The 51923-nt window shown below is 69.3% G+C and carries 51 protein-coding genes and 1 tRNA gene; 34 read left to right on the forward strand and 18 right to left on the reverse strand.

Features of this window, described 5'->3' with window-relative positions:
- The first annotated feature begins 67 nt into the window (after positions 1-67).
- Together ACZ5C2_RS35745 and ACZ5C2_RS35750 are read left to right on the forward strand one after the other, a co-directional pair.
- Entirely contained in the window at positions 68-400 is a 333-nt protein-coding gene (locus tag ACZ5C2_RS35745; protein WP_468800713.1) for a DUF6919 domain-containing protein, read from the forward strand.
- 48 nt (positions 401-448) lie between these two features.
- A complete protein-coding gene (locus tag ACZ5C2_RS35750; protein ID WP_468800715.1) occupies positions 449-1648 on the forward strand; it encodes a zinc-ribbon domain-containing protein in 1200 nt (399 codons plus the stop codon).
- 262 nt (positions 1649-1910) lie between these two features.
- On the opposite strand, the gene ACZ5C2_RS35755 is transcribed toward ACZ5C2_RS35750, so the two are convergent.
- Entirely contained in the window at positions 1911-2345 is a 435-nt protein-coding gene (locus tag ACZ5C2_RS35755) for a hypothetical protein (protein WP_468800718.1), read from the reverse strand.
- Positions 2346-2555: 210 nt separating this feature from the next.
- Between ACZ5C2_RS35755 and ACZ5C2_RS35760 the strand changes: the two genes are divergently transcribed.
- Positions 2556-3329 carry an HNH endonuclease signature motif containing protein gene (locus ACZ5C2_RS35760; RefSeq protein WP_468800721.1) on the forward strand — a complete coding sequence of 258 codons (774 nt, stop codon included), beginning with the start codon at positions 2556-2558 and terminating at the stop codon, positions 3327-3329.
- A 35-nt stretch (positions 3330-3364) separates the two neighbouring features.
- On the opposite strand, the gene ACZ5C2_RS35765 is transcribed toward ACZ5C2_RS35760, so the two are convergent.
- Positions 3365-5002, reverse strand: coding sequence for a hypothetical protein (locus tag ACZ5C2_RS35765; RefSeq protein WP_468800724.1), 1638 nt, complete (start codon positions 5000-5002; stop codon positions 3365-3367).
- Positions 5003-5166: 164 nt separating this feature from the next.
- On the opposite strand from ACZ5C2_RS35765, the gene ACZ5C2_RS35770 reads away from it, so the two are divergent.
- Together ACZ5C2_RS35770 and ACZ5C2_RS35775 are read left to right on the forward strand one after the other, a co-directional pair.
- Positions 5167-5466 (forward strand): hypothetical protein, encoded by a 300-nt coding sequence (locus ACZ5C2_RS35770; protein WP_468800727.1) that lies wholly within the window; start codon positions 5167-5169, stop codon positions 5464-5466.
- The gene (locus ACZ5C2_RS35775) at positions 5463-5834 is read left to right on the forward strand and encodes a type II toxin-antitoxin system death-on-curing family toxin (protein ID WP_230216172.1); all 372 of its coding nucleotides are present in this window, start codon (positions 5463-5465) and stop codon (positions 5832-5834) included. Before ACZ5C2_RS35770 ends, ACZ5C2_RS35775 begins: the two co-directional genes overlap by 4 nt.
- Positions 5835-5852: 18 nt before the next feature.
- Here the strand turns inward: ACZ5C2_RS35775 and ACZ5C2_RS35780 are convergent, their stop codons facing one another.
- Positions 5853-6776, reverse strand: a complete 924-nt coding sequence (locus tag ACZ5C2_RS35780) for a PIN domain-containing protein (RefSeq protein ID WP_468800730.1) — start codon at positions 6774-6776, stop codon at positions 5853-5855.
- A gap of 63 nt (positions 6777-6839) precedes the next feature.
- On the opposite strand from ACZ5C2_RS35780, the gene ACZ5C2_RS35785 reads away from it, so the two are divergent.
- Positions 6840-7571: a prepilin peptidase gene (locus ACZ5C2_RS35785; protein ID WP_468800733.1), complete on the forward strand. Its 732-nt coding sequence runs from the start codon at positions 6840-6842 to the stop codon at positions 7569-7571.
- Positions 7572-7760: 189 nt separating this feature from the next.
- Here the strand turns inward: ACZ5C2_RS35785 and ACZ5C2_RS35790 are convergent, their stop codons facing one another.
- Positions 7761-9104, reverse strand: coding sequence for a transcriptional regulator (locus ACZ5C2_RS35790; RefSeq protein ID WP_468800735.1), 1344 nt, complete (start codon positions 9102-9104; stop codon positions 7761-7763).
- 218 nt (positions 9105-9322) lie between these two features.
- Here ACZ5C2_RS35790 and ACZ5C2_RS35795 point away from each other — a divergent pair, with 218 nt between their 5' ends.
- Genes ACZ5C2_RS35795 through ACZ5C2_RS35830 form a run of 8 tightly spaced genes read left to right on the forward strand, consistent with a single transcriptional unit; the run spans position 9323 to position 17151 of the window.
- Positions 9323-10312 carry a glycosyltransferase family 2 protein gene (locus ACZ5C2_RS35795; RefSeq protein WP_468800737.1) on the forward strand — a complete coding sequence of 330 codons (990 nt, stop codon included), beginning with the start codon at positions 9323-9325 and terminating at the stop codon, positions 10310-10312.
- Positions 10303-11547 carry a methionine adenosyltransferase gene (locus tag ACZ5C2_RS35800; RefSeq protein WP_468800739.1) on the forward strand — a complete coding sequence of 415 codons (1245 nt, stop codon included), beginning with the start codon at positions 10303-10305 and terminating at the stop codon, positions 11545-11547. Before ACZ5C2_RS35795 ends, ACZ5C2_RS35800 begins: the two co-directional genes overlap by 10 nt.
- The gene (locus ACZ5C2_RS35805) at positions 11544-12449 is read left to right on the forward strand and encodes a sugar phosphate isomerase/epimerase family protein (RefSeq protein WP_468800742.1); all 906 of its coding nucleotides are present in this window, start codon (positions 11544-11546) and stop codon (positions 12447-12449) included. Before ACZ5C2_RS35800 ends, ACZ5C2_RS35805 begins: the two co-directional genes overlap by 4 nt.
- Complete coding sequence (locus ACZ5C2_RS35810; protein WP_468800744.1) at positions 12446-13483, forward strand: Gfo/Idh/MocA family protein; 1038 nt, start codon at positions 12446-12448, stop codon at positions 13481-13483. The genes ACZ5C2_RS35805 and ACZ5C2_RS35810 overlap by 4 nt, the downstream gene beginning before the upstream one ends.
- A 2-nt stretch (positions 13484-13485) precedes the next feature.
- Positions 13486-14352 carry an AAA family ATPase gene (locus ACZ5C2_RS35815; RefSeq protein ID WP_468800747.1) on the forward strand — a complete coding sequence of 289 codons (867 nt, stop codon included), beginning with the start codon at positions 13486-13488 and terminating at the stop codon, positions 14350-14352.
- The gene (locus ACZ5C2_RS35820) at positions 14352-15971 is read left to right on the forward strand and encodes a carbamoyltransferase family protein (protein WP_468800749.1); all 1620 of its coding nucleotides are present in this window, start codon (positions 14352-14354) and stop codon (positions 15969-15971) included. Before ACZ5C2_RS35815 ends, ACZ5C2_RS35820 begins: the two co-directional genes overlap by 1 nt.
- Before the next feature lie 30 nt (positions 15972-16001).
- Positions 16002-16478 (forward strand): NUDIX hydrolase, encoded by a 477-nt coding sequence (locus ACZ5C2_RS35825; RefSeq protein WP_468800751.1) that lies wholly within the window; start codon positions 16002-16004, stop codon positions 16476-16478.
- Between the two features lie 37 nt (positions 16479-16515).
- Entirely contained in the window at positions 16516-17151 is a 636-nt protein-coding gene (locus ACZ5C2_RS35830) for an HAD-IA family hydrolase (RefSeq protein ID WP_468800754.1), read from the forward strand.
- Positions 17152-17224: 73 nt separating this feature from the next.
- On the opposite strand, the gene ACZ5C2_RS35835 is transcribed toward ACZ5C2_RS35830, so the two are convergent.
- Positions 17225-17998 carry a GntR family transcriptional regulator gene (locus ACZ5C2_RS35835; RefSeq protein WP_468800757.1) on the reverse strand — a complete coding sequence of 258 codons (774 nt, stop codon included), beginning with the start codon at positions 17996-17998 and terminating at the stop codon, positions 17225-17227.
- A 132-nt stretch (positions 17999-18130) separates the two neighbouring features.
- On the opposite strand from ACZ5C2_RS35835, the gene ACZ5C2_RS35840 reads away from it, so the two are divergent.
- From ACZ5C2_RS35840 to ACZ5C2_RS35875, 8 genes are all read left to right on the forward strand, one after another.
- Positions 18131-18418, forward strand: coding sequence for a hypothetical protein (locus ACZ5C2_RS35840; protein WP_468800760.1), 288 nt, complete (start codon positions 18131-18133; stop codon positions 18416-18418).
- Between the two features lie 79 nt (positions 18419-18497).
- Complete coding sequence (locus tag ACZ5C2_RS35845) at positions 18498-19349, forward strand: hypothetical protein (RefSeq protein ID WP_468800762.1); 852 nt, start codon at positions 18498-18500, stop codon at positions 19347-19349.
- Positions 19346-19981 (forward strand): class I SAM-dependent methyltransferase, encoded by a 636-nt coding sequence (locus tag ACZ5C2_RS35850; protein ID WP_468800764.1) that lies wholly within the window; start codon positions 19346-19348, stop codon positions 19979-19981. Before ACZ5C2_RS35845 ends, ACZ5C2_RS35850 begins: the two co-directional genes overlap by 4 nt.
- A gap of 164 nt (positions 19982-20145) precedes the next feature.
- Positions 20146-20961: a sulfite exporter TauE/SafE family protein gene (locus ACZ5C2_RS35855; RefSeq protein ID WP_468800767.1), complete on the forward strand. Its 816-nt coding sequence runs from the start codon at positions 20146-20148 to the stop codon at positions 20959-20961.
- Positions 20962-21193: 232 nt separating this feature from the next.
- Positions 21194-21865, forward strand: a complete 672-nt coding sequence (gene lexA, locus ACZ5C2_RS35860) for a transcriptional repressor LexA (RefSeq protein ID WP_468800769.1) — start codon at positions 21194-21196, stop codon at positions 21863-21865.
- Positions 21866-21919: 54 nt separating this feature from the next.
- Positions 21920-21996: transfer RNA gene (locus ACZ5C2_RS35865), tRNA-Trp, on the forward strand.
- A 123-nt stretch (positions 21997-22119) separates the two neighbouring features.
- Positions 22120-22683, forward strand: a complete 564-nt coding sequence (locus ACZ5C2_RS35870) for a hypothetical protein (RefSeq protein ID WP_468800771.1) — start codon at positions 22120-22122, stop codon at positions 22681-22683.
- Between the two features lie 192 nt (positions 22684-22875).
- Positions 22876-23619, forward strand: coding sequence for an SOS response-associated peptidase (locus ACZ5C2_RS35875; protein WP_468800773.1), 744 nt, complete (start codon positions 22876-22878; stop codon positions 23617-23619).
- Between the two features lie 122 nt (positions 23620-23741).
- Here ACZ5C2_RS35875 and ACZ5C2_RS35880 read toward each other — a convergent pair whose 3' ends face one another.
- On the reverse strand, positions 23742-24080 hold the full coding sequence (locus tag ACZ5C2_RS35880) for a DUF6207 family protein (protein ID WP_468800776.1): 339 nt from the start codon (positions 24078-24080) through the stop codon (positions 23742-23744).
- Between ACZ5C2_RS35880 and ACZ5C2_RS35885 the strand changes: the two genes are divergently transcribed.
- Positions 24079-24438, forward strand: a complete 360-nt coding sequence (locus ACZ5C2_RS35885) for a hypothetical protein (RefSeq protein ID WP_468800779.1) — start codon at positions 24079-24081, stop codon at positions 24436-24438. The genes ACZ5C2_RS35880 and ACZ5C2_RS35885 overlap by 2 nt on opposite strands.
- Before the next feature lie 69 nt (positions 24439-24507).
- Here the strand turns inward: ACZ5C2_RS35885 and ACZ5C2_RS35890 are convergent, their stop codons facing one another.
- The 3 genes from ACZ5C2_RS35890 to ACZ5C2_RS35900 are packed head-to-tail and all read right to left on the reverse strand — an operon-like array spanning position 24508 to position 30494.
- A complete protein-coding gene (locus ACZ5C2_RS35890; protein ID WP_468800781.1) occupies positions 24508-25914 on the reverse strand; it encodes an AbiJ-related protein in 1407 nt (468 codons plus the stop codon).
- Between the two features lie 57 nt (positions 25915-25971).
- Positions 25972-27030, reverse strand: coding sequence for a DNA polymerase Y family protein (locus ACZ5C2_RS35895; RefSeq protein ID WP_468800784.1), 1059 nt, complete (start codon positions 27028-27030; stop codon positions 25972-25974).
- Between the two features lie 5 nt (positions 27031-27035).
- Positions 27036-30494 carry a DNA polymerase III subunit alpha gene (locus ACZ5C2_RS35900; protein WP_468800787.1) on the reverse strand — a complete coding sequence of 1153 codons (3459 nt, stop codon included), beginning with the start codon at positions 30492-30494 and terminating at the stop codon, positions 27036-27038.
- Positions 30495-30757: 263 nt separating this feature from the next.
- On the opposite strand from ACZ5C2_RS35900, the gene ACZ5C2_RS35905 reads away from it, so the two are divergent.
- Both ACZ5C2_RS35905 and ACZ5C2_RS35910 read left to right on the forward strand, forming a co-directional pair.
- On the forward strand, positions 30758-30994 hold the full coding sequence (locus ACZ5C2_RS35905) for a hypothetical protein (protein ID WP_468800790.1): 237 nt from the start codon (positions 30758-30760) through the stop codon (positions 30992-30994).
- Between the two features lie 46 nt (positions 30995-31040).
- Positions 31041-31922, forward strand: a complete 882-nt coding sequence (locus ACZ5C2_RS35910) for an ATP-dependent DNA ligase (protein ID WP_468800792.1) — start codon at positions 31041-31043, stop codon at positions 31920-31922.
- 138 nt (positions 31923-32060) lie between these two features.
- On the opposite strand, the gene ACZ5C2_RS35915 is transcribed toward ACZ5C2_RS35910, so the two are convergent.
- Complete coding sequence (locus tag ACZ5C2_RS35915; RefSeq protein ID WP_468800795.1) at positions 32061-32321, reverse strand: hypothetical protein; 261 nt, start codon at positions 32319-32321, stop codon at positions 32061-32063.
- A gap of 518 nt (positions 32322-32839) precedes the next feature.
- On the opposite strand from ACZ5C2_RS35915, the gene ACZ5C2_RS35920 reads away from it, so the two are divergent.
- The gene (locus ACZ5C2_RS35920) at positions 32840-33694 is read left to right on the forward strand and encodes a hypothetical protein (RefSeq protein ID WP_468800798.1); all 855 of its coding nucleotides are present in this window, start codon (positions 32840-32842) and stop codon (positions 33692-33694) included.
- A gap of 73 nt (positions 33695-33767) precedes the next feature.
- Here ACZ5C2_RS35920 and ACZ5C2_RS35925 read toward each other — a convergent pair whose 3' ends face one another.
- Positions 33768-34124: a hypothetical protein gene (locus ACZ5C2_RS35925; RefSeq protein ID WP_468800801.1), complete on the reverse strand. Its 357-nt coding sequence runs from the start codon at positions 34122-34124 to the stop codon at positions 33768-33770.
- A 127-nt stretch (positions 34125-34251) separates the two neighbouring features.
- Between ACZ5C2_RS35925 and ACZ5C2_RS35930 the strand changes: the two genes are divergently transcribed.
- Positions 34252-34863: a hypothetical protein gene (locus tag ACZ5C2_RS35930; protein WP_468800804.1), complete on the forward strand. Its 612-nt coding sequence runs from the start codon at positions 34252-34254 to the stop codon at positions 34861-34863.
- Positions 34864-34908: 45 nt separating this feature from the next.
- On the opposite strand, the gene ACZ5C2_RS35935 is transcribed toward ACZ5C2_RS35930, so the two are convergent.
- The 3 genes from ACZ5C2_RS35935 to ACZ5C2_RS35945 all read right to left on the reverse strand — a co-directional run bounded on the left by ACZ5C2_RS35935 (position 34909) and on the right by ACZ5C2_RS35945 (position 37449).
- Positions 34909-35487, reverse strand: a complete 579-nt coding sequence (locus tag ACZ5C2_RS35935) for a hypothetical protein (protein ID WP_468800806.1) — start codon at positions 35485-35487, stop codon at positions 34909-34911.
- The gene (locus ACZ5C2_RS35940; protein ID WP_468800809.1) at positions 35480-36682 is read right to left on the reverse strand and encodes a hypothetical protein; all 1203 of its coding nucleotides are present in this window, start codon (positions 36680-36682) and stop codon (positions 35480-35482) included. The genes ACZ5C2_RS35935 and ACZ5C2_RS35940 overlap by 8 nt, the downstream gene beginning before the upstream one ends.
- Positions 36683-36798: 116 nt before the next feature.
- Complete coding sequence (locus tag ACZ5C2_RS35945; protein WP_468800812.1) at positions 36799-37449, reverse strand: hypothetical protein; 651 nt, start codon at positions 37447-37449, stop codon at positions 36799-36801.
- Positions 37450-37941: 492 nt separating this feature from the next.
- Between ACZ5C2_RS35945 and ACZ5C2_RS35950 the strand changes: the two genes are divergently transcribed.
- From ACZ5C2_RS35950 to ACZ5C2_RS35960, 3 genes are all read left to right on the forward strand, one after another.
- A complete protein-coding gene (locus ACZ5C2_RS35950; RefSeq protein WP_468800815.1) occupies positions 37942-38151 on the forward strand; it encodes a hypothetical protein in 210 nt (69 codons plus the stop codon).
- 229 nt (positions 38152-38380) lie between these two features.
- A complete protein-coding gene (locus ACZ5C2_RS35955) occupies positions 38381-40951 on the forward strand; it encodes a DnaB-like helicase C-terminal domain-containing protein (RefSeq protein WP_468800816.1) in 2571 nt (856 codons plus the stop codon).
- Positions 40951-41523, forward strand: a complete 573-nt coding sequence (locus tag ACZ5C2_RS35960) for a hypothetical protein (protein ID WP_468800818.1) — start codon at positions 40951-40953, stop codon at positions 41521-41523. Before ACZ5C2_RS35955 ends, ACZ5C2_RS35960 begins: the two co-directional genes overlap by 1 nt.
- 789 nt (positions 41524-42312) lie before the next feature.
- Here the strand turns inward: ACZ5C2_RS35960 and ACZ5C2_RS35965 are convergent.
- Positions 42313-42852 (reverse strand): hypothetical protein, encoded by a 540-nt coding sequence (locus ACZ5C2_RS35965; RefSeq protein WP_468800821.1) that lies wholly within the window; start codon positions 42850-42852, stop codon positions 42313-42315.
- A 391-nt stretch (positions 42853-43243) separates the two neighbouring features.
- On the opposite strand from ACZ5C2_RS35965, the gene ACZ5C2_RS35970 reads away from it, so the two are divergent.
- Entirely contained in the window at positions 43244-43960 is a 717-nt protein-coding gene (locus tag ACZ5C2_RS35970) for a hypothetical protein (protein ID WP_468800823.1), read from the forward strand.
- 172 nt (positions 43961-44132) lie between these two features.
- On the opposite strand, the gene ACZ5C2_RS35975 is transcribed toward ACZ5C2_RS35970, so the two are convergent.
- Positions 44133-44852, reverse strand: a complete 720-nt coding sequence (locus ACZ5C2_RS35975) for a hypothetical protein (protein ID WP_468800826.1) — start codon at positions 44850-44852, stop codon at positions 44133-44135.
- A 376-nt stretch (positions 44853-45228) separates the two neighbouring features.
- Between ACZ5C2_RS35975 and ACZ5C2_RS35980 the strand changes: the two genes are divergently transcribed.
- From ACZ5C2_RS35980 to ACZ5C2_RS35990, 3 genes are read left to right on the forward strand one after another with little or no spacing between them, the layout of a single operon-like run.
- Positions 45229-45903 (forward strand): hypothetical protein, encoded by a 675-nt coding sequence (locus tag ACZ5C2_RS35980; RefSeq protein ID WP_230216276.1) that lies wholly within the window; start codon positions 45229-45231, stop codon positions 45901-45903.
- Entirely contained in the window at positions 45900-47987 is a 2088-nt protein-coding gene (locus ACZ5C2_RS35985) for an ATP-binding protein (RefSeq protein WP_468800830.1), read from the forward strand. The genes ACZ5C2_RS35980 and ACZ5C2_RS35985 overlap by 4 nt, the downstream gene beginning before the upstream one ends.
- A 48-nt stretch (positions 47988-48035) precedes the next feature.
- Entirely contained in the window at positions 48036-50084 is a 2049-nt protein-coding gene (locus ACZ5C2_RS35990) for a hypothetical protein (RefSeq protein WP_468800832.1), read from the forward strand.
- Positions 50085-50280: 196 nt separating this feature from the next.
- Here the strand turns inward: ACZ5C2_RS35990 and ACZ5C2_RS35995 are convergent, their stop codons facing one another.
- Both ACZ5C2_RS35995 and ACZ5C2_RS36000 read right to left on the reverse strand, forming a co-directional pair.
- Positions 50281-50676 (reverse strand): Fic family protein, encoded by a 396-nt coding sequence (locus ACZ5C2_RS35995; RefSeq protein ID WP_062012246.1) that lies wholly within the window; start codon positions 50674-50676, stop codon positions 50281-50283.
- 19 nt (positions 50677-50695) lie between these two features.
- Entirely contained in the window at positions 50696-51286 is a 591-nt protein-coding gene (locus tag ACZ5C2_RS36000; RefSeq protein ID WP_230216284.1) for a replication/maintenance protein RepL, read from the reverse strand.
- Positions 51287-51923 lie beyond the last annotated feature (637 nt).

Consider the following 51923-nt stretch of genomic DNA (forward strand, 5'->3'; position numbering starts at 1 on the left):
CCACCCCCCAGGTCATCCGTTCGACAGGGGGACACAGTCATGCCGGACCCGGAGGCCAGCGGCCCTCTTGCAGGACCGCGAAAAACATAACGGGGAACGGGGCGCGGTCGACGTCACCCTGTGGGGCACCCGCGTCAACACCGGGATGGGGGACTGGCTGCCGCCGCGCGCGGTGCGCCGGATCCTCCCCGGGTGCGACCGCCAGGCCGTACGCGAGGCCGCCGCGGCCTGGCAGGTGACGCTCATCGACCCGGTATGGGGGCGCAACACTGTGCTGTGGCCGCTCCTCAGCCGGTTCCTCGACTCGTGGGCTCTCGGCGGGTCTGGACGAGGGCGACGAGCAGCGGTGAGGCTGGTCTTTGGCCGTGGCCGCCGGGCGGCTGGGTCGTTGACCGGGTGAGGTGCCGGGCCGGGGAGGGCCGTGGGCGCGGACAGGGAGGGAACGGGCGTGGCGCGTTCGTTAGGTGTGTCGCTGGCTGATGCGTATCCGCAGGTCGCCGCCATGTGGTTGCAGGAGCGCAACGGTGGGCTGACCCCGGAGAAGGCGACGCCGAAGATGCAGGTTGCGGTGTGGTGGCGGTGCGCGGCCGGACACGAGTGGCAGGAGAACATCTCCAACCGCACCGCGATGCCGAAGTGGAAGAACGGCGACGTCGCGGCCTGCCGCGAGTGCGTCGGCTACCGCGTCTCCTACACCTACCCCGAGTGCGGCCACACGTCGATGGTTACGCCCGAGGCTGCGGCGAAGAAGCGGGGGCGTTGCTGGAAGTGCCAGCAGGAGTGGTGGCAAGCCAACGAGAAGCGCCTGAAGGCGGAGCTGTCCGCGGCGGCGAAGGCAGCCGCCGGCCGCGCGGCCGAGCTGCTGGACGCCGTACCCGGCGCCGCCGGCGTCCCGGCGCCGCTGCTGACCGAGTGGCGGTGGTGGGCAGCCAAGCACCTCCAAGGCGCCATCGCCGCCGAGGAGATCATGGGAAAGGATGGTGAACGTGACCGGGTGTTCGCAAGGGTGACGGCCGCCGCCGCGACACTGCTGCCGACGAAGGAGACCGCTGGCCGCGCAGCGGCGGCCGAGGGCGTGCTGCGGCTGGTCGACCAGGCGCACTGGGCCGAGGGCTGGCTCCACCAGCTCACCGGACGCCTCCCGCGCCCCGTGCCCGCCGACGACCTGGAGAACATCGCGTTCCTGCTGGGAGAGGTCCTCGCCGACTGGGCCCAAGGCGCCGCGCAGGCAGTGGCCGAGAACCGGGGCAACGGCCACCCGCCCCCCACGACCGCCGAGATCACCCGCAGCCTCACCCGGGCCGTGCTGTCCATGACCGACGACGAGGTGTTCGCGCCGATCGCCCCATACACGCGCACCTACCGAGAGCTGAGGGTGCCCGTGGTGCCAGCCGGCAAGAGCCGGTATGGACGGCTCGACGTGGTGATCTGGACGCCCGGCATCCCGGACATCGTCGTGGAGATCGACTCCGCCCCGAACGCGGCCTCCGCGCAGAAGCTCGCCTTCGCCCGCGACGCCGGCGCCCACCCACTGTGGGTCCGCTTCGGATCCGGCGGGATCGAGAAGATCGACGGGGTGACGGTCCTCGACATTCGCGACGCCGTCCGGGGCGTGTGCGAGGCAGGAAGCGGCGGCGGGACGACCTGAACTAAGCAGGCTTGGCGCCTACGGCCTGCCCGCTGATCAAGGCCGGGGCATGCGACGACAGGCGGCGCTACATCGGCGGCGTGCGCGGCAGGACGCCCTCGGAGCGAGCTGGTACCTGACCTGCCGCAGGGCGATTTTGAGCGGCGCGTACCCCTCCACGATCTGTCTGGCCCCGTCCACCACGACCGGCCACCGCGCCCGCCTGCTCGCCATGCGGTACATGCACCCCTTGCGGCGGGCAGGGTCTGCGGGCCGTCTCGGGTCAGAGGGTCGCTGCGGCGACAGCCGCGCGGAACTCCTGCGTCATCAGGGCGACCGAGCCGCGCTGGACAGGCGCCTCGCCGGGTTCGCCCGACACCCTGGCCACAGCGGCACTCATGCGCTTTTCCATTGCCGCATCGACCACCGGTCGGTACTCCTCAGGGACCTGCCGGGTGTCCTGAACGGCGACCATCGTGCCGAAGCGGGTGCCGATCAACCCGATCGTGGTGACCTTCCAGCCGAGCTGACGGGCGGCCTTGCGCATCGCGGCCCTGATCAGTTCAACCCCGCCCAGGCCGACGGCCTCCTCATCATCCAGATTCACCTGGTACGAGCCGCCGTAGCCGCCGGCACCCTCGGGACAGGCGCGGCGCAGCAAGGGGACCACGGCCTCGGCTATAGCGATGCAGCGAGGGTCCTTCGCGTAGGAAGCCATCCGGGCATCGTAGAACCGCGTCCACGCATCGGCCCCTCGTACGGTGGCCGCTCACTCAAAGAGGGGCTCCCCGAGATTCGTCCTTCCGAGCCAGGGGGCGGCGGCCACGGACTATTCAGCGACAGGTCGGGTGTCGGTGGTGCGTGCCAGGATGCCGTCACGGCACAGGGACGGCACCCAAGGGGAGAGCTCGTGCGGGGGAGTGACAGTGTGGAGGAAGGCGGCCTGCCCGCCTGGCTGCAGGGCGTGCAGGCACGGCGCACGGTATCCCGTGACCAGGAACCGCCGGAACTACATGATGGCCTCGGCCGGTTCGGCATGGGCTACAGGATGATGCTGGACAGTCGGATCGGCGTGGGCAAGACGATCGAAGCGGGCCGACTCATCGCGGACATGATTCGCAGGGCCTCGAGTCCGCCCGTGCTCTGGCTCGTGAACGGGCAGCACCGCACAGGGGACTTGCTGAGGATCAATCAGGTACCCGGCGCGGCCGAGGACCCCACGACACCCGGTGAACTCCTCCTGCGCGAAGAGCCCTTCGCACTCCGGAAGATGCCCGCCAAGACGGTGCCCTGGCGCGCACGATACCGCGAACTGCAGCGGCGAGCCGAGACAGTGGAGGCGGCCGGCCGGGACCAGGACCGGGTCTTCACCTCCGGAGAGCGCCGGGTCCGCAGCGGCGCGGCCCGCGAGGCGGTCCTCCTGCGCAGCCAGGGCCGGTGCGAGAACCCCGACTGCCTGCTCGCTGTCCTGCCTTACCGCACTGCAGCGGGACAGCCCCTGCTGGAGATCGATCACATCGACGACCACGCCCAGGGCGGCCGCGACCACCCGGGCGCCATGATCGCGTTGTGTCCCAACTGCCATGCCAACAAGACTCGCGGTGCGGACCGTAGCGCACTGCGGGAACGCCTGAGGGACGTGGCGCAGGCGCTGGACTCTGCCGTTATCCAGCAGGAGCCGGACGGCGGACCACGCGCATGAGTAACCGCCTACTCCCGCAGTGAAGCCCCTGACTGTCAGATGGGTTCCAAGAGGTCGACAACGGAAAGCCCGGTCTCGCCGTTGACGAGTTGAAGGGCGACTTCGGCCCGGGCCGCGAGGTCGAGCGGGTCGAGGTCTTCGGCGTACGCGGCGTGCACGATGCGGTCCAGGCCCGCGCCCACCAGCGGCGCGGCGGTGCGCAACGAGGCCTCCAGCGCCACACCCTGGGTGGCGCCGCCGTGCAGGATGATGTTCCGCGTGCGGTACAGCCGGCGCAGCGCGATCCGGAAGGCGCCTGAGACGTCCCCCAGCACCGGCCGGGGATCCTTCACCAGGTCGGCCATGCGCTGGGCAGCGGGCCGGTCGCTGTACTTCGTGGACGCCCCGGTGAAGTCCAGAGCTGAGGCGCCGCCCGCGTTCAGCGCCTCAGCGACCAGGCGGGCGCGCTCCTGATTCGTGGTGCAGGCCGCGATTCCCCGAGCGAGGTCGTCCTTCGTGCTGGGCTTGTGACGGTGCGCAAGGGCGGTGAGCTCGGCGCGGGGCCACGAACAGGCGATGATGGCCGCCATCCGATCGGCTGCCACCGCCTTCCCGGACCGCTCGTGCTCCCCCTTGGGGTCGTCCGGGTGGGTCAACAGTGCTTCGACGGCGGCCCAGGCGCCGGCCACGGCCGGGGCCATCGGTCCGCGGTTGACCGCGGCCGCGAGCTCCAGGGCGTCGTCGATCCGGCCCCGGGCGCCAGCGACCTGGTAAAGGTGCCCCTCGTTGACGAGCGTCAGGACATCAGCACCCCGCGCCGGGGGATCGAGCGGAATGGGCCGACTGTGGCCGGCCACCCAGATGTAGGGGAGAGGCGCCACGCCTCCGCGGTCCCGGCGCAGGAACTGAGAGCGAGCGGTCATCCGCTCCACCATCTGCCGCGCCTGCTCGGCGGCGCTGAACGGGTCCAGCGCCGTGAACCGGTAGACGAACCCGCCGCCGGGCCGGATGCCAGCGGTGCTGTGGCCGTGTTCGCGCAGCCAGGAGATGACCTTGCTGTTGCCGTACCAGTGCTCCAGCGGTTCGGCGAGCTCCCGCCGGGGCACCTTCTCCAGAGCCACCAGTACCTCGTACGGGCGGGCCGGGGTCCGCGCGAGCTCAGCGGCACTGTCCGCTATATCCGCCGTGGTGGCGCGCGCGTCGTGGAGACCTTTCGCCCAGGCCTTGAGGTGGCTGGCGCTGTAGCCCAGGTCAAGGAGGTGGGAGGCCACCGTTCGGGAGAACCGCTCCGGCTTGACCCGCTCGTCGACGGGAACGTTGACCGCCGCCGCCCACCGCTCCAGATAGCCGACCCGGACGTGCCCGATGATCTCCTTGAGGCGGCGGCGCGCGGGGCTGGGATCCGGCACCGAGTTCTTCAGCAGGCCGGTGAGCTCCTTGCGCAGGTCCCTGTCTCCGAGGCCTCGGTCAGGGCCGATCAGAGCGTTGAGCTGGTTGCGCTGCCAGTCACACGCGGCCGGGGACAGCACCCCGTAGGCCTGCCAGTAACCGGCCTCCCACAGTTCCTCGAGGGCCAGCACCGAACCTATGTCCCACAGACGACGCGCCCACGGTGTTCCCTCGTCGGTGAAGAAGTCCGACATGCGAGCCAGCACGTGCCGGGCGTAGGGATAGGGCGCAGGAGCAGAGACCATCACAGAACCCTACCGAGCAGCTCACAGACCACGCGTAGGACCACGATCACGTGGTACGCTCCTCGCAGACTTAAAGGGGCATCCGCCGTTCCGACGGCCGCTGCCCCTTCCTTCTTTTCTGAACGCCTTCGGCCGGTGCCGGGCCCGCTGGTACCGTCGCTCGTATGGATCAGAACGCACGCCAGGTTCCGCCCTTCGCGCCGGAGGAGTACGCGCGCGTCGAGGCGGCCGCCCACCTCGCCGGCAAGTCCCCCGAGGACTTCGTCCGCGACGCGGCGCTCAAGGCCGCCGACGACCCGTTCCTCAAGGCCCTCGGTAAGACCCGCGACCGCGTTCCGCAGCTCGCCGACGTCTTTGCCACGCAGGACACCCAGGCCGCCGACACCAGCGCCACCTGGCCTGACCCCGCTCCCATGGGCAGCCGCGACCTGCGCGAGATCCAGCAGCACGGCCACGCCGCGTGACGCGGTTCCTCAGCCCACAAGAGCTTCTGCAGATCGCACAGACCCTCCCGGGCGACCCGGCCTGTCTCGACCTGGGTGTGCTGGACGCCGTCTGCGCCCGGGTCCAGGCCCACTACATGGGCCGCGACGTGTACGCCAGCGACTGGCTCAAGGCCGCGGCCATGCTGGAGACGATCGCGTTGCACGAGCCGCTTGAGGCGAAGAACGAGTTCTTCGCCTGGCTGGTCGCCGAGACGTACCTCAACACCAACGGCGTCACGTTGGACTACGAGCCGGAGGAAGCCCTCGCGCTCGTCATGCGCGCCAAGCACAAGGGCGCCCGCGTGCAGGAGATCGCAGCGCAGCTGCGCGCCTGGTCCACCGGCTGAGGCCGGCCGGGCCCGGGGCTACCCGTTCTCGTCGTCGGGCACGTCGAACGTGATGGCCTGCTCGTTGGCCGCCTTCTCTGCCGCACTCAGCCGATCGATCTTGTACTTCTCGTCCAGGACGCGGGCCTTCAGTCCCCAGGACAGAGCACGAGCCCGCATCCCGTTGTCCCCGGTGACCACCGTGACCTGTGCCGGGGCTATGGCCTGCTGGAGATAGCAGGCGCGCGCGACGATCTCATCGTCGTTGTTCGGCAGCCGCACATGCCCGGGCTCGTCCAGCAGGACATCGACGACGGTGTCCTCATTCACCACCGCGTGGCCGTCGGCTTCGATCTGGGCCAGGGTCTGCTCCAGGAGCGCGAAGACGGCGCGCGCCCGTTTCCGGACGCCGGTGTCGTGGGTGTCGTACGACTTCTTGTCGATCTCGTCGATCACGACGTGCGGGATCATCACGGACGTGCCTCGACCGAAGATCCGCTGCCACGGGATCTTGTCGAAGCGCATGTAATGCAACAGATCGTTGGTGTCCAGCACCACCGTCCGCACCCGGTGGCGGGTGAAGCGCTCCTGTGCCCGGCGCAGTTCGTTGGCCAACTCCATGAAATAGCTGCGCAGTTCCTGCAGCTCGGTGTTCATCAGAACCGTGAAGCGGTCGGCGGTGAACTGACCGTGCATGATCGCGTTGTACCGCTCGCCCCGCAGCCGCGCCGCCACCGACCGGTCGGCGAACGCGTCCAGCAACTCGTTCCCGGCCTGCAGCGTCCACTCGTCGTACATTCGCCGCACCCGCGCGACGGCGTCCCAGTGTTCCTGGGACATGCCGGGCACCGCGTTGCCGACCACATGCGGTACGGAGTTCTGGACGTCGTTGAGCCCCTGGTCGGTCAGGCGCTCCACCAGCGCGATCGCCTCAGCGCAGGTCGTTCCGGGCCTCAACAGCATGCACGCGCTCCTCACGGTACGGGCCGTCCGTAACACGGACGGGCTGAGCATAGGCTCCGTTCGGTGGAGACGTTCTGGATCACCGCGGCGGCGGTCCTGTGGGGTGCCGGCACAGGTCTGCTCATACCGCGCGCCGCGTACCGGCTGTCCGTGCCGCACGATGAGCCGTGGCGGTCAGCGTGTCCTGCCGGGCACCCCCTCGCCGGTGCCCGGGGCGGATGGCTGGGGCGGGCCCGCTGCGCCGACGGGGACGCGTTCGGTCCGAGCACGCCTGCCATCGCCGTCGTCTTGGCGGTGGTCTGTGTTGTGCTGGCGGCCGCGACGGGAGCGCGCCCCGAGCTGGTGGTCTGGCTGGTGCTCGCCCCGGTCGGCGTGCTGCTGGCTGTCGTCGACTTCGCGGCGCACCGGCTGCCCGACGTGCTCACCCTGCCGCTCGCCGCGGCCGCGCTCGTGTTGCTCGGCGGTGCCGCGGTGGTGCCCGGCGCCGGCGGCAGCTGGACATCCGCGCTGCTCGGCTCCCTTCTTCTGGGAGCCTGTTACTTCGTGCTCTTCCTCCTCAGCAGGGGCTTCGGGTTCGGCGATGTGAAGCTCGCCCTCACCCTGGGGGCTGTCCTGGGCTGGTACGGCTGGGCCATCGTCCTGATCGGGACCTTCGCGGGCTACCTGCTCGGCGCGTTGTATGGCATCGGCCTCATGGTCGCGGGCCGGGTCGGCCGGGCGACCAGGATCCCGTTCGGCCCGTTCCTCCTCGCCGGGGCGTTCGCCGGCCTACTCCTGGGCTCGTACGCCCAGTGACCAGGGCGTTGGCTGCGGGGACCTTCCGGGCCAGCCAGTGCGACGTCGTACGCCTCGCCCGATACGCCCGACGGTGAGGAAAGTCCGGACCCTAGTCATCGTCTGGTACCGCCACCGTCCTTTGACGGTCGGCGGCACTGCCGTGCCTCGTACGTCGCGCCGCTGAGCCGCGCGGTGCTCGCCGACTTCCTAAGCGCTGAGCAGCAGGAAGTCTTTGACCGTCCGGACGTCCCGGTGGGAGGCCAGCTCGTCTCGGAGGTCATCGAGCGCGTCGGAGGGCCGCGAGGAGTTGAGGGTGGCGTTCTGGGTGAAGGCGTCCGTCGCGGCGGCGCAGGCGGCCTCCAGGTCACCCAGCTGGAGGTGGGCGCGTGCGGTGCGGGTGAGGTAGAGGACGTGGTCGCGTGCGTAGCCGTCGGCCGCGTACTGGACATGGCGCGCCTGCTCGAAGTGAGTCAGGGCGCGGCGCGGGTCGTCGAGGTCGAGCGCGGAGGAGCCGGCGAGCATCTCGATCTCGCCCGGGGTGAGCCAGTACGACCAGGGCGGGTCATCGTCGTGGGGGCCACGGGCGTACTGGGCCCGCGCGGCGTCCAGCTCCCGCCAGCAGGCGGTGCGGTCACCGGTCTTGGACAGAGCACGGGCGGCACGGGCGTGGAGCATCGACTTCACGCGCGGAGTGGACCGGCGCATCACAGCGTCCTGCGCGGTGCGGACCAGTTCGACGGCGTCTTGAGGGTTGCCTTCGGAGTAGACCTGGATCGCCATGAACGCGAGGGTATTGGCGCCGACCTGGGGGTCACCGGCACTCGCGGACGCGCGCAGCGCGGTGATGTAGTAGCGCTGTGCCAGTGCGTGGCGCCCGGAGTCGAACTGCAGCCAGCCGCACATGCGGGCGGCCTCGGCGAGCAGGGACAGCAACCGGTGTTCGAGCGGACCGTGCTGCCCAGTCTGCTTGGCAAGGCCTTCAAGGAGGTCGTACTCGGCGACAGCCGTCCTGCGAAGCCGGGCACCCCCGAGAACGTCGTCGAGGCGGCGCAGGTCGTCCAGGCGGTGCCCCAGCGTGTCCAACAACTCCGGAGTGAGGCGGGTATTCGCGCCAGCGGCAGCGTGGGGGACCTCGGGCGAGGCGGCGGCTGGTTCGCTGAGCGCGAGGCTCCAGCTCGTCGCTAAGCCGCTCAGCGTTGCTCCACTGGCGATCAGAAATCCCCGTCGATCCTGCATGGAGCCTCCCCGAGCGGCAGCGGCTACTGCTGCCACGGTACCCGCCAGGGTCCAGGGGCTGTCGAGAACGGGACGGTCATCAGGGAAGGCAAGCAGGAGGAAATCCGGCCATCCGAGTTCGACGACAGCCTCACGTGGGATGCCGTGGAGGCAGGCCATTGCGTAGCGGGCGGGCATCTCAGGCGAGTTGACGCCGTTCTCCCAGCGGGAGACCTTCTGCCTGCTCTTGGCCATCCGGCCGTAGCCGAGGGCAAAGTGCACGTCGTCGAGGCGATCCAGGTACTGCTCGCCGGTCAGCCCGAGGTCCCCCCGCAAGGCGGCTAATGGGTGAGGTAACAGCTGGTCGGACATCGTGGGGCCCCCTCGGCACACGCTCTCCCTGATGATCCGCCACAGTAGCCATCCGAACACGCGCTGTGCAGATTTTCGGCGCGCGGTCCGCAACACCTCCGCAACAGCCTTTGCCTTCCCGGCGCTGGGGTGCGGGCGGTGACATGAACGGCATCCCGATCCCCAAGCGAGGAGGGAGTGCCATGCCCGACCCGACTACGCCGCTAGTGTCCGTGGTCGTCAGCGCCCGCGGCAACACCCAGAGCGTACGGAATCTCTTGGACGCCCTGGCCCAGCAGACGTTGCCAGCCGCACAGTTGGAGGCGGTCGTCGTGGACAACGACCTGCCTGGGCCCGTCCGGCCGATCGCGGACGCGGTCCGCGACGGCGACTGGCCGTTCACCGTGCGGGTGCTGTACGAGCCGACCCCGGGCCTGAGTGCCGGCCGCAACCGCGGGATCTGCGCGGCCCGCGGCCAGTACGTCGCCATCACCGACCCCGACATCACCCCCGAACCCGGCTGGCTGCAGGCCCTCGTCACCGCGATCGAGGAAGAGCAGGTGTTCGCCGTCGGCGGCCGCACCCACGTCACCTACCCGGGAGGCCAGGTCACGGCGTTGACGAAGGCGCTGCGCGAGTGCCACGGCGCGGTGGACTGGCCTGAGGGCCGGGCGCTGGCGGTGTGGCCGTACTGGGTCACCGGCTGCAACCTGCTCTTTGACCGCCAGACCGCTCTCGACATCGGCCTGTTCCGTACGGATCTCGGGCGCCGGGGCCGGTGGATGGGCGATTGCGAGGACCTGGAGTTCATCGACCGGGCCCGCCAGGCCGGCCACCAGACCCTCATCGAGCCGGCCGCCGTCGCCTCCCATCCCGTGTACCGCCCGGAGACCACCCTCAAGTACTTCCTGCGCCAGGGCGCCGGGCACGGCGTGTGCGTCGCCCGGATGCACCTGAGCGTGATCGTGGAGCCCGCCGCGATCCAGGCCGGCCGCGACGCGGTGCACGCCGCCGTCATCAACCTCGCCGCCGGGTGGACCTTCCTGGACCGTGCCCGCGCCGTCGAAGGCGCCCGCGACCTCGCCCGGATCGGCGCCTACCACCTCGAACGCGGACGGTTGCGTCTGCTCGGCCGCCGCCCCATCGCCCTCGCCCAGCACGCACCGACGAAGGAGTCCCCCGCATGGACGTGATCACCACCATCGGCCTGCCCACCGCCTCCACCCCGTTGGGCGCCGAGGTCGTCGAGCGCAAGGGCGCCGGGCACCCCGACACCCTCGCCGACGGCGTGGCCGAGGCGATCTCCCGCGCCTACAGCCGCTACTGCCTCGAGGAGTTCGGCGCGATCCTGCACCACAACACCGACAAGACGTCCCTGCTCGGCGGAGCCGCCGACGTCCGCTTCGGCCACGGCGAGCTCACCGCACCCATCCAGGTCCTGGTCAACGGGCGCATCACCGCCGCCCTCGGCGACCACACCATCCCGGTCGCCGACATCGTCACCACCGCCGCGCGCGACTATCTCGCGAGCGCGCTGCCGCTGCTCGACGTGGGCCGATGGGTCGACGTACGGCCGCGGCTGACGCAGGCCTCCAGCCCCGGCGCCGTCCACGCTCCGGACGCCGCCCAGCGCGAGGCCTCCCGCCAGCGATGGTTCGCCCCGCGCACCCTGGACGACCTCGCCGAACGCCACCGCATGTTCTCCAACGACACCTCAGCCGGCGTCGCCTACTGGCCGCTGGGCATCGCCGAGCAACTCGCCCTCGGCGTCGAGGAGCAGCTGACGAGCGAAGCCTTCCGCGCCGAACACCCCTACTACGGCACCGACATCAAGCTCATGGTCGTCCGGCACGGTACGAGCGTGCAGCTGACGGCCTGCGTGCCGCAGATCGCCCGCGAGACGGCGGACCTGGACACCTACATCGCCCGCCGAACCCAGGCCCGCGACCTGATCACCCACCTCGCGTCGACGATCGCACCCGAGCACCACGTGACGGTCTCCATCAACACCCGCGACGACGACACCCGCCCGGAGCTGTATCTGACGGCGACGGGCTCGTCGATCGAGTCCGGCGACGAAGGCGTCGTCGGACGCGGCAACCGCGCCAACGGTCTGATCAGCATGCTCAGGCCCTGGTCCGCCGAGGGCGTCTCCGGCAAGAACCCCGTCTACCACGTCGGCAAGCTGTACAACCTGGCAGCCGCCGAGGCAGCCCGCCGCCTGCACGAGGAGACCGGGCGGGACTGTGCGGTCGTGCTCGTCTCCCAGTCCGGTCGGGACCTGACCGACCCCTGGCAGGCGATCGTGCAGACCTCTGGCCCCCACCCCCTCGGCAAGGCCGGCGTCCGGCGGGTGATCGCCGAAGTGATGGCGGACCTTCCCACGCTGCGCGAGCAGCTGCTGGACGGAAAGCTGGCCACGGCATGACCGCGCCCCGCACCGACGCCGCCGGGCAGTTCGTGCCCTGCTTCAACCCGGCCACCCTCTCCGGCATCCCGCTCCCGCAGTTCCTGGCCCTGGCCGCGGGCGCCGGATTCCCCACGGTCGAGGTCTCCATCCAGCAGGCCCAGGCCCACGGCATCGCCCCCTTACGGGAACTGCTGAAGGAGATGGGCGTGAGCGTGGCGGCCGCGAGCGGCATCCTGCCCGCAGGGCCCGTCCTGCCCGCCCCGCTGCTGGTCGACCCAGACACCTACCGCACCTGCCTGGACGGCCTGCACAGCCGACTGGAAGCCATGGCCGCCCTTGGCTGCACGGTGGCCACGACCGTCCTCAACCCCCGCTCCCCGCTGGACACCCGCGAGGCGCGGGCCGTCGCCCACAAGCGGATCGCCGAGCTCGCCACCGCGGCCGCCGCGCACGGTGTGCGGCTCGCCGTCGAGGCCGTCAGCATCCACACCGGGCTGCCGCCCGAGCTGGACGGCCCGCACCCGGTCCTCGACAGCCTGCCTCAACTCGCCGAACTGCTGGACGAGACCGACGCAGAGAACGCCGGTGTGCTGGTGGACTCCTTCCACTGGGCGGCCGCCGGCGCCGACCCCGGCCACATCACCATGCTCGGCCCGGACCGCATCACGCACGTCCAGATCGCCGACACCCCGGCCCCCCACGCGATCGGCGAACTCACCGACAGCCACCGCCTGTTCCCCGGCGACGGGGGACTGGCCTGGCCGGTCCTCGCCGACGCCCTGGACCAGGCCCGGTACGCCGGGCCGGTGAGCGTGGAGCTGTTCAACCCTGAGCTGCGGGCGCTGCCCGCAGGCGAGATCGCCCGCCTGTCCCACCACGCGGCCACCCGCTGCTGGACCCTCGCGGAGGCATCCCGATGACCCCCACCACCACCGTCCGTCCCTGGCGGCTCGCGGTCGCCGGATGCGGCGCCGCCGCCTTCGGACTCCACCTCCCGCTGCTCAAGGCCTCCGCCGCGTTCGACGTGATCGCCGTCGCCGACCGCGACCCTCAACGGGCCCGCACCGCACAGCAGCACTTCGCCATTCCCCGCACCGCAACCCGGGTGGGCGACCTCCTGGCCGACGCCGACGTGCTGGTCGTCCTCACCGGCGTGCACGAGGACCTCATCGAGGAGGCCCTCGACGCCGGCGTCCACGTCGTCACCGAGAAACCCGTCTGCCTGGACGTCATCCGCACCCGCAAGCTCGCCGAGCGGGCCCGGGACGCCAGGCTGCTGCTGGAAGTCGGCGCGATGCGCGCCCACGACCCGGCGCTGCACGCGGCCCTCGCCCACGTGCCCGAACCCGCCGGCGGATGGCTGGTGAAGGCCGACGGCGTCGACGAAGCCGCGCGCCGCCGCCTGCTCCCGCCCGGGTTCACGCCGTACACGTTCGCCGACGACCCGCCGCAGCCCGTCCCCGACCACCTCGATGAGCACCGGGTGACCGCCCTGCAGATTCTGCTGTGGCAGGGCTACCACCTGCTGACCGCACTCGTGCTGGCCGTCCCCGGAATCACCGCCACCACGTGCACCCTCGATCCGGCCGGGCAATCCGTCCACGCGCTCCTGCACGGACCCGCGGGGGAGCCGTTCACCCTGGTCATCGGAGCAACACCGGCCGGGGTCTTCCGCGAGCAGATCCACCTCGCCGACCAGGCGGCGGCCGCCACCATCGACTTCGCCCGCCCCTACGAGCCGGCCGCCACCACCCAGCTCACCACCGCCGACGGCACACAGAGCGGCTTCGGCGACCCGTTCGCCGCCATGTGGGCGGCCGTCGACGCCCGCCTGTGCGGGCAGCACCCCGCCGACCTGCCGACCAGCGCCGACCTCGCGCTACGCGTCGAGGACCTCGCCCTCGCCCTGGCAGGCCTCGCCCGCCCCCACGCCCGCACACGGAAGGACGCCTGATCGTGGCCCACGACGCTCCCGTACTGGTTCTGGACGGCCCGCCCGGAGCGGGCAAGACATCCCTGCTCGCCCGCATGGTGTGCGCCCTCGGCGACGACGCGATGTGGATCACCGAGCCCAACGCCCGCCTCGCCACCGGACTTGCCGCGCCTGTGCACCCCAGCCCGGCCGGACACACCCTGTGGTTCCTGCGGCACGAACTCGACAAGGCCCGCGCCATGCGCCGCCTGGTCACCGACGAGGCAACCCGCCTGCTCATCGCCGACCGCAACCACCTCGGCGCCCTGGCCTACTGCTACGCCACCCACGCCGAGGACTCCCTGCCCTACACGGTCGCGCGTGACTTCTACGCCCGCCGCATCGCTCCGGAACTCCCCGAGACGGTCCTCACCGCGATCCTCCTGGTCAGCCCCGACCAGAGCCTGACCCGCCGCGGGAAGGTCGCCGAACTGCCCAGGTGGAAGCAGTGGTTCGACGAAGGCCTTCTGGAGCGGCTGCACACCTTCTACACCGAGATCGCCCCCACGCTGTGCCCGACCCCACCCGCGATCATCAACACCGACGGCGCCACACCGGAAGCGGTCCTCGCCCAGGTCGCCGGCGTACTCACGGACGCAGGACTCGACCAGACCGCCCGGCGCCTCACCTCCCAAACCGCCCCCGCCCCGCGGCCGCCGCTGGACGAGCCCTTCGCCCACGCCTACACCCAGCTCGGCGGACTGGAAGCCCTCGGCCACCCCTTCACCCCGGCGATCGACCACCGCGGCCACACCGTCCAGCTCTGCCAGCTCGGCGCCCTGCACCGCGCCCCGGCCGGACACACCCGGCTGTGGAACCCGCTCGCCGCCTCCGACAGGAGGGCCGCCTGATGAGCCGCGCCACCCCCTGCGTCGTCGGCATCAACCTCGGTCACGACGGCGGCGCCGCCCTGATCACCGACACCGTGATGGTCGCGATCGGCGAGGAACGCCTCAACCGCACCCGCTACAGCCCAGGCTTCGAGGCCTCGCTCCTGTACTGCCTGCGCGCGGCCGGTCTGACGCTCGCCGACGTCGACCTGGTCGCCGTCAGCGGCATCGGCCGCACCCCACCCACCCGGACCGAGACCGGCCTGGCGCACCTCGGCATCGACCGCGAGCGGATCCTCCCGGTCGACCACCACCTCAGCCACGCCTACACCGCCTACTGCCTCAGCCCGTACGAGACGGCGACCGTGCTGGTCGTCGACGGCGGCGGCAACAACAACGACACCGAGACCTACTACGCCGCCACCCCCGACGGAATCGAACGTCTGGGCGGCAATCCGCACACCCGACCCCGGGCGGCCGGGATCGGCGCGACATACGAGGCCTTCACCAACCACTTCGGCTGGCACGAGCAGGAAGCCGGCAAGACCATGGCGCTCGCCTCGTACGGCGACCCGGGCCTCTACCTCGCCCCGCTGTTCGACGTCGTCGACACCCAGGTCCACGGACGGCTCACCCGCACCCACGCTCCCGGAGTCGCCGATCTCGCGAGGCGGACCGGCTTCGACTTCGGTCCGTATGGCAGCCTCGGCCAAGGCGACCTCGCTGCCAACGCGGCCGCCTACGTACAGGACCAGACCGAGCGCGCCCTATGCGCACTCGCCACGCAGACGATCGCCGCGACCGGCCTGCCTGACTTGTGCTTCGCCGGTGGGGTCGCCCTCAACTGCGTCGCAGCCGACAAGATCCGCCGCCTGCCCGGGGTCGGAGGGTATTTCGCCCCGCCCTCCGCATCCGACCGCGGCCAGGCCCTCGGCTGCGCGCTCTACGCCTGGCACCGCCTCACCGGCGACATCCCCAAACGTCCCCTGAACAGCGACTACTTCGGCCGCGACTACACCAGCGAGGAGATCGAACAGGCCCTGCACCGCGATCCCCGCTCCGGTCTGGTCGAACGACGCCGGACGTCCTTCACGTGGCGGCGCGAGAGCGACATCGCCCGTACGGCCGCACAGATGATCGCCGACGGGAAGATCATCGGCTGGGTCCAGGGCGGCAGCGAGCTTGGGCCCCGCGCGCTGGGCGCGCGCAGCATCCTCGCCGATCCCCGCACCCGCGACAGTTCTGACGCCCTCAACGAGAGGATCAAGCATCGCGAGCCGTTCAGGCCATTCGCGCCGGCCGTCCTCGCCGACCACGCGAGCACATGGTTCGACCTGGACGTACCCAGCCCGTTCATGCTGCTCGCCCCGCCTGTCCGCCCCGACCACGCCGACAAGATCGCCGGAGTCGTGCACGTCGACGGCACCGCGCGCGTGCAGACCGTCGATCCTGCCGTCGCACCGGCGTACGGGGCGCTGATCGAGCACTTCTGCCAGCTCACCGGAGTGCCCGTCGTCCTGAACACCAGCTATAACGACCGCGAGCCCATCGTCGAGACTCCCGCCCACGCGCTCGCCACATTCCAGGCCTGCGACCTGGACGCGGCGTGCATTGGCGAATACTTGGTCGAGCGGTCCTGAGCCCCCTTTGAGGGCTGCCACACTGAGGGCATGACGACCTCCACTCCGCCGCTGAGGGAAGCCGCCCGCGCCATCGTCCTCGACGCTGACGACCGCGTCCTGCTGCTGAGCTACGACGAGAACGGCGGCTTCTGGGCTACGCCCGGCGGCTCCCTGGAAGACGGAGAGGACCACGCGACGGCAACGCTCCGTGAGCTGCGCGAAGAACTCGGTGTCGACGACAAGGGGGTCGAACTGGGGGCACAGCTCGCGGAGCGCAGCAAGGATCACCTGGTCGGCGGACGCGAGGTCCGGCAGGTGGAGAAGTACTTCCTCACCCGCATCTCCGCGGCCGACGTCGACCCGGCCCGGGCATCGCAGCCCGACAACATCCGCGAGCACCGCTGGTGGACCCTCGCCGAGCTGCGCGCCACGGCCGAGACGGTCTACCCGCTCGGTCTCGCCGACTTGGTCACCGGCGTCCTCGAAAACGGTGCACCCATGCGCCCCGTCGTCCTGAACGGATGAGCGTTCCCCGCTCAGCGCGGCGGAGCAGACTGCGGGCATGACTGAGAACTGCCCGGCCGGCTCTCCCGTGCCGTACGCCGCCGTGCTCTGCGACATCGACGGCGTACTGCGGCACTGGCCCGCTGACGACGAGATCGAGCAGGCCCACGGACTGCCCGCCGGTGCCCTCGTTGCCGCGGCCTTCGCGCCGGCCCGCATCCACCCCGCCATTACCGGGGAAATCACTGATGAGCAATGGCGGTCCGCCGTGGCCGCCGAGCTTGCCTCTGCCTGCGGGTCGCAGGAACGCGCCCGCGCTGCCGTGGCCGCCTGGTCCGAACTCGTCCCGATCGTGGACCGGGAACTCGTGGCCCTGCTCACCCAGGTCCGTACCGTCGCAGCCGTGGCCCTGGTTTCCAACGGAACCACCCGGCTGGAGCAGGACCTCGCCCGCCAGGGACTGGACGCCGTGGCCGACACGGTGGTGAACACCGCCCGCATCGGCGTTGCGAAGCCCGATCCCCGGGTCTACCGCATCGCCGCCGAACGTCTCGGGACCGCGGCTGACCGATGCCTGTTCATCGACGACACCGCCGCCAACGTGACGGCCGCCCGCGACGCCGGAATGGCCGCCCTCCATTACCGCAAGCTCGACGAACTGCGTATCGCGCTCGCATCCCTGCTCGGCCAGTAGCCTTCGCACGAAGCGGTATTGGCGGCCGTGGGTGCTCCTCAAGGCACCACCCCGGGCGTTGCCGTGATGATGATCAGGCGGGCTCGGGTGGGTCGACGGCGAACTCGTAGGCCACTTCCCAGCTGCGGTCCGGGACGACGATGTCGGCGGTCTCCACGGCGCGGCCGTCGCTGGCGTAGTACGTCCGCTCGATCGCCAACACCAGGTCGCCGGCACTGATACCGAGCAGGTCGGCCTGCTCCGGGGTTGCCCGGGCAGGGCGCGGGATCTCGAGCCAGGTTTCGATGTCGATGCCGATGGAGCGCATCCGCTCCACCACGCCCTTGCCGGCGAGCGGGCCCATCTCGGGAAGCAGGATGGGGGTGTCGCCGGTGATGGCCATGGGCTCCCAACTGACGGAAAGCTGGGCGGGCTTGCCGTCGACGAGGAACTCGTATGCCGTGCGCACGGTCGGCTCGCCGGGCGCGATGCCGAGGCGCCGGGCGATGTTCTCCGGGGCGGGTGTGCGGGCCTCGGAGGACGCCTCCCAGGTACCGCTGCTGCCGATCTCCGACATGTCGGCGCGGAACGGGCTGCTGCCGCGGCGTTCGCGGTGCCGGGAACGGATCATCCGGCGCCGCTCGCGCAGCGGGGCCACATAGGTCCCCGACCCCGCGCGGCCTTCGAGAAGTCCTTCGACGATGAGACGCTCCGTGGCCTTCTGCAGGACGTTGGGACCCACGCCGTAGTGCTGGGCGAGCTGCGCCCGGGAGGGCAGCTTCTCGCCGACCTCCCACTCGCCTTCCGCGAGTCGACGCCGCAGGTCGCTTGCGACCACCTGGTGCGGCGGCGGCTCGGCGTTGCCCATGCGAGGACTCCGTACTGGTCGGCGGCTGTCTCAGTGCCGGGATTGCGGCTCTCGATTGACAAGTTAATGCATCAGGTTCAAGCTAATGCATCAGATATACGTTACGTGATCACGTGTGTACAGGGGAGATCCGTGAGCTCGCCGACGACCAGGGCCACCGCGATCGCCTCCATGCTCAGCACGGCGCTCGGCGTGCCCCTGGACGACGACGATCCCGAGGCTGTTCGCACGGAAGCCAGCGACACCGGTCTGCGTATCTCCGCGCCGGTGCCGGACGCGCTCAGCGAAGCGGTCCGCCTCGATGTGCTCGCCTTCCTGATGCGAACCGCCGACCGCTTCGGTCACTGCCTCCAGCACAGCGGCACTTCCGTCATTTGGGCGGAGATCGAGACGGCCGCTGCCGGAGGAGAAACCCCGTGACCTTCCCCGCGTACCGCGACCTGCCTCCGTCGGCTGCAGCGCGCCAAAACGATCACCTGAAGGCTCTGGAGCTGACGGCATGACCTATCCGACACCCATCGCTTCCGGCCCGCCCCAGACGGCCAAGGACGCCGCCCCAGCCGGAGCCGAGGTCGTGCTCTACACGACCAGCGTCAACTCCCGGATCGCTGTCCAGACGCTCACATTCCTGCGCGACTTCGCCGAACAGCAGGGGTGGACCGTCGCGCATGAGGCGTACGATCTGGCGCCAATCCATATCCCGGCCCGAAGCCGCACCGGCTGGCGCACCGTCGAACATCTCCTGGCGACTGGTGAGGCCGCCGGTCTGGTCGTACCGGCCGAGCACGAGATAGCCACCACGCCTGCAGAACAGAGGGAACTGCGCGAGTGGCTGCTGAGCCTGCCCGCCTTCGCCGCCTACCCACACGCCGGGCACCACCGAACGCTCCTGCCCGTCAACGAGCCCTCCGACGCCCCGGACTCCGTCCTCACCGCGCCCGTCGACCGTGAATGGTCCCAGTCCTACGCCATGACCCCGGCGAGCCTGCGCCGACTCCGGGACGATGCCCGCATGCGCCTGACCTTACTGAGGTGGCCCGGTGACATCGTCACGGCGATCGAGGTGCTGTCCCGGCTCGCGTACAACGCCGTCGTCCACGCCCGGCCCGCCGACGAGACGCTCGCGCGAATGACCGTACGACTGGCCGTGGCCGAGGACGAGGCACTGCTGATCGACGTGCAAGACCCGCGCCCGGACGTCCCGCTCAGCGAGGCCGCCATCGACGGTGAGAAGGGAAGGGGCCTGAAGTACGCGCGCCTCCTGGGCGCGACGGTCAGCTGCTTCCTCTCCGCGGACGCCCGCCTCAAGACCGTCCGGGCACAGCTGATGTCGGGCGAGGTGTCGCTGTGACCCGCTCGCAGGCCTCCGCCGATGCCACAGGGCACGAAACCGGCAGCCTAAGCGGAGCGCGCCTGTCGCCCGAGCAGTGGGACCACTGGTACCAGACCGGCCGGCCCACCGTAGTCAGCCACAAAGAAGCCCAGCTCTTCTACGACCACGTCGCCCCGAGGCCCGGGATGTCCGCCGTGGACCTGGCGTGCGGCAACGGCCAGTGGCCCCGGCAACTCGCCGCCTGGGGGCTGAACGCGATCGGACTCGATTTCTCCACCGAAGCCCTCCGGCAGGCTGCGGCGGCCGGAGCGGCCGGCGTGACGTACGCACACTGGGACATCGACGGCGATCCCATTCACCACAGTCTGCAACCGGGCAGCGCCGACCTCGTGACCTGCCGCTACGCGCTGCCGTACCTCCAGTACGAGCGGCTGCTGACGGACATCGGACGCTGGCTGCGCCCCTCCGGCACCTTCTACGCGCTCGTGTACGTCGACCAGCCCGGCGAGTGCAGGAAGCCAGACACCGATCCGTTCCACCGAGCCCTCACCGAACAGGAACTCCAAACTCTGAGTTCCGGATGGGCATTCCGCCGGACGTACTCACTGAGCCGGAGACAGAGGGCAGTCGTACTGCGCGACTACAGCTGATCACGTCCGCTTCATCCCGCCGAGGGCAATACCGGAGTTTGACTCCACTTTCTGGTCAGCGGTTGGGAGGTCCGGACGAATGCCGGGCCGATGACCGGTGCCTTCCCCCGAGCGTGAGCCCGCGCCCTGGCGGACAGGTCCCGCCACCAGGGAGGATGCCCGTCATGGCCGCTGACCAGAACATCCTTCCCGCACGTTCCACCCACCCGATGCCCCTGGTCTTCGGTGCGGGAGCGGCCATCGGCGTCCTGGGCGGGATGATCGGCCTGGGCGGCGCAGAGTTCCGCCTGCCGCTGCTGATCAGCCTGTTCGGGTTCTCCGCGCTCTCCGCGGTCATCCTGAACAAGGCGATGAGCCTGGTCGTGGTACTGGTCGCGCTGCCCGCACGGCTCGCAGCGGTCCCCGCCTCCGCACTGGCCGCGCACTGGACGATCGCGGTCAACCTGCTGGCCGGGAGCCTGATCGGCGCTTGGGCCGGTGCGACGTGGGCGGTGCGGATGCGCAGCTCCACCCTCTATAAGGTGCTAGCCGCCCTGATGGTGCTCATGGCCGCGGCCCTGCTGGTCACCCACGTCACCACCCTCGGGACGCTGTCGCTGCCGCTGTGGGCGCAAGTGCCCCTGGGCATGGTCGCCGGGTTCGGCATCGGGGTGGTCGCCGCGATCATGGGCGTGGCCGGCGGCGAGCTGCTGATCCCGACGATCGTGCTGCTGTTCGCCGTGGACATCAAGACGGCCGGGAGTCTGTCCCTGCTGGTGTCGTTGCCGACCATGCTGGTCGCCTTCACCCGATACAGCCGGGACGGCAGCTTCGCGGTGCTGGGCGCCAACCGCCGCTTCACCCTGGTCATGGCCGCAGGCTCGATCGCCGGCGCGATGCTGGGCGGCCTGCTGGTCGGCGTGTTCTCGGACCTGGTACTCATCCCCGTGCTGGCCGTGATCCTGCTCGTCTCCTCGGCCAAGCTCGCACGTCACGACTAACGCGCTAACACTCCTTTACGCGAGGGAAGGCAGCACCGACAAAGTCGAAAGTGTGATCTCCACGCCAGGACCGTAGGGCGCATGGCTGTAGCGCTGGAAGCCCCACAGGTGTCGCGACTTGCGCGCTACACCGCGCGCTACACCTAGCCACCCAGTCGAAACGGTGTTCCATTTGTGCTGGATGGCGAGTTAAGGTCGCGTTCCGCGAGGATCTTGTACGGAGGTGGCCGGGATGGAAAACACCGCGCCCTCACGCCGAGGCCGCCCCTTGGGCCCTCAGGCCGCCGCAGGGGAACTTACGAGCCGCCAGGCAGCGATCGTTCGCTACATCACGGAGACCGTCCGCCGGCAGGGCTACCCCCCGTCGATGCGGGAGATCGGCCAGGCCGTGAAGCTCGCCAGCACGTCGTCGGTGGCCCACCAGCTGATGGCCCTCGAGCGCAAAGGAATCCTCTACCGCGACCCGCACCGTCCCCGGGCCTACCGGGTGAGGCCGTCGTGGGCACCCGAGTTGGGGGACCGTAGCGAGGCACCTGTCGACGTGCTGCTCGTGGGCCGGATCGCCGCCGGCGCACCCCTGCTCGCCCAAGAGATGGTCGAGGACGTCTACGCCATGCCCCGCCAGATCGTCGGCGACGGCGACCTATTCGCCCTGACGGTGTCCGGCGACTCGATGATCGACGCGTCGATCTGCGACGGCGACATCGTGACCGTCCGCCGCCAGGACAGCGCCGACCACGGAGACATCGTCGCCGCGCTCCTGGACGACGAAGCCACCGTCAAAGTGCTGCGCCGTCAGAAGGGGAAGGTGTGGCTGATGCCCCGCAACCCCGCCTACCAACCGATCCCCGGCGACCAGGCGCAGATCCTCGGCAAGGTCGTCGGCGTCCTGCGGCTTCTCTGAGCAGAAATCCCTTGGAGAAGAGCCGGTCGGTCATGCCACGCTGACTCCTACCGAAGGGGCGTAGCTCAGCTGGCCAGAGCGCCGGTCTCCAAAACCGGATGCCGCAGGTTCGAGTCCTGCCGCCCCTGCCAGACGAAGTCGGCGAAAATCCAGCGGGTTTCACCTCGTCGGCGTCACGCCGATCCCGACAGTGCTGATGATCTGTAGGCGGCTCCCTCAAAGTGGACCGCACCCTCGGACACCCCGGAGACCGCGTGAGTGAGAGCAGCGCCCACCCCCTCGGCATCGAGCCGCCCATCCCCCATCTCATAAGCGGCGCGGACGCGGAGGAACTCACAATCACCCTGGGGTTGGGGCTCGTGGCCCGGAAGGCCGCGGAGGCCGAGTACATCCTGCACGGGATCTACGTGCACCTCGTCGAAGCTGAGAAGGCCTACAGCGAACTGGCAGTCGCCACCGGCGGCAAGCTCGTACAGCAATGCCGAAAGGAGCTGGAAGCGGTCACTCTTTCCGCCTCGTGCAAGACGTCACTCGCCGAAGCCCTGGACGCTGCGGAGGAAGGATTCCGCCTACGCAACCGCTACCTGCACGGCTACTGGATCTACGACGACGAGTCCTACCAGTGGCTCACCTTGAAGGGAGCCCACCGCAGTGACCGTCCCGAGATCACTTTCATCAACAGCAGCGAAGTGTGGGAATTGGCCGAGCGCTTCCAGAAGCTCTGCTTCAGCCTGCTTCACTGGGACACTGCCCACTTCGGCGAGCCAGCCGACGACGAGGACGGCCACCAGGGCCTGGTCTCGCGCAAGCAGATCTGACGCTAGGCACGATACGGCTGGACGATCAGTTCGTGGGGCTGACGTTCGGACTGCTGGATGGCGTCTCTGCGTTTTGTAGGTCTGGACGACATCGATGACGTCTGGGGGCGCAGCAGCCCGCTGATCAGCCTTCGGCGGCACACACTCACGGTTCGACGCCACTCCACACCCTGCTAGTGCAAGAGTGGCGGTATGTGTGGTCGATACGCATCCACTCGCAGCCCGCAGGAACTGGCGCCGCTCTTCCAGGTGCCCGACGTCCCCGCGAAGGAGACGCTCGCGCCAAACTGGAACGTCGCCCCGACCAACGACGTGTGGGCCGTCCTCGAGCGCACACCCCGCGACGAAGAGGACTCCGGCAACGTGCAGCGGCAACTGCGGCCGCTGCGCTGGGGCCTGGTTCCGTCGTGGGCGAAGGACGTGAAGATCGGCGCCCGGATGATCAACGCGCGGGTCGAGACGGTGCACGAAAAGCCCGCGTTCCGTCGCGCGTTGACCCGCCGACGCTGTCTGCTGCCCGCCGACGGCTTCTACGAGTGGCAGCAGGCCAAGGACCCCGCCACCGGCAAGGTGCGCAAGCAGCCGTACTTCATCCATCCCGAGGATGACCAGGTGATGGCACTCGCCGGTCTGTACGAGTACTGGCGCGACCCGGCCGTGAAGCAGGACGACGACCCGGCCGCCTGGCTGATGACCTGCACCATCATCACCACCGAAGCCACCGATACGGCCGGCCGCATCCACCCCCGCATGCCGCTCGCCCTCACCCCCGACCACTACGACGCCTGGCTCGACCCCGCCCACCAGAGCCCCGACGAGCTGCGGGCCCTGCTCGGCCAGCCGGCCGGCGGGCACCTGGACGCCCGCCCCGTCTCCACCGCCGTCAACAACGTCCGCAACAACGGAGCCCACCTCCTGGACGAACTCACCCCCTGAAGGTGCTCAGGCAACTCCTGCGGAGGCGACTTCTGCTCAGGAAGCGAGCACGTCGCACGCCGGTATGGCACCGTAGAGCCAGGCTGGCTCCGCCGCTTCCCCCCGTAGTGACGGAGCCAGCTTCACTGCATCCCGGACTCTTCCGCGTCCCTGGGCCCGGGAAGCGCCTGTCGGAGATCGGTGTATAGGCGGATCCGTACGCCGGGCTGACCCGGATCCCGCGTCGCACACTCGGCCGCCGCCGTCCCCCACGTCCGGGCGACGGCGTCCTGGAAAGCCATCACAGTCGCTTCGTCGGCGCCCGCGACGTCGATGACGAGCAGGCCGGGTTCGGACAGGTGCACTTCTCGGATCGGGTCCACGTCTGGCAGTACGTGTTCGTGGGCGCCAGGGTTCTGTTCAGACTCCGGATTCACCTGACCGGGTGAGTTGTCAGTGGCGACGTCTACCGTCCCCTGCATGACCAGTTCGCCGAACGCTCCTGAGGGCGCATGGGTGTTGGAGGCCACCATCCGGACAGCGCCGGCCGCCGATCCTCAATGGCAGGAGCAACTCGACAGGCTCCGCGGAATCGCCTCGTACGACCCCGAGACCCAGACGTGGCGTGCCAGCCTCGGCGCCCTCGACCTGGCAGGCCTGCAACTGCTGCAGGCCCTCTTCGACACCGCGCGCGTCCACGGCACCGAGGTGCGCCTGACACCCGTGGCGGTCCCGGCGTACTGGGAGGGCCCGGCCTTCACGAGGGAGCCGGACGTGGATGCTCTGCTGGAAGCGCGGGCCGATCGCGGCCGGCCGCTCGGTCAGCTGCCGTTTGTCTGAGCAGCCCTCGCGGGTATCGGTCGGACTGGCGCGCTGGCCTGTACCTAGCATCCTGCACCGACCCCGGCGTCAGTTGCTTACCTTGAAGCGGCGGAACATGTCCGGGAGGAAATGCCGCAGAAGGGTCTGGGCGGCATCGAGACGCTTGAGTTCGTCGTGCCCAAAGCGGAACACCTCGTACCCTCTGAGCTTGAGATCTCGGTCAGCGGCAACCATGTCCGCGTACTTGCCTGTATCCGGAGTGCGCCCGCGGTCGCGGGTGTAGTGCTGGGATCCGTCGACCTCCAGGACGACACGCTGTCCATGTGGCAGCAGCAGGAAATCCATGCGGGAGCGCAGCAACGCCTCGGGGCCGCGCTCCTGAACAGTTCTATGGTCCCAGTGCAGCCACACCTCGGGCAGAAGAGCGGGATCCCCCGGCGAGGGCCCGAGGATCTGGTGGTAGGCAATGAAGAGATTCTTCTGGCCGTCCGAGTTGTCCGGCAGGCTCTTGAGGAGTCGTTGGTACAGGTCTCCTCTGGCCTCGGTGTCGCTGCTGATCTCGCGGGTGTCCTGCCACCAGGCATGCAGATCACGCCAGCGCAGGCCCTCGATGGGGATCTCACGGTCATAGACGAGGGTGTCGTCCGGGTTGCCTCCGACGATCTCGATGTCGTTGTCCACTGAGGACTGGAAGCGGATGTCGGGCTTGGTGAACGAGGCGAAGATGATGTTTTTCGGCCGCCGGTTGCCGGGCAGTCGCGTCGACACCAGGGTGAACACGGGATAGCCGCCATCGTTGCCGGTCACTCTCAACTCGACTCTAGCAGCGCGGAGATGACCGTTGATCGTGCTGACGGTTTTCTCCTGGAGGTGCTCGTCAAGGAGGACGTCCGCTGATACCAGGCCCTCGAGGAAGCGGGCGAGCCTGGCGTCTCCGGCTTCGAACGCCCCGAGGTTGTCGAAAAGGTCTTCCGTGGACCAGTCCCCGGGGTTGCGGAAGACGTGCCGCTCGATGCGGTCTCTCAGCGTCACCGGACGCATCCCGTTCAACAGCATGCCCTCCAGCTCCGTGAAGGAGAGGCCCGAGTCCTCGGCTATCCAGAATCGTTCGAGTAGCCGCATGAAACGGTCGTGGCGCTGGGCCAACTCCGACAGGTCGAGGGCGCGCGCCAGTTCACGGCGGGTCTTCTTGGGTATCTCGGGCGGTGCGTCCTCTTCCCACAGCAGGTCCTCGAGGCGGTAGCGCCGCGACGGACTCAGGTGGAGGTGGCTCTGTTCCAGGAGGCGTTGCGTGATGTGTGGCAGCTCGGCGTCGGGTACCTGGCTGAGACTCATCTCGATCCGCTCGCGCTTGCTGTCGGCGTCATCAGGGACCGGTGGCATCCCCAGCTGTGCGAAGGCCGGGTTCAGCTCCCGGTGCGTCAGGCTGCCAAGCCCCGCGACGACCTCGCCGACCAGTGCGCGCAGCGTTGAACGATCCCAGCTGTCGACCATGGGCAGATGGTCGCAGAAACCAAGTGGATCCGGCATCGGCACCCAAGCAATGGGCCATTACGTCGCACGACGTCCACGCGCGTCCTCTGTGGGTCCGCCTCCGTCCTGATGCCGGGCTGACGGGCGCCGGGAGCTGATGGCGAGGGTGGCGGGGTAGAGCACCTGGCGGCCATAGCGGACGCGGGCGTGATCGGCGACGGCTTCGACCGCGAGGGGTTTGTCGGCCGCCGAGTCGAGGGTGAGCTGCCGGGTGGCCTGGTCGGCGGGCCGAAGGGCGTCCGCGCGCAAGGCGATGCTGCGAACTCGGGCGCGCTGGAGACCGAGGGAGGTGTACACGGCGTACGCGGTGCGGGCCAGGAGCACGGTGTGCTGGGTGGCTTCGGACAGGGTCCGGCTGCGCCGGGTGCTGCTGGAGTCGGCGTAGCGGACCTTCAAGGTCACGCCCGCGGCAACCTGACCGGAGCCGCGCAGACGGGTGCCAAGGTCGTCGGCCAGGGCGAGCAGGACGCGCCGGTGGGCGGCCGGGTCGAGTTCGTCGCGGGCGAAGTGGTGCTCGGTACTGATGCTTGCCGGCGTCGGGGTGGGGTCAACGACCTGGGTGTCGCGGCCCTGGGCGTGCTCGTGGAGGGCACGTCCGGCACGGGCGCCGAACAGACGCTGCAGCGTGAGCTGGGGAACGTCGGCGACGTCGCCAATGGTGTGCAGGCCGTACTCGCCGAGCATCGCGGACGTCTTCGCGCCCACGCCCGGCAACTCCCTTACAGGGCGAGGCCGCAGGAACGCCATGACAGCCTCGGGGGAGTCGTCGATGACGGTACGCCGGCCGAGCGGGGTGAGGGCGCTGGCCATCACGGCGAGCATCCGGTTGCCTGCACACCCCGCAGCACTGGGCACGCCGAAATGCGCGAGCGCACGCAACTGGACCAGTTCGGTCAGTCCACGGGCGTCACGCTTCCAGTACGGAATTGCCCCGGTGAGGTCAAGCACAGCCATGTCCGGCTCGACCATCTGCACACGCGGCGCGATGTCCTCCAACAGGCGGCGCAGCCGCTCGGGGAGTTCGGCGTCGTAGTCGGCCGGGATGCCGAAGCGCAGATGGAGGATGCGGCGACCCATAGCGATCACCCTGCGCTTCCCTGGCTGCGGTGGCCGAGCCGCCGCAGGTCTGCCGAACGGGTGCCGGCGGGCTGGAGGTCGGCGTACGGGTGGAGCCGGGCTCCGGCGGTGCCGTCGGCAAGGGTGCGTTGCGGCGGCGCCGGTTGTGCCGGGGTGGGGGCGGGACCGGTGCGACCGAGTAGATCAAGGGCGGCTTGGGGGCCGTGGTCGCGGCGGGCCTGGGCCACCTCGTCTAGGTCCCAGACCATCTCGCCGACCACCGTGCGGCGCGCGCCACGGGCTTCCACGGTCCCGCGCACCACGAGGAGGCCGGAGTGGAACACGGTGTGCGCGACCCGCTCGTGGCTGTCCTCGAAGAATGCGATGTCGACCAGGCCGGAGCCGTCCTCCAGCGTCACGAAGATGACTCGCTTGCCGGACGCAATCGGCGGGGTCTGCGTGGATGCCCTCACTCCGGCGACGAGCACCTTCTGTCCGGGGATCATCGAGCGCAGGTGTGTGGCGTCCGTGGCACCGAGTTCGGTGAGCAGCCGGAAATGGTGCTCCATCAGGTGGTGCGTGACGTCGATCTGCAGCGTCTCCAGCTCCGCGGCGAGTTTGTCCCGGCTGGTCATCTCCGGCAGACCGCTCGGGGCGGCGGTCACCAGCTCCCCGCCCAGGGGCAGTTGCCCGCCGGTGGCGGAGCGGGCGCGAGACTGCCGGTGCAGCTCGGCAGCCTGCAGCAGCAGATCCCGCCGCGTGAGATCGCCCGCGAGCGGGCCGAGCGCGCCGATGCGGATCAGGCGCTGCGCGATCGGCAACGACGGGCGGGCGCGCTGCCATAGGTCCTGCAGGCCGGTGTAGGGCTGGCCGGCCACGAGGCGGGCGACCTCTGCTTCGCTGATGCCCTTCACGGTGGAGGCGGCGAGCCGTACGCCCCAGCCCTGCTCGGTCTGCTCGACCACGTGTGCCGCGCGGGAGTAGTTGATGTCGACGGGCAGGATCGGCACTCCGTGGCGGCGGGCGTCGGCGACGAGGACCCGGCGCGGCCACATCCCGGGGTCGTGCTCCAGGAGCCCCGCGTACAAGAACGCCGGGAACCGGGCCTTCAAGAAGGCACTCTGAAGTGCGGGAACAGCGAAAGCGACAGCGTGCGCGCGACAAAATCCGTAGGCGCCGAAGCTGGAGACGGTCTCCCATACCTCGTCCAGCACGGCCGTGCTGTAGCCGCGCTCGTCAGCCGTGCGACGGAACCAGTCCTCGACCTTCGGCAGCCGCTCGGGGTCGGCGAGGGCGCGGCGGGCGTACTCGCCGGCCGCGCGGTCGCAGCCCGTCAGCCGTGCGAAGATCGCGATGATCTGCTCATGCCAGATCACCACGCCGTACGTATCCGCGAGGATCGGCTCCAGGTCCGGGTGCGCGTACCTCGGCGCCGCGCCGTGCCGGGCCGCTATGAACAGCGCAGGCATCCCGCCCGCTACGGGTCCCGGCCTGAACAGCGAGATGTCGGCCACGACGTCCTGCATGTGTCTCGGCTGCAGCCGAGACAATAGATCTTGCTGACCAGGCGACTCGAGTTGGAACAAGCCCACGCTGTCGGACGCCTGGATGAGCTCGAAGGCCAGCCGGTCGTTCAGATCGACGTGATCGGGATTGTCGAGATCGAGGACCTGCCCAGTGGCACGACGGATCTCCGCGACCGCGTGCGCCATCGCACTCTGCATCCGGACACCCAGGACGTCCAGCTTCAGCAGGCCGTAGCCGCCGAGTTCAATGTCTTCCTTGTCGGCCTGCACCATCGGGTAGCCGGCCGGAGTCGGCTGCACCGGCAGCCGGTTCAGGAGCGACGCGTCGGACAGGATCACCCCGCAGGGGTGCATGGCATAGCCGCGGGGCAGCGCGTCCAGCCCCTCGGCGAGCTCCCACAGCGACCCGAACTTCTCTGCCTGCGCGGCGAGTTGCCGCAGCTCCGGCAACTCCGCCAGGGCCGCGCGGATATCCCGGGCCCGGATATGCGGGAAGCTCTTGGCGATCTCGCCCACGACCTGGGGCGGAATCCCGAGGGCCAGCCCGGTGTCCCGCAGGGCGTGTCTCGCCCTATAGGTCTCGGGCATGCCGGTGACCGCGGTCCGCTCCGTGCCGAACCGCTTGATGATCGCGTCGTACACCTCCAGGCGCCGCTCGGATTCCACGTCGAGGTCGATGTCCGGCAGCGACGTACGGCGCTCCGAGAGGAACCGTTCGAACAGCAAGTGGTGATCGAGCGGGTTGGCCGTGGCGACGAACAATGAATGGTTGACCATGCTCCCGGCGCCTGAGCCCCGGGCGGCGACCCGGATTCCCAGGTCCCGGGTATCCGCGACCACCTGGGCCACGGCCAGGAAGTACGCCTCGAACCCGAGTCGGCCGATGACCTGCAACTCGTAGTCGAGCTGTTGTACGGCGCGGGTGTCCGTGTCCAGGCTGCGGGCGACCATCCCGGCCTCGCATCGCTGTCGCAGCAGCCGCATCGCCGAACCCTGCCCGCCGGTCGCGCCCACGACGGACGGTTCGGGGAAGTGCGGTCTGCCCAGCCTGAGATCGGCCGGGGTGAGGGTGCAGGACTGGCCGGTGGCCTCGGTCTCGGCTAGCAGGCGTACGGCGCGGGCGGCGCCGTCGCCGACGGCGCGGGCGATCCGCTCGGCGGCCGCGGTCATGGCGGCCGGGTCCTTCAGCCAGCGCTCCCCGCCGTCAAGGTGCCGGTGGTCGACCGGCCGCAGCAGTCGGGCCGCGTCGAGCACGTCAGCCAGCCGGTGCTGTCCGGGGTCGGCGTAGCGGACCGCGTTCGTCAACACGGCGCGTACGGCGAGCTGGTCGGCCAGGCCCACGGTGCGCGCGGCCAGCCGCAGCGATCCCGCGCCGGTGCCCTGCCGGCCCAGGTACACGGTCTCCAGCCGCAGCCGCTCTCCGGCCAGCTCCCGCCACGGCGCGAGCAGCCGCTCGGCGACGTCGGGGCGACCGGCGGACAGGGCACGTACCGGTTCGGCGGTGGGACCGAGGAGCACCACCAGGTTGTGGTCGGCGTACTCGCGTAGTACTGGCCAGGACACGACCGGCGCCGCGCCGTCGGCCTCGGCGTGCGCGGCGGACACCAGGCGGCACAGCCGCGCCCACCCGGCCGCGTTCTGCGCGAGCAGGGTGATCCGCAGCGGCGGCTCGATCACGTGCGCGCCGCCGCGCACGGGTGTACGCGACCGTACGGCGGCCGGGTCTGGCGGGGTGAGCGGGGCCACGGCGACGTCGACGCCGAAGACGGGGCGGATACCGGCTGCCGCGGCGGCGGTGGCGAAGCGGACCGTGCCCGCGACGGTGTCCCGGTCGGTCAGCGCGAGCGTTGTCATCCCGCGCTCGGCGGCGCGCTGCACGAGGGCGTCGGGGAGAGAGGCTCCGTAGCGGGCGGCGTATCCGGAGGCGACTCGCAGATGAGTAAATCCACGTCCTCGCACCTCCCGTCTTTCGCGTGCCCCTCCCTGACCTTCGACCTCTCCAGGTATCCACCATAACCTTGATTCGTACAAGCGTGCGAACGGGTGAACTGATGCTGTCCCACGCCGCTCAGCGACCGCAAGGAGCGGGACGGCCTTGAATCAGCGGCCCGAGGCCTACGCGTGTGACTTCCATCTCACTTCGCGTTCTGATCCTGTAATACGGCCTGGTTCTCGGCGGAAGGGGTGAGGCCGGCGACCGTCCGGCCCGGAGAGGCCCAGACATGCCCCATACCCTCGATCACCTCGCGGTGCTTGCGGCGTTCGTCGTCCTCGCGACGATCACCCTCACCTCGTTCGCTCTCGACGCCGGCAACGAGCTCACCGAGCACCAGGCCCGCGTGCTGTCCACCGCACTGAGGACCATCGAGCACGTCGCGATCGCCTACGGCACCGTCCTGGCAGCCCAGGACACGCCGCTCACACTGGCCGCGAAGGCGGTGGCGCTCCTCCTCGGGTAGCGCCGCTGCACATGCACGGGCGCCGCGGCGGCCGGAGTCTGATCGTGTGGACTTTCCCGTCGACGTCGCACTCGCCGAACTCGTCCCGACCCTCCCGGTCGGGACGGGCTGGCGGTACGAGATGAAGTTCGACGGCCACCGGACCGTCATCTGGCGGGATGCGGACACCGTCCGGCTCCAGGCCCGCTCCGGGCGGGACGTCACGCCGGTCTGGTTGGACTTGGCCCTCGCTGCCCTCGACATGCTTCCGCCGCGGCTGGTCCTCGACGGCGAAGCAGTGATCTACGCCCACGGCAGGATCGACTTCCCGGCCGCGCAGTCGCGCGCCCTGTCCACCCCGGCCCGCGCGCGCCGCCTCGCCGAGGACCTGCCCGCCCATTTCGTGGCGTGGGACATCCTTCTCCACCCCGAGCACGGCGACGTCCGAGGACGGCCGTACGACGACCGCCGTGCCCTACTCGTCGACCTGCTGGACGCGTACGACGTCAAGCCGCCGATCCAGCTGGTCCCGATGACCGACGACCCCACGGTGGCCATGACCTGGTACCAACAACTCCCGGAGCAAGGAATTGAGGGCATCGTCGCCAAGCAGGCCACCTCCGTTTACAGGACCACAGGTCGGGTCTGGAAGAAGATCAGGCATGCCGAGACCGTGGAAGCCGAAATCGTCGGCTACACCGGGCCGGCCGCGCGACCGCGGGCACTCGCGGTCCGGCTCCCCGACGGGCGTGTGGCGCTTACGCAGTCGCTGAAGGCGCCGCTCGCCGCTCAGGTCGCGGTACACCTCGCGGCGAGCGGCCCGCCGCGCGGCATGCACACCCGGGAAGGGGAGCCCTACACCACCGCCGCTCCCGGACTGGTGGTTGAGGTTCTGGCCGGGACGACCCGGCACGCCGTGGTGACGGTGACCCGGCTGCGCAGTACGTGAACCACCGAGCCGTGAGACTCGGGCGCGAGGGACGCGACCATCACCCTGCGCGTCGATATCGTCCCCTGCGGAGTGGCGGATGTTGCCAGGCCGACGGTCATCCGACCGCCGGCCCGGCAACGACCTCCAAGGTGCCCTTCAACACCCGGAAGAAAGAGACGAACACGTGGGTACGGCGCGCCCGTCAGGCGGATCTGCGGAACTCGGGGGCGCCGACGCAAGTCCGATCGCCACGAGGAACATGGCAACGGTCGCGGCCGAGCCGATCGCCATGCCCAGGTCCCCCGTGGGCGGGACCGCCATGCTGCTCTTCTTCGTGAAGAGGAACACGGCGACGCCGACGACCGCCGCCACCATGAGGATGAGCAACAGGCCGGTGGTGATGGGGAAGACGGTCATCAGCCTGCCGGCATCTCCACCGGACCGACGGCGGCGTCGGTATCGAGCGCTTCGCTGAGCCCAGCAACCGCGCTCGTGTCCGTTTCCGCAGGTCGGAGGGATTGTCCTACCTGTGCTGTAGCTTCAAAGATGCCAGTCAAGGGTTTCTCCTACTGCCCGTTCACGAGGGGTGGGGGACCCGGGACGCGCCGAGAGCCCTGGGATGCGGCAGCCGCCAAGCAAAGTCCGCAGTTCCAGGGCTCTTTCGTCGTGATCAGAGTCCTGTGACACCCACGACGCTACCGGCAGGGTCTGACAATGGGCCGTCCGTGCCCGGCACGACACCGGAGAACCACGGCGTGCCGCTGTGCACCGAGGCCTGCTGCTGGCCGTCGTCACCACAAGTGACCGCCAGACCAGGCCATTCGTGCCACGAGAGCACGGAACGCCTGGGAGTCACGCAGGGGGATAACCCGGTGACGTGAGGCGTGCGCCTCGGGATGATGATGGTCCTGAGGTCACACGGGGTGGAGGAACCGATGCCACAGATGCAGCCGGCGGAGGCGCTGGCGACGTGTGAGAAGGCGTTGCGGAGCCTGATCGCCACGGTGTTGGCGAAGAAGCTGGGCAAGGACTGGGTCTCCCACGTGTTCCCCGAGGAGCGGGCGGTCAAGATCCGGGGGATCCGGGATGAAGAGGCCGGCCGACGCACACGACGCGGGGTCGCTTCGGTACCGAGCAGCGAGCTGGCGTACGCCCAGTTCTTCGACATCCTCGCCCTGCTGAAGAAGTACTGGGCGGACTTCAAGCCCGCGTTGGGCAATCAGAGCGAGACGTTGGGGCTGCTCAGCCGCTTCGAAGCACTGCGCAACTCCGTGGCCCACAGCCGGGATCTGCTTCCCTTCGAAGAGGAACTCCTGAGCGGCATCGCCGGGGAGATCCGGAACAGGGTGACCATCTATATGAGCAGTCAGGACCCGACCGGGGACTACTTCGCGCGGATCGACAGCGTCACGGACAGCCTCGGGAACTGCATCGACAGCTTCCCGCCGGACCCCATGGAGCACGGGGTCTCGCTTCGGACCGGAGCGGTGCTGCACCCAGGCAACACGATCACCTTCCGGTGCCGCGGTACCGACCCCCAGGGCCGTGACCTCACGTGGTGGGTCCTTCCGACCCGCGACACGGACAACCCCCGCTACACGGGCCGAGATCTCGACATCTCCTGGCGCGTCAGCAGTACCGACGTCGCCGCGCGCCGGGACGTCCACATCTACATGAAAAGCAGCGGCCCCTACCACCGGGTCAACACCGGGACGGACGGCTTCGACTACTGCGCCACGTTCATCTACACCATCCTCCCCGGCGAGGACTGCGCGCACGCGACGTCCTGAGGCACCGGCGAGGCCTTCGACCGGCTCGCGGATCTTGCCGCACGGGGACTGTCCGGGTGGGGACCGCAGAGGTCTAGGACGCGGCCGTCTTCGTCTGCTGGCGGTGGTGCTTGAGCTTGTCGCGGGCCGCCGTACGTTCGTACCCGTCGACCCCTTTCCAGAAGCTGTGGCAGAGGATCAGGGTGACGAGTTCGAGTTCACGTGCCCGCAGTGCGGCGATGCGCTGCTGGTCCGCCGGATCCCAGCCCGGGGAAGCAGGGCGGGAGGAGGCGCGCCATGCACCATCAGGGGTGGTCCACGCGGGCAGCGGCTCCAGGGACCAGGGCTGTTTCTTGAGCAGGGGCTTCAGCTCGCCTCGTACCTCGTCAAGCTCGTCCTGGGCCTCGATGAGGTCCTGCGGGAAGTCGTACGTCTCGTCCTTCTGCGCCACGCCTTAACGGTACTGCCGTTCGAACGCCGAGCCCTGTACCTCAGAATCGTCACGAACTCCTGACGTTTTCTGTATCGTCAGGATTGCCTGACGGCTCCACTGGTCGTCATCGAGTCGAGGAGGGGTCATGGGCTGGCTGTACGCGGAGGGTGAGAACGAGAGCGAAGGCGGCGACCACGAGGGATGGGTGGTGGCCGTGCTGTCGGACGGAACGGACGGCGAGAAGGACACGTTCGACGATGCCGAGGAGACCTGGGCGCGGCGCGTGAACTGGGCGTGGTCCTACAAGTACGACGGCAAGGAGGGACGACGGAAGGCGCAGGGCTTGCGCGTCATCTGCTACTGCGGGTGGCGGGGAGCCCGTCGCCCGGTCAACTTCGCCGACCCCGACGCATGCGACGTACAGCTGAAGCAGGAGTGGGAGCGGCACTGCGAGATCAGCATGTCCCGCATGCTGACGCAACGCCTGCAGCGGCTCACCAGCGACCTGGTCGTTGCCTTCGACGAGTTGACCGGCACCTTCAACAACGGCAGCGAACCCGCACGTCCTCTTCTCGCCGCCTACGCGGCCACCACTCTGCTGATGGACGTCGAGGCGTGGCAGAGGGACGCCGTGCGCGCGGCCAGGAAGGGCGGCTTCTCCTGGGACGAGATCTCCGGCCCGCTCATGATGAGCAAGCAGAGCGCACACGAGAAGTTCGCCAAGCACATGGAGGCGGACACGGAAGAGACGCCGTGAACGGACGCTGCCCGAATCAGCAGTCCGAGGTGAAGCGTGCGGCTCTCAGCGAGTACGCGTGTCCGTGTAGGACTTGATCCGTTCGCCGTCGTGGCCCATCAGCACCGCCAGCTGCTGGCCCGCCCACAGGGCGAGGGTCAGGGCTACTTCCCGCGCGTCCTCCACCTCCTGGCCCTCTCGCAGGTACAGCAGATAGGGCGCCGCGATCCGGAGAAGGCGCGCCTGTGAGCCAGGCCCGGCCGGGCGGGCGGCGAAGTCCTCGGCAACCACCGACATGATCTCCACCGTGGTGGGGCCGGCCGGGTGCGCGTGCTGCTGGGCCTGGCTCACCTCGTCACCGTGGTCACGCAGCCAGTCGTCGAACCGGTCCCGGTCCTGGCCGAGTTGTTGGTACACGTAGGCGACCAGTTCGCATGCCAGCCATTCGGTCAGCAGCAGCGAGTCCTCCCGCAGGGAGTCGGCAGCGTGCCAGCACTTCAGCGCGGCGGTCAGGGAGTTGTACATCTCCCAGTTGGCGGGCGGCTGGCCTTCCTCATCATGGTGAGCTGCCACATCGAGTGCAGTCGCCCGGATCAGCGAGAAGGCAGTGCCGCGCGGCACGGGTCGGATGGTGGTCTCAGGCATCGCTGCCCTCCTGTACTGCAGTGGTGGGCATGAAGACGTCCGGGCGGCCCGCCATGTAGGTCACGACTGCGTCCGGTACCTCGCGGCTGGGGACCGGCCCGACGACGGAGGCGGGCTCCAGGGCCTCCTGAGCGGTCAGAAGCTGCGCCAGAGCCTCGCCAGCCCCGGCCGGACCCGTCACCGCCACCCGCACCTCGTACGCGCCCCTGGGGCGCTGCGAGGGCGTCTGGCGGACGCCGTGGCTAGTGCCAGGACGGCCCGCATCAACGGTGTCCGCCATGCGCCGCAGGCACAACCAGAGTCGATCGGCCGTGCCCGGAGACCACGGTGTGCGCAGTGCGCCGGTGGCCGGGTCCAGCTCGCCGCGCCACTGCGCGTATCGACCGGCTACGGAGTTGTCCCAGGTACGCCGGTAGGAGTGCCATGTGATCGGCGACTGTGACGGCGCGGGCTCCAACTGGACGGGGTGACCGAGCTCGCCCAACCTCGCGATGACGTCTCCCAGCGGGCCCCAGGCCGCGCGCCGGCGGCCCTTGAAGGCCCGCTCCAACTTCCGCCTGCCGTCCTCCGGCGTCAGCGCGTCGGCTGGGGCGCCCTGCATACGAGGTCCGGCCAGCCGGACCAGCATGTTCAGCAGCTTCTTGCCGTTCTCGTCCACGGCGTGCACCCGGGCCGCCAGCGGTGGCCTCTTGCGGCCGGACGGTGTGGGCTCGGCTTCCATCACCTCCACCCACACCACCGCCAGCGGGCCGCCCTCGAGGAGACCGCGTGCCCAGGCCGCGTTCTCCGCACGGCGTTCGCGCAGCTCGATCTGGTAGTCGACGACCGTCGCGATCCGCCAGCACATCGGGCACAGGTGTCGGCCGCGCCGCTCCGACAGCGGCAGCTGGCAGTTCGCCCCGCAGTCCGTGCACACCCGGACCGTCGCCGACCGGCGCGCTTCCGCGGCCGCCAGCTGCCCGCCGGTGGCCTTCGTCGGCCGCGACTCCTTCACGGCGTACAGCGCGATCTCGGTCCCCTTGTCGCGGAAGTCGCGGCCGGTCACGTAGCCGCGGACCGGGCCGACCGGCTCGCGGGGGAGGTCGGCCCGGCTCAACTGGGTCTTGGAGGCCAGGGACCACGGGACCTTGTTCCAGCGGGGGTACCAGACCGGCTCCTGCGGTTTCTGGTCCGGCGTCAGCTGCTGCTCCGTCACGCTGCGTCTCCTCTACGGGGGTTGGGCGGCGTCCTCGGCATCGCCGTCTCCTAGGAGGACGGTAGCCGTTCGACGCCCACCACGCAAGCGCGCTTAGGGCTGTGACCAGTGCTTTTCTAGTTTGCAAACTTGGTACGGAGACTGGCACGGAGCGCGGCTGCGGCGTCGATCCCGCGATCCAACCCGCCCCGCCACACATCACCAACCGTGGTCACGTCGCTGGCGAGCCGGGCGTACTCCCTCAGCGGGTCCGGCAAGTCGTCCAGGTCGTCATAGAACCGGGCTGGCACCATCCCCGGGTGCCGGTCTCGCCACGCCAGCAGCGCCTCGATCGACTTCGCCGACGTGTGCCAGCAGGCCGCGTACACCTTCCGCGCCAGCGGCTGAGGTAGCCGCAGCGGCACCGACTTGGGGTAGCCGCCATCGCGCGACCCGGGCCACCGCCCTGGGTCCATCGCCTCTCCCGGGACCGGCGGCCACCGCCGGTCCCACCAGCCGCGGGCCCTCAACTCCAACTCGATACCGTGTATGGCGAGCACATCGACCGTGTCGAGCAGCTCGCCGGCCTTCCGCAGCCGCTCCAGCTCACCCCGCCGCGAGGCCCGCACCTTCTTCGCATCCTGACGACTCAGGCCTGCCACACTCCACCGATCGTCGCTCTCAAGTTCCGCCCGGTACTTCCTCTGCGCCTTCAGCTCTTCCGTCAGGCGCTCCCGCGTCTCCAGACGGACCTTCGCGGTGACCTGATGCTTACCCAGCTTCTCCATGCGCTCATCATGGCATTCCTAGTTTGCAAACCTCATCACTCACGCGGCGCGAAGCGACGCGGGGAGGGGGTGCGCCTCAACCCGGACCCGCTCCGAACTTCCACCCGCCGCGTCGGCGCAACGCGCCAATGATCACTCCGCACCCGAACCCGCCCCGGCGCCGCCAGCGCCCTCCACCAGCACGACAGCGGCCCGTCGGCCGCGGACCTTCAGCCGACCGACCCCACACGGTGGGGCGTGGAGACCGCGCCGGACATGCGGACCGCGTCGGCACTGACCAGCGCGTGTATCGACCGCTGTGCGCCGTGCCAGCAGTCCCTGGCGGCCAAGCTCCTCGAGGAGGAGGCGATCGTCCTCGCAGTGCTGGCCGGGTCACCTCTGCACCCTGCAGGCCGAGAGCGAGCCGGACGCGGGCGGCCTGGCCTCCCGGGCCACGCAGCTCTTCTTCGGGCTCGTCGTCGAACTCGGTCGTGCCCTCCAGAACCGCGGCCTGTGCAGGGCCTGCAGGACAAGGGGCTGCTGAGGAGCGACTTCCGGGGCGACCCTCTCGACGAGCTGCTCGAGCGCTTCACGGAGTCCTCCGACGCGGCGAAGGATCTCGCGGGTGCGCTCCACGGCAGGCCGAGCAAGGCGCACTCCGCCGTCGGGCACCTCGCGTACAGGGAAACGCCCGAAGAACAGGAGTCGGCGACGGGGGGCTGAGCCCGCCGGTTCGGCGGGTGTGATCGTCTGCGGACGGTGTGGAGCGGAGGCCGGGGCCCGGCCTCCGTGCTGTCGGCTGCTGATCGCCCCCTGCGGCAACCCGGCCCGTCAACTCACATCACAAGGCTGCCAATAATGAGTGAGATTCTCAAAAAACATAGTGACTTTCCTCAATTGAATGAGTGGATTCTGATATCATGCTGGGGAGTTGAGTGTTTTAGGAGGGTGAGTGAGTCAGTCGCCGCAGGAAGAGCGGGCGATCAGCGCGACCGCAGCGCGGAACAGCCTGTACTCGCTGGTCAAGCTCGTCGAAGAGGAGGGGCGCACCACGGTGATCACCAAGCACAAGGTGCGCGCTCTGCTTGCTCCGCTGGACCGGTTCCCGGCAGCCCGGAAGACCGATGCCTTCCCGGCCCACGTGCTGAGCTCGGCACAGAAGGACCTCGGTGACCTCGTGACGCTGGCAGCGCAGGGCAAACCGCAGGTCCTCCTTCGCAACACCACGCCGGTCGCGGTACTGCTCCCCGCCGACCCCGCTTCAAGTGCCCTCTCATCCGACACGGCCGCGCACCCCGGCGCGGCGACCGCAGGAGGTGCGGTGAACAGCCAAGGCAACCAGGACCGCAGCAGCGCGCCGCGCAGGCTCGCCACGCTGGGCGACGCCATCGGTTCCGTACTCACCGACGGCCCGGTCGGCGGAGCCCTGTTCGGGCTGCCCGGCCTGGACGCCGCGACGGGCGGTCTGCAGCCGGGCCGGCTGACGCTCGTGGCGGCCGCCCCGAACGTCGGCGGGAGCCTGCTGGGTCTTGCCGCCGCACGGCAGACCGCGCTCGTCGACCGCCACACGGTCCTTTACGCGGCGTCCGGACCCAACAGGGACGACATTTTCCGCCGGATCATCTCCGCCGAGTCCGGCGGCGACTACCCGCGCCTGAAGCAGGGCCGCCTCACCGAGCAGGAGCAGCAGGTCGCCCGGCAGGTGGTCCAGGCGGGCGACCTGCTGATGATCGATGACGGCACCAACCTGACGCCCGAGGACATCGCGGAAACCGCGCCGCACATGGAGGGCCTGGCCCTCGTGGTCGTGGACCGCCTCCAGGCCGCCCACAGCGCCCGCCTCCCGCTGTCCGGAGAGCGTCTCCCGGATGCCTCCCAGGTCCTGGCTGGCCTCGCACGCACCCTGCACGTACCGGTCCTCGCCGTCGTGGACAGCGACGACCCCACGATCCTGGCACTCCTGGACGCCGACGTCGTTGTGACGCTCACCGCGACCGCCGACCTGGGCAAGGTCCAAGTGACGGTCACTGAACGCGACTTCGGCACGATCGGCTCGGCATACCTGCAGCCCGACCTGCTCCACGCCCGCTTCCTCGACGCAGGAACCGGACCCACCGACCGCGCCCACAGCCCGGCGGGCCCAGGTCTCGCGCCCGGCACCGGCGGAACGGGAACCGCGGCGCTGGAACTGGCAGAAGCCGCCCTTCCCTACACATCCGGCGGACACCAGGGGATCCCCGCCGCCCTCACCCACGAGCTGGCGGCATGGCGGACCGCAGTCGCAGGCGGCGACCAGGACGCCCTCAAGGAGATCCTGCCGTCGCTGCTCCAGGCCGCCGCAGCGGTATCGGAGATGCCGGACACTCACGAAGGGCACCGCCTCGCCGCCGCACTGCGGCCCTTCACCACGCCCATGTCCGCCGACACTGCCGGAAGCGCCGGTCAGGGCGCTGCTGCCGGTGCCCCTGTGCACGCCCCGGCAGCCAGCGGCCAGGGACAGGATGACGTAACGGAAGACGAGGAAGACGGCGAGGACGGTCTGGCGCCGGGGGACGAGGAGGACGAGCCCGAGGGCCACGTCTTCCCGGCCCTGAAGATCCTCAAGGACGCGGTCGGCCGCTCGAAGATGCACCCGATCCCCGTCATCCGCACCGAGGCCCGCGACAGCGCCCCGTGGACTCTGATCAGCGAGCACATGGACGGCGAGCCCCGCTGGGTCCACCCCGACGTCACCGCCACCCGTGTTCCCCACATCCGGGCGAACGGAAAGCGCGTCCGGCGCGACCAGCTCGACGTGCCCGACTCCTTCGGAGAGGGCGTGCTGTGCCTGATCGACCGCAACGGCAGCTTCCCCTCCGCCTGTTCGGCCGTCCCCCTTGCCCCGAACAAGCTCCTGCACACCGGCCCGCTCGACGCGTACGACAAAGCCGGAGCCGGCATCTACCTCATCGACATCCCGGAGTGGAACCGCACCGACATGCCGCACCCCCTGGGGCGGATCATCGACCGACCCGACGAGAACGGCCGCGTCTGGGTCACCACCCCCCACATCAAGCAGCTGGAGAAACTCGTCCGGGCGGGCCACCTCGCCGCCATGCCGACCATTCACGACTCCTGGACCGGTAGGGCCAACGAAACTCTCTTCAAGCCCTTCTACGAGGCCACCCGCAAGGCCCGGACCGAGCTCGTCCAGGTCGGCGGCGACCCCTACAAGGCGTACAAGACCCGGCTGTCCATCGCGCTGCGCCTGCTGTGGCCCAAGCGCGCCGAACAGCGCTCCCCGTTCTGGCGCCCGGACTGGCGCATGAGCATGGTCGCCGAGGCCTCCGTCCGCCACTGGACTGTCGCCTTCAAGGCCGTCCAGGAAGGGCACACCCTCGTCGCGCTGCGCAACGTCGACCAGGCCATCTTCTGGACTCCGCCCGGCACACCCCCGTCCACCTACCGGATCGGCACCGGCTTCGGCGAAGTGAAGCGCAAGTTCGTCCAGCCCGGCCAGATCATCCCCGAAGGTGACGACTGATGGCTGGCCCCACAGGCCGCGGCAACTCCCTGGGCGCCGCCCTCAACGATCTCCTGCGCTCCCAGGTCACCCCCCGCCACCGGCTGTCCTCGTACACCGCCAAGCACTGGCACGCCCAGCTCAGCCAGCTCACCGCCACCCACCGGGGGCAGCAGGCCCTGGAGGACGCCGGTCTCCACGTGACGACCAAGACCCTCATCAACTGGCTGTCCGACGCCGAGTACAACATCCGCCGCAGCTACCGCGACATCATCCACACCGCGTACGAGAACACGGCCATCGTCCCCGCCGACCTGATCCCCGACCACATCAAGCGGGGCCAGTACGAGATCAGCGGCGTCGTCAAAACCGGCGACGACGAACGTACGCGCGGCACCCCGGACGCCGCACCCCTGCGCATCGACGGCAGCCGGGGCCACTGGGACGAGATCGAGGAGCTCTGGCTCGCCGGCGAACTCACCGACGACGAGTTCGAGGACCACTTCATCGACGACGTCATCGTCGAGGACATCGGCGAAGGCACCGACGGATGGGAGTTCCCCGGCGCCTCGTACTCCGTCGAAGTCCGGTAGCAGCAGGCACGCAGCAGTCGAACCAGCCGTCGCAGCAAGGGAATCCACAGCATGAGCCACCCCCCGGAACGGCGGAAGTTACCGCTGATCGCCGTGTACACAGAGACGGCCGTGAACGCCGAGCAGCGTGTGACCGAGCTTCTCGGCACCCCGGGCGCGAGCCCGGCTGAGGTACACAGGTGGCGAGGACCCAGGTCCGATCAGCCGAGCGCTCGCGCCTCTTCCTCCTCGAGGACAGGGAGCGGTCCCGCGCAACGTGCGAAGGAACGCGGGACCGCAAATTCCGGCCGTCCTGTCCGAGCCGGGCACTCGGACCGTACGACGCCCACCCCCCGGACGCACGCCCGACGCTCCATGCGGGGGACCACCGCACCAGCGTCCTCGTCGGTCAGTCACGCCGTCGCAGATTTTGTGTTCAGTGTGGGGTGATCAGTGGATCGCCCGTCACGGGGCTCTTGGCCCGATAGGGGTCGGTGAGCAGGTTCTGCGTTGCCCATTGGGCTCGCCAGCGTGCGGCGGCCGGACTCGGGGCACGCCCGCCCGTGTAGAGCACGGGTGTGCCGTCCGCGCGTTGCCAGTCGAGCGACCAGCGCCATAGTCCCAGCCTCGCGGCCTGGCTCCATAGCGGGCGTGAGTCGAACGGCGCCGGGTCGATCTTGGTCCACACCAGGAGGTCGGTTCCCGGCACGGGGACTCGCGAGCTGGCACAGATGTGGTCGGCTCCGGGGGCCTGCCACAGCAGAGGGGCGGGCAGCACGTCCACCGCCGACAGCTCTGCCGCGTACGCGATCAGGTCAGCAACGTCCCAGACCAGGGCCAGTCGCCGGGGGCTTCCAGCAGTAGCACGTCCACGGCGTCGCCGACCCGGTCGTCGTCCAGCCGCCTCTCGGCCTCGTACTCCGCCATCGTCCGCGCCTGGAATTCACGGCGTCCGGCTGCCGCCTCCTCCACCAGTTCCAGCGCCACCGCCACCATCTCGCCGCTCACCGACAGCGCGATCCCCAGCTCCCGCAGATGCTCCGGCGCTAACTGTTCCAGCAGGCTCTGCAGGTGGCCGGCGACCGCCGTGTTCACTGCGCTCAATGGAGGCCGTTCGAAGTTGGGAACCTCCGGGTGGCCCCACAGGTGGGCCAGCTTCCACAGCTCCAGCAACTCGCGGACGTCGACCAGGCCATCCAGCTCCTCGGCGTAGGCCAGGGCCGCGTCGACCACAGCGAGGGTGGCCTCGCTGCGCTCTGCGTTGACGTGACCGGCGAACCGGCACAACGCCGCCGACCGGCCGCCGACCGGACCCAGCACCACGCCGGCACTCTCGAACCTCTTCGCCATGCCGCCTTCCCAGTCACGGTCAGCCGACTGTCACGGTCCATGACCCGTGTTGGTCGGCCCCGGCCGCAGGATGCGAGATCTGCTGCAAGCCTTTGGCATCCCGGACAAGTCTGGCACGGTCCGATCCGGCAGGGGGCTCGCCCGGGCAACCCGTGGCGGAGTGTGCCGCGGCAAGGCTGTTGGTCGGGCTGATGACAATCGGCGAAGGCGCCGACGCCGACGTGTTCAGCCTCGTCGGCGCGGAGTGAGACCGGCCATGAGGTCGAGACGCCAAGAGATCAGCGTCGTGCGTCAACCACGGGTGCTGCATGCGAGCCTCGCCGAAGGGTGAGAGCGCGCTGTTCCCCGGCATGCGCCGGCCGGACAGAACTACGCTGGCACGGTGACCCTCTTGGCTCCCCAGATTGCCCAGCTGCCCGTCGATCCATCGTTGATTAGCCTCGCTTACCATCACGAACACCCCGTCCAGGCGTACGAGTTCGAGAACACGCTGGAGGTGTGGACGGTGTCCGCCCGGATCGACGCGGACGTCCTGGCGGAGGACCTGGCCGCCTACAGCGAGATGGACCAGGAGTCGCTGGACGCGGTGCAGGACGTCACGGTGGGCAGGATGTCGTTCGTGCGGGTGCGGATGTTCGGCCCGGACCATCCCTTCGAGGCGATGGACTCCTACACCGGGGACGTCTCCCGCATCGGCGAGGTGGTGCTGGACGTTGCTGACGGCCGATGGGAGCCGGCCTTCGAGGCCGCGCTTGCGCACCCCGTCGGTGACCTGCTCGTCATGGACCGGGTCATCCTGGAACCACCGTGGCGCGGACTGGGTCTGGGCCCGGTATTGGCAGGTGCCGCTATCCGCCGCCTCTCGCAAGGTTGTGTCGCGGTGGCGTGCGAGCCGGGATCTGCCGACGGCCGCGAGTTGACCGAAGACCAGCATCGCGAAGCCGCCGCCAAATTGGGCCGCGTATGGGAGCGGATCGGCTTCGAGCCCTTCCAGGAGGGTGTGCACATCCTGGACTGCCACCTGCAGCGGCCCCAGGATCTCCTTGCCGAACGTCAGGAGGAGTTCAACGACCTGTGCCGCGCCTGGCGGGAGCACCACCAGCCGTAGGGTTCACGATTCACGCCCGGGACGTCGGCCCTGGTCGTCCAGATCTGTTGCGGCAGGCTGGAGTCGTCCGGATACGGCGCCCGCCCTCCGACGCCGGGGCGCCAGTGCGTTCGGCGTCGTGGCTGGCTCCGCCACCAGCGTCGGCCCCAGTGCGCTGCAAGCACTCCGGGGGTCAGCCGAGCGAGTCCTCGGACGTGAGCGGCGTACCGTGCCTCGGCGTAGGCCACGACGTCGGGGGAGGGCCGAATGCGCGACGAGCGGCCCCCACGTGCAGAGCGGCGAGGGCAGCGTTGGCGCTACCACCAATCACGGCACCGAAACCGAGCGGTGCAATTTGGCCGAGCACAACGATTCCCTCTTTGGTCCCGTACTTCGTGAAGAAGTTCTCTCCCATGATCCCGTTGAGCTGATGCAGCCTCGCGACAGAAACCTTGGCGACCACCTGCCGTCCCCAGTGCGGTCCGGTACGCGCGGCGATCCTGGGAATGGTGGCTGAGCCGATCCCGTCGAGCACGATTCCCCTCACGATCGTTCGCAGGCGCTCGTCCTCGTCGTCGACTCCGTGGACTTCGGCGATCGAGACCACGAAAAGGGTGTTCAGCTGAAGAGACGAGAGAGCCTCACCTGCCGAGACGGATCCCGTGCTGAGGCCGGGCGCGGCGGCAGCTGCTCCAGTTACGGCGCCTCTCCCGGCAAGGGCCCTGATGTACTTCCACTCCAGGTCGCGGATGACCTGTGCTGGTGTCGCATCCGGGTTCCGCCGTCGGGCCCGAGCGATGCTCTTGCGCGCCAGGGGGAGCTGGGCGTCGATTGCCTGGTTCAGGCGCTCGAGGACCTGTTGCCCACGTGGGGCTGCTTCCGGAACCGGTCCGTCGAGGGCACCTGCCACCATGCTCTGAACTCCCTAGATCGCCACGTACCGACGAAGTGTCCCACCCCGATCAGCCGAGCGGTTCTCACGCCAGGCGGACCAAGTCGTCAACCACAACTGGAAGAGCAGTACGGGCGGTTACGCCGCGCTCACCGGGCCGCACGCGGAGCCTCGCGCCTCTCACGGCCTCCGACGCCACCGCTTCCTCCGTTCCCGCCGCCGGGACCAGGAGAGGACGACCAGCGCTCGGCCCTGGGCCAGTGGCTGCGCAGCGTCCGACGCCGCCGTAACTGACAACTGGGGACCAGGCCGTTGTCGCCGACTAACCGTCCCGTCGAGCAGGAGCGCCCATGCAGAGGCATTGATCAATCACACCACGGGTCATTACGGTGTGTGAGTGGATGATGACGAGGGGGATCGCTTCTCCGACGCGATTCGGCTTCTGCTGCTCATCGCGGCGGTGTCCGATCCGTTGAACGAAGCCGAGCAGCAGGCCGCGCCGAAGGATGCGGTGGCTGTGCTGCGCGCTGAGGGCCGGCTGCAGAAGCTCGACTTCTGGCTGCGTAACCCGGACTACCTGGCCGATGAGCTTCTCAACGACTACGAGCGCGAGAAGGAAGCCATCAACCTGGAGCTGGCCGGCAGCATCCTGGACTCGGACGAGCCGGAGATCTGCGCCATCCCGATGCTGCGCTACCTGTTCGGGGCGTTCGAGTACATCGACCTGGCGATGAGCATCCTGGCCGTCCCGCGCCTGGTGGTGGTCGTGCCGAGGCGCACCGCCAAGCGGGTGCTGCAGGACAACTACTACCTCACGGCCAAGGGCCGCGATCTCGCCGAACGGGCAACGGAGCAGTTCCCGGTCCTGGCCTGGTACACCGAGCGCGCCCGCCTCGTCCGGGCGCTCGCCGAGGCCACAGGGCACTCCGCCCTGGCGCTGCGCAAACGGCAGTACCTACAGCGCGACTACGCCGAGACCCCGCTGAACGAGTTCATCCCGTCGATTGCCGACCGGGCCCGCGCGCGCCTGGCCCGGCTGCGCGCCGAAGCAGAGCAGGGGGACGCCGCGTGACCACACAGCCTTTGCCCGTGCCGTCCGACGGCGAGCTGTATGAACAGATCGCCGCCCGTGTGCCGTCCGCTGACGTGAAGAGGGTCCGTGAGGCCCTGTCTGCCCACGGCATTCAGCTGACCAGGCCGCTGCCCGCGCGACGGCAACTGGTCGTGCACCGGCTGTACTGCGAGGGCATCAAGACCGACACGGACGACAACGACGGCCCCTTCACCGTCGACATGACGCTGGGGCCGGGGCCGTGGGCGATCGCCAGCACCCTGAACAATGCCGGCAAGTCGAGCCTTCTGTGGGCGCTGAGCTACGCCCTGCGTGGCGACGGCTTCGAAGCCTTCCGCCGGTCGGAGACAGTGGACTGGTTCTCCTACGTCCGCGCAGATATCGAGGTCGCCGGCGTCGCGGCCTCCATCCGCCTGACCTTCGACAAACCCGAGCGCCCCAGCTGCCGGCTCCTGAGCGCCGACACCCTCGAGCACCTCACAGCCCTCGACGGCTCCCAGGAGACCGGTCCCGGCGTACGCGTGGCGGCCACTGCGGAGCCCGGCGGCGTCAAGGAACTCATCGACCGTTTCATGCTCGATCGCTTGGGCCTTCGACCACTGTCCCTGTGGGCGGCCGAGGCCGGCGCCCCGAAGGACGCCGACGGCAACCGCGACAGCGCGGAGCAAGTGCACGGCTGGGCAAGCTACTTCTATGCCATCGCGCTGAACGCAGGAAACAGCAGCATCCTGCTGGGCCCCACGTCGTACAACCAACTCCCCGTGAAGCTGATGCAGCTCTTCCTCGACGTCCCTTACGCGTCCGAGCTGACCCAGATCAACACGGCCCGCAAGAAGGACACCCAGGAGAGCAACCGCGTTCAGCGCCGGGCGCGCGAGGATGCCAAAGCCCGCGAGCAGCAAACCGAGCCGCTGCGCCAGGCGCTCAGGGCTGCCGAGGTGAAGGTGGCGGCCTTGGAAGCAGGCCAGCCTGACCTGACGGGCCTGCTCGCCGACGTCGATGCCGCCGCACGAAGGCTCGCCCACGACCAGGCGGCTCTCCAGGAGGCTGAAGAAAGCCACGACCTCGCGCGCAAGGCCCGTCTCAAGGACGAACGGGCCGTCCGCAGGGCCCAGCAAAGCCGTGCGGCCCAAGCCCTTCTGGGAGCGCTTGAGCCGGAGGCCTGCCCGCGCTGCGACCACGAGATCGACGACGCCCGGCGCGCCGCGGAAGAGAGCGCACACCGGTGCTCGGTGTGCGCGAGCCCCCTGCCGGAGGTGAAGGACGACCCAGAGGCGCGGGCAGCGCTGCTCAGCCGACTGGAGGATCGGGTGAACGCCTCCCGCACGGCTGAAGACACAGCCCGGCTGGCTGTCGAGACGGCTGTCGCCGCCTGCGACAACAGCCGTGCCGCGTACGACCTGGTGAACGCCCGCCTTACCGCGGCACGCTCCGGCAACTGGTACACCCGACTCGAATCCGCCCGGGAGGACGTCTACCAGCTGCGCGGCGCTCTGGCAGTCGCCACCGGCAACGGGACCGGCCTGCCGGAGGTGGTCGGCGACTACGTCACCGCAACGACGAGCCCGTCGGACACCGAGAACGACTCCGACGACAGCGACGCCATCTTGGAGGCGGCCGCCGAGGCGTTGTCGGAGGTGGTCACCGACCACAGCAAGGCCCTGTTCACCGACCTGAACGACGAGATCGTCGCCATCGCCCATGACCTGGGCGTGGCCAACCTGACCAGCGTCGACCTCAACCTGGCGGGACACCTCAACGCCCGCAAGACCGGCAAAAAGCACCCCTTCAAAGCATTCAGCCCTACCGACCGCCTGCGCATGCGTATCGCGGCCATCGTCGGCATGATCAAAGTCGGACGCAAACGGGGCATCATGTCCCACCCCGGTCTGCTGCTCATCGACGCGCCCACAGCCGAGGAGCTCTCCCACGAGAACGCGCGCCAGTGCATCAAGACCCTCTACGAGACCGCGGCAGACGACCCCGGCATCCAGATTGTGATCACGTCGATCGACGACGCGGTTTGGGAGTTCTACCCCGAGGACCGTACCGTGACCGGTCCTGACAAACGCCATCTCTTCTAGGAAGGCCACCAGGATTAACCAGCAACGACGAGGGAGGCGGAGGGCATCGTGCACGTCATCGACGAGCGCCTGGCCCAGTGGGCCGCGCACGCCTCCCGCCTCCAACTGCGCGCCGGCCCGACAGTGGAGGACCTCGGAGGCTTCGACGCCGTTCTCGCCGCCGCGGACCACCTCGCCCAGGGCCCTTTCCTGGCCCACCTCATCCAGGCGACCGCGCATCACTTCGACGCCTTCGGTACCGAAGCGTGCAAGCCGCTGTACGACGCCGTCCTCAACGGCCTGAGGACCAACAACAACCACACCGCCATGGCCAGCGCCACCGACGCCCTCGCCAGCCGCCCGGCCCTGGCACGTGAACTCGGCACTCCACTGACACGCGTCCTGCTTACCCGCCTCCAGCAAGCCCAGGACGCCGGTGACGACCTCGCTGCGGCCCTCATCGGGGTGGAAGCTGCGGACTGTCTCGTCCAGCTCACCTTGGCCGGCGTCACCAAGGCCGCACGTCTCCTCGGTGCCATGGACGAAGCAACCGAGGACCCGGCTGCACTTCCCGAGGCCATGGCCACCCGCCTGCCCCGCCTCCTCGGCGTCCTCGACGCCCACCATCCCGGCGCCGGCCTCCGCGAGGCCCTCGAACGCTGCCTGATGCTCGACCACACCTGCCGGGACGCCGCCTTCGAGCTCGCCCTCGGCGACCTGCGCCAGGCTCTGGAACAAGATCAGTACACGCCCATGGCCGAGCACTTGCGCAAAACCCAGGACCGGCTGGCCGAACTGATCGCCCTCGACCCCGACCGCCTGGACGCTCAGCTCTACCACGCCGCCATCGAAGCCGTCCTCGGCCTGTCCGCCCCCGACGCCCCCGCACGCGTCCACAGCGCCGCATCCACCCTGCGCGACACCCTCCACCTCTATCGGGATTATCGCTACCGCACCCGCACCCCGGCCTGGGCACGACCACGCCAGGACGACGTAATCGCCTGGTCGGAACTCACCGTCCTGCTCGACGGCGCCGCCGCGCACCTCGCCCACGATGACCCCTGGTACGAACGCGGCCACGGCATCCTCACCTCACTTCTCCGCGCGTACACCGCGCAGAACACGGTCGCCGTCCTCACAGACACCCCAGCGGCCGCCGCCGTGGAGACCCTGGTAGCGCCCGTCATCGAGGACGCCTTCCTCCAGAACGAGCACCGGCAGCGTTTCCTCCAGCACGCGCTGACCCACGACGAGGAACTCCGCAACGATCCCGCGGCTCAGCGACTCCACGCCGCTCTCCTCCAACGCACCACGATCAGCGAGAACTCCACCGATCAGCAGGCGGGTGATCGGGGAAAAGCGCGACGCTGGCAGCGGCTGGCACACCAACTCGAGGACGACTTCGCCGCGTTCGTTGACCAGACGCCGGAGCACGTCCTCGACCGCCTGGAGCTCGGCCTGCGTACCCACGACGACGTCCTCGCGGCCATCGCCGATCCCAAGTACGGCCGCCTCCGGGCCGGACTCCTCAGCCGACTCAAAGGCTCGCGCGACTGGCTTCCGGGCATCGCCGACGAGTTTACCGCTCTCCTGGAGACCACGATCCGCTACGCCTACCTCTGCTACGACATCGGCCGGAAGATGGGCGGCTCCTACACCGAGTACCTCCGCAAACGGGATAAAGACGGCAAGAAGCAGAAAGTAGACGAAGCCCTATTCCACCAGCACTACCGGGAAGTGCTGCAGTTCTCAGCGCTATTCGGCGTCATCAACTCAGAAGTGATCGACAAGGCAGGCGGAAGAACCGACATTCTCGTCTCCTTCGGCGCCGTGCAATTCAACGTTGAATGCAAGATCGAAGAAGACGACGCCAGCGAAACCGCACTACGCCAATACGTCGCCCAAGCCACCGAATATCAAAACGCGAACGCCGGCTTCGCCATCCTGCTCGCCCTGGACAAGACCGTCGACGCCGAAGGCGCCGCCAACCTTTTCGACAGTATTTGGATCGAACCCGTCCAACGTCCTGGCGAATCCGAACCATGCCTCGTCGTCATCATCCGCATTCCAGGAGGCCGCGAGAACCCCAACCTGCTGCGCCCTGCCCCCGCTCCATAGCCGCGCAGCGCCCACCGGCAGCACTCCCACGGTGAGTGGAGCTGCCGATGACCTCAGAGGCCTATCTCACGCTGCTGCCGTCGTCTCCGGAAGCGGGACAACACGGCCGGCGGGCATACTGGAGAGACGCACTTTCGCGTACAGGTGCGGCGATGCCCCGGCGGTACGGCCGGGGCATCACTGCGTCTCAGAGCGATCAGGCGACCGCGTGGAGGCCGCCCTTGCCGGGCTTGGGCGGGCGCTTGGCGTAGCCCGGGACCTTGATCGGGGGAGGACCGCCGACGGCGAGCTGCTGGGTCATCTCTTTCTCCAGCTCGTGTTGCGACTCGTAGCCGGCCACGGCCGGGTTGAGCGCGTAGCGGTGGCCGCGGCCGCCGCCGGAGCGCAGCACGATGCCGCGGTCGACCAGCAGTCCCATGGCGCGGCTCATGGAGGCCTGGCCCACGCCGAGGATCTCGTCGATCTCGGATTGCTTCATGCCGACGGAGCCCCCGGGGTCCTGGTGCGCGACCATCACCGAGAGGACATCGATCGCTGTGGGGGTCAGCTGCAGCTGGTGCAGCATGCCCAGCAAGTCCGTGGTGGTCATCATGGCGATGGGATCCCTTCGGTCAGCCGAGCTCGGTTCGGGAGAACAACGTGAGCTCGGGTGCGAGTTCGTCGGGGAACTTGGAGTCGAGGACGAGTGCTCGCAACTCGGCGAGGAAGTCGTGCTGCTCCTGGCCGTTTCCGTTATACGCGACGCGAGGGTTGAGCTGGTAGGAGGACCTCTTGACCTTGCGGATGAGGTTCTTCTCGCAGAGCGCGTCGAGGGCGTGGCCGATGCTGGTCCGCTTCACGCCGAGCTCGGCTGCGATCTCAGCGTGTGTGCACTCGATCTTGCCCTTCTTCTGCCTGCCGATCATGTTCGACAGCACGGCGGCCTGCAGCTTGCTGATGATGTTGTGCATCAGGCAGTACGGCAGGACGCGCCGCAGGAAGTAGTTGCTGACGAGGGAGTAGCCGGCCTCGCCGAGCATGTCGTGAGGAGGGCGCCGGTAGACGACCGTCTTGACCTCGTGGACGGGCCCCTTGCCGAACTGCTCCGCAATCCGGCGCGCGAGATCGGTGCCACCATCCTTCTCAACAGGCCTTACAGGCTTGGGCGGTTGAGGTCGAGGGCTCGCGCGCCATGCGCGCAGACCCTCTGCCGCTGCGTCCATGTAGATGATCCTTTCGCGTACAGGTGCTGCGCACTGTACGGCAAAAGTTGCGACCATCCGCATGTTACACGCGGGAGAGTTGCTACTCGTCGCAAGTTTGTGTCGGCGGTCGCCGACATCGGCGCAGAGGCTGGCCTACGCGCCCCCGTGCGATGGCATGTCCGCACGCGCGGCTAGCTGCCGACGCGGCGTCCGTATGTAACTCGCCGGGTAGTGATCCGGTGAGGGAAGCCTTCTTGAGATCGGCGCTGCGGACCGCTGAGCCTGGAGGGCAATACTTGCGTCTATTCGCATGTCTCATCGGAGAGTTGTACATAGACGCATGTTTCTAAGCTGAGTGTGGGTACGGACCGACATCCAAGCACACCTAATGTCGGTGGCCGCCGACATTAGGTTTCACAAAGCCGCAGGTCAGAGGCCACTTTTCCCGAGCGCCTCTTAACTAAAGACGAGCCTCCGCCACAACTCCCTCCCCCCTGCCCTCTCTGCTTTCCCAACTCCTCCTGCACAAAGGGGAGTTACCTGCCGCGAACCGCCGGCCAGTGCGGGGGTGGGTGGGGTGGTGGGCTTCGGGGATTGGGGGCGGCTGTGGTGTGTGTGCTGCGCGTCGGCTGCGCCGCCGCGCTGGCGCGTGGGT

This window comes from Streptomyces sp. NPDC031365 (assembly GCF_055569765.1).

Bases quoted from the DNA above. Each gene is read 5' to 3' on its own strand.
- ACZ5C2_RS35755 (WP_468800718.1), bottom strand. From the start codon at position 2,345: ATGGCTTCCTACGCGAAGGACCCTCGCTGCATCGCTATAGCCGAGGCC.
- ACZ5C2_RS35765 (WP_468800724.1), bottom strand. From the start codon at position 5,002: ATGGTCTCTGCTCCTGCGCCCTATCCCTACGCCCGGCACGTGCTGGCT.
- ACZ5C2_RS35770 (WP_468800727.1), top strand. From the start codon at position 5,167: ATGGATCAGAACGCACGCCAGGTTCCGCCCTTCGCGCCGGAGGAGTAC.
- ACZ5C2_RS35780 (WP_468800730.1), bottom strand. From the start codon at position 6,776: ATGCTGTTGAGGCCCGGAACGACCTGCGCTGAGGCGATCGCGCTGGTG.
- ACZ5C2_RS35795 (WP_468800737.1), top strand. From the start codon at position 9,323: ATGCCCGACCCGACTACGCCGCTAGTGTCCGTGGTCGTCAGCGCCCGC.
- ACZ5C2_RS35800 (WP_468800739.1), top strand. From the start codon at position 10,303: ATGGACGTGATCACCACCATCGGCCTGCCCACCGCCTCCACCCCGTTG.
- ACZ5C2_RS35805 (WP_468800742.1), top strand. From the start codon at position 11,544: ATGACCGCGCCCCGCACCGACGCCGCCGGGCAGTTCGTGCCCTGCTTC.
- ACZ5C2_RS35810 (WP_468800744.1), top strand. From the start codon at position 12,446: ATGACCCCCACCACCACCGTCCGTCCCTGGCGGCTCGCGGTCGCCGGA.
- ACZ5C2_RS35820 (WP_468800749.1), top strand. From the start codon at position 14,352: ATGAGCCGCGCCACCCCCTGCGTCGTCGGCATCAACCTCGGTCACGAC.
- ACZ5C2_RS35825 (WP_468800751.1), top strand. From the start codon at position 16,002: ATGACGACCTCCACTCCGCCGCTGAGGGAAGCCGCCCGCGCCATCGTC.
- ACZ5C2_RS35830 (WP_468800754.1), top strand. From the start codon at position 16,516: ATGACTGAGAACTGCCCGGCCGGCTCTCCCGTGCCGTACGCCGCCGTG.
- ACZ5C2_RS35835 (WP_468800757.1), bottom strand. From the start codon at position 17,998: ATGGGCAACGCCGAGCCGCCGCCGCACCAGGTGGTCGCAAGCGACCTG.
- ACZ5C2_RS35845 (WP_468800762.1), top strand. From the start codon at position 18,498: ATGACCTATCCGACACCCATCGCTTCCGGCCCGCCCCAGACGGCCAAG.
- ACZ5C2_RS35855 (WP_468800767.1), top strand. From the start codon at position 20,146: ATGGCCGCTGACCAGAACATCCTTCCCGCACGTTCCACCCACCCGATG.
- lexA (WP_468800769.1), top strand. From the start codon at position 21,194: ATGGAAAACACCGCGCCCTCACGCCGAGGCCGCCCCTTGGGCCCTCAG.
- ACZ5C2_RS35875 (WP_468800773.1), top strand. From the start codon at position 22,876: ATGTGTGGTCGATACGCATCCACTCGCAGCCCGCAGGAACTGGCGCCG.
- ACZ5C2_RS35885 (WP_468800779.1), top strand. From the start codon at position 24,079: ATGACCAGTTCGCCGAACGCTCCTGAGGGCGCATGGGTGTTGGAGGCC.
- ACZ5C2_RS35880 (WP_468800776.1), bottom strand. From the start codon at position 24,080: ATGCAGGGGACGGTAGACGTCGCCACTGACAACTCACCCGGTCAGGTG.
- ACZ5C2_RS35890 (WP_468800781.1), bottom strand. From the start codon at position 25,914: ATGGTCGACAGCTGGGATCGTTCAACGCTGCGCGCACTGGTCGGCGAG.
- ACZ5C2_RS35895 (WP_468800784.1), bottom strand. From the start codon at position 27,030: ATGGGTCGCCGCATCCTCCATCTGCGCTTCGGCATCCCGGCCGACTAC.
- ACZ5C2_RS35905 (WP_468800790.1), top strand. From the start codon at position 30,758: ATGCCCCATACCCTCGATCACCTCGCGGTGCTTGCGGCGTTCGTCGTC.
- ACZ5C2_RS35915 (WP_468800795.1), bottom strand. From the start codon at position 32,321: ATGACCGTCTTCCCCATCACCACCGGCCTGTTGCTCATCCTCATGGTG.
- ACZ5C2_RS35920 (WP_468800798.1), top strand. From the start codon at position 32,840: ATGCCACAGATGCAGCCGGCGGAGGCGCTGGCGACGTGTGAGAAGGCG.
- ACZ5C2_RS35930 (WP_468800804.1), top strand. From the start codon at position 34,252: ATGGGCTGGCTGTACGCGGAGGGTGAGAACGAGAGCGAAGGCGGCGAC.
- ACZ5C2_RS35935 (WP_468800806.1), bottom strand. From the start codon at position 35,487: ATGCCTGAGACCACCATCCGACCCGTGCCGCGCGGCACTGCCTTCTCG.
- ACZ5C2_RS35945 (WP_468800812.1), bottom strand. From the start codon at position 37,449: ATGGAGAAGCTGGGTAAGCATCAGGTCACCGCGAAGGTCCGTCTGGAG.
- ACZ5C2_RS35960 (WP_468800818.1), top strand. From the start codon at position 40,951: ATGGCTGGCCCCACAGGCCGCGGCAACTCCCTGGGCGCCGCCCTCAAC.
- ACZ5C2_RS35965 (WP_468800821.1), bottom strand. From the start codon at position 42,852: ATGGCGAAGAGGTTCGAGAGTGCCGGCGTGGTGCTGGGTCCGGTCGGC.
- ACZ5C2_RS35975 (WP_468800826.1), bottom strand. From the start codon at position 44,852: ATGGTGGCAGGTGCCCTCGACGGACCGGTTCCGGAAGCAGCCCCACGT.
- ACZ5C2_RS35995 (WP_062012246.1), bottom strand. From the start codon at position 50,676: ATGATGACCACCACGGACTTGCTGGGCATGCTGCACCAGCTGCAGCTG.
- ACZ5C2_RS36000 (WP_230216284.1), bottom strand. From the start codon at position 51,286: ATGGACGCAGCGGCAGAGGGTCTGCGCGCATGGCGCGCGAGCCCTCGA.